Origin of the sequence: Pseudomonas sp. FP2254 (genome assembly GCF_030687695.1) — a bacterium.
Lineage (GTDB): Bacteria > Pseudomonadota > Gammaproteobacteria > Pseudomonadales > Pseudomonadaceae > Aquipseudomonas > Aquipseudomonas quebecensis.
Map to the genome: position 1 here is coordinate 1757657 of NZ_CP117444.1, position 57671 is coordinate 1815327.

The following is a 57671-nucleotide window of genomic DNA, read 5'->3' on the forward strand; positions in this document are numbered from 1 at the left end:
AGAAGGCAAGCTGAGCTCCGCCGGCTGGTACAACAGCGCTGCGTTCGAGAAGTTTGCGGTCGAAAAAGGCCTGTATGCCAAGAGCATCAACGGCGACGCGTTCTCCGACGAGATCAAGCGCCTGACCATCGAAACCATCAAAAAAGACCTGGGCAAGATCGACCTGGTGGTCTACAGCCTGGCCGCGCCACGCCGTACCGACCCCAAGACCGGTGAGGTCTACAACTCCACGCTCAAGCCGATCGGCAAGGCCGTGACCCTGCGCGGTATCAACACCGACAAAGGGGTTGTGGTCGACACCACCTTGGAGCCGGCGACCCAAGAAGAAATCGCCGGCACCGTGAAAGTCATGGGTGGCGAAGACTGGCAACTGTGGATCGACGCGCTGCGTGACGCCGATGTACTGGCCGAAGGCGCCAAGACCACCGCCTTTACCTACCTTGGCGAAAAGCTGACCCAGGACATCTACTGGAACGGCTCGATCGGTGAAGCCAAGAAAGACCTGGACAAGAAAGTCCTGACCCTGCGCGACAACCTCGCCGCACTGAAGGGCGACGCCCGTGTGTCGGTGCTCAAGGCCGTGGTCACCCAGGCCAGCTCGGCGATCCCGATCATGCCGCTGTACCTGTCGCTGCTGTTCAAAGTGATGAAAGAGCAGGGCACTCACGAAGGGTGCATCGAGCAGGTCTACGGTTTGTTCAAGGACAGCCTGTACGGCAAAGAGCCGAAGCTCGACACCGACGGCCGCCTGCGCGCCGACCTGGCCGAGCTGGAGCCGAAGGTCCAGGACGCCGTGGCGGCGCTGTGGAACCAGGTCACCGACGAGAACGTCAACGAGATCAGCGATTTTGCCGGTTACAAAGCGGAATTCCTGCGCTTGTTCGGCTTTGAAGTCGATGGCGTGGACTACGAGGCTGATGTAAATCCGACGGTGAAGATCAACGGTCTGATCCAAGCCTAAAGCGCGGTTAAAAATGTAGGAGGGGGCTTGCCCCCGATGGCTTCGCGTCAGACAGCTCAGCTGTAGCTGAGCTATCGCCGTCGGGGGCAAGTCCCTCCCACTTTGATTTGCGTGCGTTTCAGAGGTTTCTTGCGCTTCAGCGCGCCTTTCCCTCTCTTCAAATCTGCCAGACTCCTCCCGCTATCAAGCCAAGCCAACGGAGGATCTGATGACGATTCGTGCAGTAGTTTTTGATTTCGGCGGTGTTCTCTTCGATTGGAGCCCGCATCACCTCTACCGCAAACTGATTGCCGACGATCAAGAACGGCAGTGATTCCTGGATAACATCTGCACCCAGGCCTGGAATACCGAACAAGATGCGGGGCGGCCGCTGGCCGAAGCCACGCAAATCCTGATCGATCAACACCCCCACCCTAGAGACTCGATCACGGCCTATTACGAGATGACGTGGCCGACAACGCCGATGCCGCCAGCGCTCTGGGTTGGCAGGACATTCATCATGTATCGGCCGAGCAGACATCGGCACGATTGCGTGAAGTGGGCGTGAGCCTCTAGCGCGCCCATTTCTCCATCACAAAATCGACAAACGCTCGCAACTTGGGCAGGCGATAACGATCCTGGCCGTACAGCACATGCATGGGTCGGCTGGGCAATTGATAGTCGGTCAGCAACGCCACAAGTTTGCCGCTGTGCAGATCGGGCTGGACCAGCGCATCGGGCAGCATCACGATGCCCATGCCTTGCACCGCCGCTTGGCGCAGGGCTTGTGAGCTATTGATGGTCAACGATCCCGACACCGGGATTTCCACTTCGCCGTCCGCTCCCGTCATACGCCAGAGCTTGTCGGCGTTGCGCCAGTCGTCGGTGGACGGATAAGCGAAGGCCAGGCAGTCGTGTTGTTGCAGGTCTTCGGGCCTGGTCGGCGTGCCGCGTCGCGCCAGGTAGCTCGGCGAAGCGCAGAGGGTGATGGTGTAGTCCTGCATGGGCCGTGCGATCAGGCTCGACGGTTCCAACTCGCCCAAGCGGATCGCCACGTCGAAGCCACTGTCGACCAGGTCCATGCGCTGGTTGCTGAGCACCACATAGAGCTTGATCTGCGGATAACGTTGGGAGAATTCGCTCAACGCCGGCGCCAGGCGCTCGGTGCCGAAGGCGGGTGGGGCGGTGATGCGCAAGGTGCCTCTAGGCACGTCACTGTGGGCTTGTTCGGCCAGTTGTTCGGAGTCGGCCACTAGTCCCAACACCTCCAGACAGCGTTGGTAATACTGGCCGCCGAACTCCGTGAGACTCTGCTTGCGCGTGGTGCGCTTGAGCAGACTGACTCCCAGGCGCTGTTCCAGGGCGCGCAGGTGGTTACCGACCATCGTGGTCGACAGGCCGCAGGCGTGGGCCGCCGCCGTCATGCTGCCGGTCTCCACCACTTTTACGTACACCGACATTGCCTGGAACAGATCCATTATCAAGCCCTGGTTTAAAGTCATTGCAGAAATGTGCAGTTTATCCAGCTCAGGTGGCTAACGATACTGAGACCATCAACCTGATGACTTGGAGCCCGCACCATGACCGCCGCCTGCCTGATGACCACCTACCAACCCTTGGCCCTGAGCTTCGCCCGTGGCCTGGGCACGCGTCTGTGGGACCAGCAGGGTCGCGAGTACCTCGATGCGGTGGCGGGTGTGGCGGTGACCAATGTCGGGCATTCCCATCCGCGCCTGGTGGCGGCCATCAGCGAGCAGGCTGGCCTGTTGCTGCACACCTCCAACCTCTACAGCATTGACTGGCAACAACGCCTGGCCCGGCGCCTGGCGCAGCTGTCCGGCCTGGATTGCGGATTTTTCAACAACTCCGGCGCCGAGGCCAACGAAACCGCCCTCAAGCTGGCGCGCTTGCATGGCTGGAAAAAGGGCATCGAAGAACCGTTGATTGTGGTGATGGAGAACGCCTTTCACGGGCGCACCCTGGGCACCATGGCGGCCAGCGACGGACCGTCGGTGCGCCTCGGGTTTCAGCGCTTACCGGGGAATTTTCTCAAGGTCCGGTTCGGTGACCTGGCCGCCATCGAAGCGATCACCCGCACCCATGGCGCGCAGATTGCGGCCGTGTTGCTGGAGCCGATCCAGGGTGAAAGTGGTGTATTGCCGGCGCCGCCCGGCTATCTGCGTGGCTTGCGCGATCACTGCACAGCCCACGGCTGGCTGATGATGCTCGATGAAATCCAGACCGGCATCGGTCGCACCGGTGCGTGGTTCGCGTTCCAGCATGAAGGCATCGTGCCGGACGTCATGACCCTGGCCAAAGGCCTCGGCAACGGCGTGCCGATCGGCGCCTGCCTGGCACGGGCCGGTGTGGCGCGCTTGTTCACGCCGGGCAGTCATGGCAGCACGTTTGGCGGTAACCCGCTGGCTTGCCGGGTTGGCTGCACGGTGCTGGACATCATCGAAGAGCAGGGCTTGCTGCACAACGCCGCGCAACAGGGCGAACGCTTGCTGGCGCGGCTGCGCGTGGAACTGGCGGAACACCCCCAGGTGCTGGCGATTCGCGGGCAGGGCTTGATGATCGGCATCGAACTGGTCAGCCCGTATCGCGACCTGGCCCAGCGCGCCGCCCAGGAGCATGCGCTGCTGATCAATGTGACGCGCGGCAAAATCATCCGCCTGCTGCCGCCGCTGACCCTGGACGGCAAGGAAGTCGAGATGATCGTGCGGGCCATCAGCCGCTTATTGGATCAGGGCCATTGAGCCATTCTTGGTTGAGGGTTTCGGTGTCGCCCAGGTATTCGAGTAACCACGCCATGGCCGGGGACAGCTTGTTCTGCGCCCAGGCCACGCAGGACGGGCTGGCGGGGAAGGGGCGGGTCAGGTGCAGCGCCACCAGCTCGCCGCGTTCGATCCAGGGCGCTACCTTATGTGCTGGCGCCATGCCGACGCACAACCCATCGCGCAGGCAATCGATGGCTGACGCCCAGTTAGGCACCACCAGGCGCAGTTGGTTGTCCAGGGTCCAGGTGTCGCGCTTGGGCAGGTTACGCGAGGTGTCGGTCATGCACAGCGAGGCGAAGGGGCGCAATTGGTCGTCGCTGAGCAGGCCTTCAACGCTCGCCAGCGGATGCCGCGCGCTGACCACGCACAGCCAGTTCAACAACCCCATATCGCGAAAGGTAAAGTGGCTGGCCACCGGCACCGCGCTGGTGGCCCCGATCACAATGTCGGTGCGCTCGTCGGCCAGGGCATCCCACACACCGTTGTACACCTCGTACTCCAGCAGTAATTCCACCTCGGGGAACCGTCGATAGAAATCCAGCACCAATTGCCGGCAGCGCTGGGGTTTGACGATGGAGTCCACCGCCACCTTCAACTGGCCGCTCCAGCCATTGGCCACTTGCTGGCACAAGCGTCGCGTGCCGAGCATTTTCTTCATCACGCCCCGGGCTTCGTCGATAAACAGGCGGCCGGCGGGGGTCAGTTCCACGTCGCGGTGACGCCGCACGAACAGCGGCACCGCCAACCATTCTTCCAGCTGACGCACCGTATAGCTGATGGCCGACGGCACACGGTGCAATTCCTGTGCGGCGGCGCTGAAGCTGCCGTGGCGCGCCACGGCGTCTACCACATCCAGGGAATATTCGGACCACATGATCGGTGCCTTCAAAATTATTGATAGCTTTGGCCAATTATTATCGCTTCACATGAAAACTGTCAGCTTCATAATGGGCGCCAGTCAGCAAATAGTTTGATGGCAAGGTCAACAAGGCTTCAATGAAAAATTCGTTTGGTTTTACCTGGTATCTGGCGGGCCTGAGCATGCTCGGTTATCTCGCCATGGACATGTACTTGCCGGCGTTCGGCGCCATGGGCGAACACTTGCAGATCAGCGCGGGCGCGGTCGGCGCCAGCTTGAGCGTCTTCCTCGCCGGGTTTGCGCTGGGGCAGTTGGTGTGGGGGCCGTTGTCCGACCGCCTGGGGCGCAAGCCGATTCTGCTAGCGGGCCTGAGCCTGTTTGTGCTGGGCTGCGCCGGCATGTTTTGGGTCGACAGTGCTGCGCAACTGTTGGCGCTGCGCTTTATCCAGGCGATCGGCGTGTGTTCCGCCGCCGTGAGCTGGCAGGCGCTGGTGATTGATCGCTACCCGGCCGACAAGGCCCATCGTGTGTTCGCCAGCATCATGCCGTTGATGTCGCTGTCGCCGGCCCTGGCGCCACTGTTGGGCGCGCTGGTGTTGAATCACGTAGGCTGGCAGGCGATCTTCGGCGTGTTGCTGGCTGTGTCGCTGGCGCTGCTGTTACCCACCTTATTCCTGCGCAGTGCGCCGAAACGACTGACACAGGCACCGGCGCGCCTGGGGTATGGGCAGTTGCTCAAGTCGCGGGTATTCAGCGGCAACGTAATGATTTTTGCCGCGTGCTCGGCCAGTTTTTTTGCCTGGCTTACAGCGTCCCCGTTCATTCTCGGCGGTATGGGTTACAGCCCCAATGATATTGGCTTGAGCTATGTGGTGCCGACCCTGGCATTCCTGATAGGTGGTTACAGTTGCCGCAGCGCCTTGCAGCATCTGCAGGGTAAAACCTTGCTGCCGTGGCTGCTGCTTGCCTACTGCGTGAGCATGGGAGCGCTGTACCTGGTCGCCACGTTGACCGTGCCGACGCTCACCACCCTGTTGATTCCGTTCTGCCTGATGGCGCTGTGCAACGGTGCCAGTTACCCCATCGTGGTGGCGAACGCGCTGATGCCCTTCGCGGAAAATTCCGGCAAGGCTGCGGCGCTGCAAAACACCCTGCAACTGGGCTTGTGCTTTGTGAGCAGCCTACTGGTGTCATCGATGCTCGAACATCCGCTAATGATCACCGTGATCGTGATGCTGGCAACCGCGCCGCTGGCAGTGTTGGGATATTGGCTGGCCCGGCCGAAGGCCAATCGTGCCGAGCTGATGACAGAGCTGAACTGAAGAACACCTGCGTAGCGGCTGCCCCAAAGTCTGCAAACTGTTTAAGCCTGGCACACCGCAGTGTCTGGAGACAGTGCCGCTTCGCGCCCCAGCGCGGGGCAAGCCCGCTCACCACAACTGCGGGGGTGCTGCTTCCCTGTGGTAAGCAGGCTTGTCCTGCGCTGGGCTGCGCAGCGGCCCTAATGGCTGCGAATGCGGTGTGTCCGACTCACAGCAGCACCCGTGATTAAAAGGTGATTTCCATATTCACGGTCGGCGTGGAGGTGCGGCTGCCGCGGCCGCCGTCGACGCCGAATTTGTTATGCCAGTACTCGTAACCCACGCCCAGGTACAGGTTCGGTTTGACGCTCTTGCCCGGTCGCACGGCCACCATCAACGCGGTGCGCATCAGCGCTTCGGCAGCGGTGTCGCGGCCGTGGTAGTCCTCGCCTTTAGCCCCGACGTAATTGATGAACCCTTGGAATTTCGCCCCGTGGTTGGCGATCTCGAACGGGCGCATCCACGTCAGGTTAAGCATGTAGGTGTCGTCGAAGGTGTGGTCGGATTCCTGGGCGCCGGGAATGCCAGTGTGGTTGCGCTCCTTGTAATACAGCAGGCTCAGGTCCAGCACCCCGACCGTGTTGAATTTCACGGTCGGGCCAAGCACCAGCGCGCGCTTCCTGGCGGAGGCGAAGTTGTTATTTCGGTTGGCGTCGAAGCCCAGGGTCAAGGCGTAATCCTTGACCGCACCCGTGCCCAGCGGCCTGTCGAATACCCGCGAGGCATACAGCTGGTGCCGGTACACCGCGTACACCTCGCTGCCCCCGTGATCGGTGCCCTTGCGTGGGTCGCGGCTGTCGGACAGGAACACATCCAGGTTGAGAAAATTGCTGCCGTATCGGTAGCCACTGGCGTGGGTGAAGCTGTAGATGCGCTTGCTGAATTCATCGGGGTTGTTCGGATTGGTGAACTGCTGGCCGTAGCGAAACCCTACGCTGTTGTTCATCCATTCCACCGCGACAGCCTCCCCGCCGCCCAGCAGAGTGAGTGCGACGGTAGCGCCCTGTAGTGCCTTTTTCATTGTTTTAGTGTCCTTGGCGTTGCGGCTCATCACGGCCGAATGGTTTTTGTAACGCCGGCGGAGGGTATCTTGTCTGGTTGATTGTATACAACTCTATGGACATCCAGTCCAAAGATTGCATACAGTGGCCGCACAACAAAAACAGAGAACCCCTCACCATGACTACCCCGAAGGCGTCACCGCAGCGGCCGGAAGATGAGAATCTTGGCATCGCGGCCAACATGGCTTACGGCCTGCAGCATGTGCTCACCATGTACGGCGGCATCGTTGCCGTACCGTTGATCGTCGGCCAGGCGGCCGGGTTATCGCCGGCGGATATCGGCCTGTTGATCGCCGCGTCGCTGTTTGCGGGCGGCCTGGCGACCTTGTTGCAAACCCTCGGCCTGCCGTTTTTCGGCTGCCAGCTGCCGTTGGTGCAGGGCGTGTCGTTTGCCGGTGTGGCCACCATGGTGGCGATTGTCGGCAGCGACGGTGCCGGTGGTTTACCGGCGATTCTCGGAGCGGTAATGGCCGCGTCATTGATCGGCCTGTTGATCACCCCGGTGTTCTCGCGGATCACCAAGTTCTTCCCGCCGCTGGTCACCGGTATCGTCATCACCACTATCGGCCTGACCCTGATGCCCGTCGCGGCGCGCTGGGCCATGGGCGGCAACAGCCGCGCGGCGGATTTCGGCAGCATGCCCAATATCGGGTTGGCGGCCTTGACGCTGGTGCTGGTGCTGCTGCTGAGCAAAATCGGCAGCGCGACCATTTCGCGCCTATCGATCCTGCTGGCGATGGTGATCGGCACGCTGATCGCGGTGCTGCTGGGCATGGCCGACTTCTCCAGCGTGACCCAAGGGCCAATGTTCGGCTTCCCCACGCCGTTTCATTTCGGCATGCCAACCTTTCACATCGCTGCGATTATTTCGATGTGTATCGTGGTGATGGTGACCTTGGTGGAAACCTCGGCGGATATCCTCGCCGTGGGTGAAATCATCGACACCAAGGTGGACTCCAAGCGCCTGGGCAACGGCCTGCGCGCCGATATGCTGTCGAGCATGTTCGCGCCGATCTTTGGTTCGTTCACCCAGAGTGCCTTCGCCCAGAACGTCGGCCTGGTGGCGGTCACCGGGGTGAAAAGCCGCTTTGTGGTGGCCACCGGCGGGCTGTTCCTGGTCATTCTCGGCTTGCTGCCGTTCATGGGCCGGGTGATTGCCGCAGTGCCCACGTCGGTGCTGGGCGGCGCCGGGATCGTACTGTTCGGCACGGTGGCGGCCAGTGGAATTCGCACCTTGTCCAAGGTGGATTACCGCAACAATATGAACCTGATCATCGTCGCCACCTCCATCGGTTTCGGCATGATCCCCATCGCCGCGCCAAGCTTCTATGACCACTTCCCCAGCTGGTTCGCGACCATTTTCCATTCGGGGATCAGTTCGTCGGCGATCATGGCGATCCTGCTGAACCTGGCGTTCAACCATTTCACCGCGGGCAACTCGGACCAGCAGTCGGTGTTCGTCGCGGGGACCGAACGCAGCCTGTGCTTCCACGATGTGGCGGCGCTGCGTGATGGGGATTACTTCAGGGGCGGCAAGTTGTTCGATGCCGAGGGCAAAGAGATCCCGGTGACGGCTGAGCCGGCACGGCAGGCATCAAAGCCTGAGACCTCCGAGGTCTGAAGGAGTGGGAGGGCGCGTGCTTCCTCCCACACTGAACTCAACCGGCCTTGAGTGCCGCGCGCGGCACCGCGCACGCCTCATCCAAAAACTTCACCACGGTCCCCATGCACGCCTGGCGTTCTTCCACATGGGGCATGTGGCTGGAGTCCTCAAACAGCGCCCAGCGCACATCGGCGATCTCATCCAGGAGCGGCTTGACCACCAGTGGCGTGGCCTCGTCGTGGCGGCCGGAGATCACCAGGGTCGGCACGTTGATCTTCGACAGACGGCCAATCGATTTCCAATCCTTCAGGCTGCCGATCACGTGGAACTCGGTAGGCCCGCTCATGGCGTGATACACCGTCGGGTCTGAATCGACCTGAGCAAAGGTGCGCGCGACCTCTTCCGGCCACGGGTTGACCCGGCACACGTGGTGGTCATAGAAAATCCGCGAAGTGGCGAGGTATTCCGGGTCCTGGTAGGTACCGGCGGCTTCGTGCTTGAGCAGGGTTTCATGCACGCCTTCGGGCAGCAGCTTGCGCAAGCGATTGGCTTCGCTGACCCAGGTGCGCATGCAGGTCGGCGAGTTGGCCGGGATAAACGCCCGCAGGCCCTTGGGCTGGCGGATCGCGTGTTCGCTGCCGAGCATGCCACCCCAGGATTGGCCGAGGATCGCGTAGTTATCGCTGATCTGCAGGTGGTCCAGCAGGTTGTCCAGCTCGGCGAGGAACAGTTCGACGGTCCAGAAGGACGGGTCTTTGTCGGGCAAGTGGGTGGAACGGCCGTTGCCCAATTGATCGTAATGGATTACGGCATGGCCGCTGGCCGCGACGTCCTTGAAGGCGTCGACATAATCATGGGTGCAGCCGGGGCCACCGTGGATAATCACCAGCGGGGTGCGGCCGCTGTTCAGGTCGCCGGTGACGCGGTACCAGGTCTGATAGGCGCCGAACGCCGCATACCCTTCGCGGATTTTTTCGATGAATTCCATTTCGTACCCTGCTCTTGAAAAAAGGATCAGGGTCACGATAAGCCGCCGGGAAAATTTAGGTAACTAGCAAAACAGCTAGGTTTTACTGGTGGATCAGTCTTCCAGCAGGCGGTAATGGGTGGCGCGCACCACCGCCTGCACGCGGTTTTTGGCCCCCAGTTTGTGCATCGCCGAGGCCAGGTGCAGGGTCACCACAGCCAGTGAACGGCTCAACTGGGTGGCGATTTCAGCCGCAGTCAGCCCTTCGGCGGCCCATTTGAGGCACTCGCGTTCGCGTTTGGTCAGGCGGATATGCGGGTAGCTGCGCAGCTCTTTGCCGAACAACGGATAGGCCGCTTCCTGCAACGCGTGGGTGATCAGGCTGAAATCCGCCAGCGTGTGGTGTGCGTCCCGCAGCACGCTGCGGCTCTTGCCGGTGCGCAGGCCGGTCAGCGAGGCGAAGCCGCCCCGTGGCAGGTGGATCGGCACGCTGACGCCGCAGGTGAGCTGCTGGTCGTGAAGGTAGGAGGAGACCGGTGCGTGGCACGGATCGATGACTTTTTTCAGCGGGGTATCGACCTTGACGTCGTAGGACCATACGAACGGTGACACCGTGGCCAGCGCAAGATGCTGCACCGGGTCGATCTGGTAGAACCCTTCGCTGCACCATAAGGCGTGCCAGTCCGATGGGGTGTTGCGCAGTTCGAGCACCGACGGGGTGATCAGGGCGCCATTGGGGTCCATCGGCACCGGGGTGTAGTCGTACACCAGCGCGTCGAAGCCCAATTGCCGGGCGAGGACGAAAGTGTTGTCCATCTGTTCTTCCAGGCTCCTGCCCGGCATCAGACGGTCGTTGAAGGCAGTAAGCTTGGCCAGCATCCGTTCTGCTCCCGATTTCATTTGAATCTCGACTTGCGGCAAGTAGAATGCCACGCCCCGGCGAAGGACTGCCAGGCCAAACCTATAAGAAATACTAGGTTATGGACGCGCGGCATCCTCGGTAGTGTTGGCCTGATAAACGGCCGCTGCCCGCCAGGCCGATACAACACAAGGAATGTATGCATGTGGCGTGAAATTGCCCCCGACCAGCGGTACAACGTGCAAGTCGACGGCCACACACTCGTGGTCTACAGCTTTGGCCAAGGCGATGAGGTGCTTCTATGCCTCAACGGTGGCCCTGGCCTGCCGTGTGACTATTTGCGCGACGCCCATGGCTGGCTCAAGGAGCATAACCTGCGAGTGGTCGCATTCGACCAGCTCGGCACGGGGGCATCAGCCAGACCGACCGATGTTTCCCTGTGGGAAATCGGCCGTTATGTCGAAGAAGTCGAAACCGTGCGCCAAGCCCTGGGCCTGGGCCGTGTGCACCTGCTAGGGCATTCCTGGGGCGGGTGGCTGGGCATCGAGTACGCCATTCATTATCCCGACGCGCTCAAAAGCCTGATCCTGGCAAACACCGTCGGCGATATTCCGCACCTTTCCCAGGAACTGGAGCGCCTGCGTGGCGCGCTGGGCAGCGAAACCGTGGCCATGATGCAACGCCACGAAGCCATGGGCACCCTCGACCACCCGCAGTACCAGGCCGCGATCACCTTGCTCAATTATCGCCACGTGTGCCGCCTGGACGAATGGCCCGAGCCGGTCAAGCGTTCCCTTGGCGACTGGAACATGGGCCCTTACGAAACCATGCAGGGTCCCAATGAGTTTCTCTACGTCGGCAACCTCAAGGATTGGAACCGTATCGCCGAGATGGCCGATTTCAAGATGCCGATGCTGATTACCACCGGCCAGCACGATGAACTGACGCCGGCGTGCGCCATGCGCATGAAAATGGCTGCCCGGCACGCCGAATTGCATGTGTTTCCCAACAGCAGCCATATGCCGTTCTATGAAGAACCCCAGGCGTATTTTCCGGTGCTGCTGGACTTTCTCGCTCGCCACCGAGGCTGACGCATGAACCTGGCGCGTTACCGTTTCGTCCTGTTCCGACCGTTGCAACTGCTGCCGGTACTGTTCGGCATCAGTGTGATTACGTTCGTGCTGGTGCGATCGATCCCCGGCGACCCGGCGCGGGCGCTGCTGGGATCGCGCAGTACGCCTGATGCACTGTTGAAAATCCGCGCCCAATACGGTCTCGACCAGCCGCTGTGGCTGCAGTACTTCTACTTCCTGAAAAACCTGCTCAAGGGCGACCTGGGTCAATCGCTGTTGTACAAGGTCGATGCACTGAAGCTGATCGTCACCCGTATCGAGCCGACCCTGATGTTGGTGCTCGGCAGCGTGTTGCTGGCGCTGCTGATCGCGCTGCCCCTGGCCACACTGGCCGCGCGCCACAAAGGCGGCTGGGCGGATAACCTGGTCCGCGTCTTCACCACCGTCGGCCTGGGCATGCCGGCGTTCTGGCTGGGCTTGATGCTGATCCTGCTGCTCAGCGTGCAATGGGGCCTGTTCCCGGTGTCCGGGTATGGCCGCACCTGGCTGGACAAGGCGCACCACATGGTGCTGCCGTGCCTGACCATCGCCCTGGCGCTGTCGGCGGTACTGGTACGTAACCTGCGCGCGAGCATGCTGATGGAACTGCAGGCCGATCACGTCACCGCCGCCCGTGCGCGCGGGCTGTCGGAAGCCGAGGTGTTTCGCCGGCACGTATTGCCCAACTCCCTGGTCCCGGCGGTCAACCTGCTGGCGGTGAATATCGGCTGGTTGATCAGCGGCACGGTGGTCATCGAAAGCCTGTTTGCTATCCCTGGCATTGGTCAGTTGCTGGTGCGCGGCATCTTTACCCGCGACTACATGGTGGTGCAGGGCGTGGCGATGGTGTTGGCGTGCGCCACGGTGCTGGTCAACTTCATCGCCGATGTGGTGACGGTGGCGCTCGACCCGCGGGTGAAGATGCAATGAGCACTCGACCCTTGGTTGCGCCCTGGCGCCTGCGCCTGCGACTCGGTTTACGCAACGGCCGGCTCACGGCGGCGTGGGGGCTGCTGATCCTGCTGGCGTGGCTCGGCCTGGCCTTGTTCGCGCCGTGGATCGCGCCGTATGACCCGATTGCGCAGAACACCGACCTGAGCCTGCTGGCCCCCAGCCTTGCCCATCCATTCGGCACGGATAACTACGGCCGAGACATCCTTTCGAGGGTGATCTGGGGGGCGCGCATCGACCTGCAACTGGCGGTGGTCGGGGTAATCTTTCCGTTTATCATCGGCACGTTTATCGGCGCGGTCTCAGGCTATATCGGCGGGCGTTTCGACAGCGTGTGCATGCGCGTGATCGACGTAATCCTGGCGTTCCCGTTTCTGGTGCTGATGCTGGCGATCATGGCCATCCTCGGCCCAGGCTTGAAGAGTTTCTATATCGCCATGGCGCTGGTGGGCTGGGTGTCGTATGCGCGGCTGATCCGCTCGCAGATCCTGGTGCTCAAGGAAAGCGACTTCGCCCTGGCCGCCAAGAGCCTGGGCTTCGGCCACGGGCGCATCCTGTTTCGACACCTGCTGCCCAATGCAATGTTCGGCTCGATTGTGTTTTCCATGTCCGATGCGGTGTTGGTGCTGCTCAATGGCGCGGCCGTGAGCTACCTGGGCCTGGGCGTGCAACCGCCGACCGCCGAGTGGGGCACCATGGTCGCCGAGGGCCAGGCGTTTATCACCACGGCCTGGTGGATCTGCACCTTTCCCGGCCTGGCCATCGTCACGCTGGCCATGGGCTTCAGCCTGCTGGCCGATGGCGTGGCGCAAGTACTGGGAGACCGCACATGAGCCTGTTGCAAGTGCGCGACCTGAGCGTGATCGCCCACAATGCCGGGCGTGACGTGACCCTGGTGGACCGTGTGTCGTTCGACCTGGCCGAAGGCGAGATCCTCGGCCTGGTGGGCGAAAGCGGCTCGGGCAAGACCATGGCCTGCCGTGGCCTGATTCGCCTGCTGCCATCGCCCAACCTGCGTGTGCAGGGTGGCGCGGTGCGCCTGGCCGGCCAGGACCTGCTCAGCCTCGACGCCGCCGGCATGCGTGCGGTGCGTGGCGGGCAACTGGGGATGATTTTCCAGAACCCCAGCAGCCACCTGGACCCCTTGATGCGCATCGGCGAGCAGATCGCCGAGGGCATTCGCCTGCATCAAGGCGTATCGAAAAAGGATGCGCGTCTGCAGGCCGTCGAGGTGCTGCGCCAGGTCGGCATTCCCGACCCTCAAGCGCGCGCCGACAACTATCCCCACGAGTTTTCCGGCGGCATGCGCCAGCGCGCGATGATCGCCGTGGCGCTGGGCTGCAACCCCAAGGTACTGATCGCCGACGAGCCGACCACCGCCCTGGACGTGACCGTGCAGGCACAAATCCTGCGCCTGCTGCTGGACCTGCGCGACCAGCGCGGCCTGTCGATCATCATGATCACTCACGACCTTGGCGTGGTGGCGCAGACCTGCGATTCCATCGCGGTGATGTATGCCGGGCGTCTGTGCGAGCATGCGAGCAAGCACGAGGTGCTGGCGCATCCGCAGCATCCGTACACCGCCGGCCTGATCGACTGCCAGCCGGCCCACAGCAGCGGCCACGCCTTGCTGCGCACCATCCCCGGCCAGCCGCCATTGCTTGATGCATTACCCGCCGGCTGCCGCTTCAACCCGCGTTGCCCGCAGGTTGGCGCGTTGTGCACCGAGCGCTTGCCTGAAGGCGCGCGGGTGGCTTGTCACTATCCGTTGGGAGTGCGCCCATGAGCCTGTTGCAGATCAAGGACCTGGAGGTACGTTTTGCCGCGTCCGGCAGTGGCTTGTTCGGTCTGAACAAACAGTGGGTGAGGGCGGTGAACGGTGTATCGCTGAACCTCGCAGCAGGCCAAACCCTTGGGTTGGTGGGCGAGTCCGGCAGCGGCAAAAGCACCCTCGGGCGGGCGATTCTGCATCTGAACCCGATCAGTGCCGGGCAGGTGCTGTTCGATGGCGTCGACATGGCCCAAGGCAGCGCCATCGACATCGCGCGCCTGCGCCATGAAACGGCAATGATTTTTCAGGACCCGTACGCCGCGTTGAATCCGCGCCATACCATCGGCGAAACCATCGCCGAAGTCTTGCGCGTGCAGCGCAAAGTCGACTCGGACCACATTCCCGCCCGGGTCAACGAACTGCTCGATCTGGTGGGCCTGCGCCCTGAGCTGGCCACGCGCAAACCCAGTGCCCTCAGTGGTGGCCAGTGCCAGCGCGTCGGCATTGCCCGGGCCCTGGCGGTAGAGCCGCGCCTGATCGTCGCCGATGAATGCGTGGCGGCGCTGGATGTATCAATTCAGGGCCAGATCATCAATCTGCTGCTGGAACTGCAACAGCGTATGAACCTGGCGATCCTGTTTATCGCCCATGACCTGGCCATCGTGCGGCGCCTGTGCGACCGCGTGGCGGTGATGTACCTGGGCAAGATCGTCGAGGAAGGCCCGGTGGAAGCGGTGTTCACGTCGCCGCGCCATCCGTACACGGCAGCCTTGATCGAGGCGATCCCGCAGATCGACCCGCAGCGGCCATTGCCGGCCGAACCCCTGCCGGGCGAGCCGCCAAGCCCGCTGAATTTACCGACCGGCTGTGCCTTCCACCCGCGTTGCCGGCATGCGCGGGCAATGTGTTCCGTAGCGTTGCCGCCTACCCACCACCTGCACGAGCACCGGTACAGTTGCGTGCTTGAAACGCCTTTGCTTTAACCCTCTGCCATTCATGAACAAGGAGTTATGACATGCAATCCCGCCACTTGAAGTTACTCGCCGCCGCCACGCTGACCGCCTGGTCGCTGACCGCCGGTTTCGCCCAGGCCGCCGGTGTACTCACCATCGGTTGCCGTGAAGACAGCACCACGTTCGACCCGATCAAAAGCGCGCAGAACCGCGATACCTGGGTGTTTGCCAACGTCTACGACACCCTGGTGCGCGTAGACAACCTGGGCACCAAGATGGAACCGGGCCTGGCTGAAAGCTGGGAGATATCCAAGGACGGCCTGACCTATACCTTCAAGCTGCGTGACGCGAAATTCTCCGATGGCTCGCCGATCACCGCCGCCGACGCCGCTTTCAGCCTGTTGCGCATCCGCGACAACAAGGCTTCGCTGTGGGCTGACCCGTTCAGCCTGATCAACACGGCCACGGCCGCCGACCCGAAAACCCTGGTGGTCACGCTCAAGACCCCGGCGGTGGCCTTCCTCTCCCAACTTGCTTCGCCGACGGTGTCGATCCTGTCCGAAAAAGCCATGACCTCCATGGGCGAAGACGCCTACTCGGAAAACCCGGTGACGTCCGGTGCGTTTACGGTAGAAGAGTGGCGCAAGGGCGATCGGGTGATCCTCAAGAAGAACCCGAACTTCTGGCAGGCTCAAAAGGTAAGCCTGGACGGTGTGGAGTGGGTCTCGGTGACCGATGACAACACCCGTATGCGCATGGTGCAGAACGACGAACTCGATACCGCGATCTTCGTGCCGTTTTCTCGAGTTGAAGAGTTGAAGAAAGACAAAAACGTGGTGGTCCACGCCGACCCGTCCACCCGTGAAGATCACTTGTTGATCAACCATGCCCACGGCCTGTTGGCCAAACCCGAAGTGCGCCAGGCGCTGGACATGGCCATCGATAAGCAATCGCTGGTCAAAACCGTCACGTACGGCCAGGGCACCGTGGCTTATTCCTACATCCCGAAAGGCTCGCTGTACCACTACCCCAATAACCTGCAGCGCCCCTATGACCCCACCGCCGCCAAGAAGCTGCTGGAACAGGCCGGCGCCAAGGACTTGAAACTCAACTATGTGGTCAATGCCGGCAACGAAGCCGATGAGCAGATCGCGGTGATTATCAAGGACCAGTTGGCCAAGGTCGGCGTGACCGCCAACCTGCAGAAGGTCGACCCGACCCAGAGCTGGCAGATGCTGGTGGACGGTGAGTACGACATTTCGGTGATGTACTGGACCAACGACATCCTCGACCCGGACCAGAAGACCACCTTCGTGCTGGGCCACGACACCAACCAGAACTATATGACCCGCTACAAGAACGACAAGGTCAAGGACCTGGTCGCCGCAGCCCGCATCGAAGCCGACCCGGCCAAGCGCGAGCAGATGTATGTGGAACTGCAGAAACTGGCCAAGCAGGATGTGAACTGGATCGACCTGTACTACAGCCCTTACATCAATATCTCACGCAAGAATGTGAGCAACTTCCTGCAAAACCCGCTGGGCCGTTTCACCCTGGAAGAAGTCGTGAAAAACTAAGCATTCGGCAACCGCGCAATACAAGTGTGGGAGGGGGCTTGCCCCTCCCACATTTTGTTCCAGTTGTGTCAGTTGTTACTGGGCATCGAATGCCTGCCCATTCACGCCGGCACTGTCCGGCCCCATCAAGTACAGGTACACCGGCATGATCTCTTCCGGTGCCGGCCTTTCCATCGGGTTTTCCCCTGGATAGGCCTGGGCACGCATGCTGGTGCGGGTGCCGCCTGGGTTGACGCTGTTGGCGCGTACCGCCGCCACATCCTCCAGTTCGTCGGCCAGGGTCTGCATCAGGCCTTCAGTGGCAAACTTGGACACGCCATACGCGCCCCAGTACGCGCGGCCTTTGCGCCCGACGCTGCTGGAGGTGAACACCACTGACGCATCCTGGGACAGTTTGAGCAATGGCAGCAAGGTGCTGGTCAGCATAAACATCGCATTGACGTTCACATGCATCACACGCATGAAGTTCTCGCCGGACAACTGCTCGATCGGCGTGCGGGGGCCGATGATCGAGGCGTTGTGCAGCAGGCCGTCGAGGTGGCCGAACTCTTTCTCGATCATCGCCGCCAACTCATCGTATTGATGGGGCAGGGCGGTTTCCAGGTTGAACGGGATCACCACCGGTTGCGGGTGGCCGGCGGCTTCGATTTCGTCATACACCTGGGCCAGGTTGGCTTCGGTCTTGCCCAGCAACAGTACGGTGGCGCCGTGGGCGGCATAGGTTTTCGCCGCTGCCGCGCCAATCCCGCGACCGGCGCCGGTCACCAGGATGACCCGGCCTTTGAGCAGTTCTGGACGTGCGGAGTAATCAAACATAAATAGCCTCGACAGAATTCAACATGTTTCAGCACAAAACTTGAGACCGGTGGAGATACCCTGTGGGAGGGGGAGCTTCATAGGTCAGCTGGATCGATGAGCCATCAGCAACTGCATAGCGCGTTATCCAGCACCTTGCGCAGTTCCAGCGGGTGATCCACCACCACATCCGCACCCCAATGATGTGGGTTGTCGTCCGGGTGGATATAGCCATAGGTGACCGCCGCCGTGCGCGTGCCGGCGTCGCGGCCGGATTCGATATCGCGCAGGTCGTCGCCCACGAACAGCACGCTGGCAGGGTCGAGGTCGAGCATCTTGCACGCCAGGATCAGCGGCTCCGGGTCCGGTTTGCTGTTCTTTACATGGTCCGGGCAGATCAGCAGCGCAGAACGCTCGGCCAGGCCCAGTTGCTGCATGATCGGCTCGGCAAAGCGCACCGGCTTGTTGGTGACCACGCCCCAGATCAGGTTGGCCTTCTCGATGTCCGCCAGCAGCTCGCTCATACCGTCGAACAGCTTGCTATGGACCGCGCAGCCCTTGAGGTAGCGCTCAAGGAATTCCTGGCGCAGCTCCTCGAAACCCGGCGACTCCGGGTCCATCGAGAACGTCACCGCGACCATCGCCCGCGCACCGCCGGAGATTTCGTCGCGAATGTGCTGGTCGTTGATCGGCGCCAGGCCCCGATCGGCGCGCATGGCCTGGCAGATGGCGATAAAGTCCGGCGCCGTGTCCAGCAGGGTGCCGTCCATATCGAAGAGAACCGCTCGCAGCTTCACAGGCTTACTCCTCGCGCAGGGTCTGGATCATGTAATTGACGTCGACGTCGTTGGCCAGCTTGTAGTGCTTGGTCAGCGGGTTGTAGGTCAGGCCGATGATGTCCTTGACGGTCAGCCCGGCCTGGCGGCTCCAGGCCCCCAGCTCGGAAGGGCGGATGAATTTCTTGAAGTCGTGGGTGCCGCGCGGCAACAGCTTCATGATGTACTCGGCGCCGATGATCGCGAACAGGTACGCCTTGGGGTTGCGGTTGATGGTGGAGAAAAACACCTGGCCGCCCGGCTTGACCATACGGAAGCACGCGCGGATCACCGAGGACGGGTCCGGCACGTGTTCGAGCATTTCCAGGCACGTGACCACGTCGAATTGCCCGGGCATTTCCTCGGCCAGGGCTTCGGCGGTGATCTGGCGGTATTCAACGCTCACGCCGGACTCCAACTGGTGCAGCTGGGCCACGGCCAGTGGCGCTTCGCCCATGTCGATGCCCATCACCGTGGCGCCGCGCTGGGCCATGGCTTCGCTGAGGATGCCGCCGCCGCAGCCGACGTCCAGCACCTTCTTGCCGGCCAGATTGACGCGCTCGTCAATCCAGTTGACTCGCAGCGGGTTGATGTCGTGCAGCGGTTTGAACTCGCTTTCGCGGTCCCACCAGCGGTGAGCCAGGGCTTCGAATTTGGCGATTTCGGCGTGATCGACGTTGCTCATGGTGCATCCTCTGAATCTGATAAATCGGTTGGCCGGTGCTGAACGCGCGGGTTCAACACCGTCGTTATTCGTGCTGCCCGCTGATGCGCCGGCCCCAGGCGATGGCCGTGGCGGTCAACTGTTGCTCATCCATGCGGGTCAATTGCCGGTCGTCGAGCAACTGCTTGCCGGCGACCCAAAGGTGTTTCACGCTGTCACGTCCGGTGGCATATATAAGCTGTGAGACCGGATCGTAGATCGGTTGTTGCGCCAGCCCCGACAGATCGAAGGCGACGATGTCCGCCGCCTTGCCCACTTCCAGCGAGCCGATCTCATTTTCCAGGCCCATGGCGCGCGCACCATTGAGCGTAGCCATGCGCAGCGCGCGATGCGCATCCAGAGCGGTGGCCGAACCGGCGACGGCCTTGGCCAGCATCGCAGCGGTGCGGGTTTCGCCGAGCAAGTCCAAGTCGTTGTTGCTGGCGGCGCCGTCGGTGCCCAGGGCCACATTAACGCCAGCCTGCCACAGACGTTCCACCGGGCAGAAGCCACTGGCCAGTTTCAGGTTCGACTCGGGGCAATGAATCACGCTGGTATTGCTTTCTACCAGCAAAACCAGGTCGTCCTCGCTGATTTGGGTCATGTGAACGGCCTGGAAGCGCGGCCCCAGCAGCCCCAGGCGACCCAGGCGCGCCAACGGTCGCTCGCCGGTCTTTTCGACGGCTTGCTGCACCTCGAAGGCGGTTTCGTGGACATGCATATGGATGGCGGCGTCGAGTTCTTCGGCGATGACCCGGATTTTCTCCAGGTTGGCGTCGCAGACGGTGTAGGGCGCATGGGGGCCGAAGGTGATCTTGATGCGCGGGTGGTGCTTGAGGTCGCCGAACAGCTCGATGCCCTGGCGGATCGCTTCATCGGCGCTGCCGGCGCCGGGGATCGGGAAGTCGAGGATCGGAATCGCGATCTGTGCGCGCATGCCGCTGTTGTGCACGCAGTCGCTGGCGACCTTGGGGTAGAAGTACATGTCGGAGAAACAGCTGATCCCGCCTTTGAGCTGTTCGGCGATCGCCAGGTCGGTGCCGTCGCGTACGAAGGCCTCGTCGACCCACTTGGCCTCGGCGGGCCAGATGTGTTTTTCCAGCCAGGTCATCAGCGGCAGGTCGTCGGCCAGGCCGCGAAACAGGCTCATCGCCGCGTGCCCGTGGGCATTGATCAAGCCGGGGCTGAGCAGCATGCCCGGCAGCTCGCGCACCTCGGTGGCCTGCAGCTTCAGTGCCGCCGCCCGCGGGCCGATAAAGGCAATGCGCCCGTCGCGAATCCCCAGGCCATGTTCCTTGAGTACCACGCCGGCCGGCTCCACAGGCACCAGCCAGGTCGGCAGCAGCAAGATGTCGAGCGGGGCGGCAGTGGCGGTCATCGCGGGCTTCTTCCTGGGCAGCTATAAAAGAAGCGCGAAGTATACCCGAGCGTCCTGGCTGGCGGATCGCTATAATCGGCGGCTTTTGTTCATGAGTGCGGAGTAAGGGATGCGCGATCGACTGTTGGCAGCGGAGAAAGTGAAGGCCATCGATTGGCGCGACGGCACGCTGCACCTGCTCGACCAACGTGCCTTGCCGTCCCGGGAGAGTTGGATAGCCTGCGCCACGGTGGATGAAGTGGCGCAGGCCATTCGCGCGATGGTCGTGCGTGGCGCGGCAGCCATCGGTATCAGCGCCGCCTATGGCCTGGTGCTCGCCGCTCGGGCACGCATCGCCGAGGGCGGTGACTGGCAGGCCGGTTGGGAAGAAGACTACGCACTGCTCGCCGATACCCGTCCAACCGCGTCGAACCTGTTCTGGGCCCTCAAGTGCATGCGCGAGCGCCTCGACCGTCTCAAGCCGCACGCCGATCCGCTGGTTGCGCTGGAAGCCGAGGCCGTCGCGATTCACGAGAGCGACCGCGAAGCCAACCTCACCATGGCGCAATTGGGCGTCGAACTGATCCGCAGGCACCAGGGCAATGCCCAGGCCATTCTGACCCACGGCAACGCGGGCGCGCTGGCTACCGGCGGCGTCGGTACGGCGTTGGGAGTGATCCGCGGTGCCTTCCTGGAAGGCATGGTCGAGCAGGTTTATGTCAATGAAACCCGCCCGTGGCTGCAAGGCTCGCGCCTGAGCGCCTGGGAGTTGGCTGGCGAAGGCATCCCGGTACTGGTGAATGCCGACTCGGCCGGCGCGCATATCCTCAAGACCAAAGGGGTGACCTGGGTGATCGTGGGTGCCGACTGCATCGCCGCCAACGGTGATGTGATCGGCAAGATCGGCACCTATCAACTGGCGGTCTGCGCCATGCACCACGGCGTGCGTTTTATGGTGGTGGCGCCGAGTTCAACCCTGGACCTGATGATGGCTACCGGCGATGACGTTGCGCTGGAACAGCGCGATGCTGGCGAGTTGCTGGAGGTGGTGGGGCAGCGCTTGGACGTGGGGGCCTACAACCCGGTGTTCGACGTGACCCCTGCCGACCTGATCGATGTGATCGTGACCGAAAAAGGCGTCGTCGAGCGGCCGGACACCGCGAAATTGGCCAAGTTGATGTGCCGTAAGCGGCTGCACTGAAGTTTGTGTGGAGGCTGAAATGGTCATCGGGGGCAAGCCCCCTCCCACACTTGAAGTGTGAACATCGTCAAATGTGGGAGGGGGCTTGCCCCCGATTGGCCCTGAAAGTCAATAAAACCCTCGGATCCGCCCTCGAAAAACACCACCACCCCACCTCTGAGCCCCTCTCGTCGCCCTCAAGCCTGTCATCCGTCAACTTACTATGCTCCATGCCCATCAAGGGGATAGGTGCGTGGCGGCGATTGTGATAACATCCGGCGGTTTCCAAGGCCACCCCGAGGGGTGTCCTATAACGTGCAGATCCGTGTCATAACTCGTTGATTTGTCGTAAGTCGTTGCCAGGCACTCTGCCGGCAGCGGCGAGCTTCGTTCGTCCCGAATGGATGTGACGAAGTTTCACCCGAAAAAGGAATCAGGCTTCTCATGGGCGAACTGGCCAAAGAAATCCTCCCGGTCAATATCGAAGACGAGCTGAAACAGTCCTACCTCGACTACGCGATGAGCGTGATTGTCGGTCGAGCACTGCCTGATGCGCGCGATGGCTTGAAGCCCGTGCACCGGCGTGTGCTGTTCGCGATGAGCGAGCTGGGTAACGACTGGAACAAGCCGTACAAGAAATCTGCCCGTGTTGTCGGTGACGTGATCGGTAAGTATCACCCTCACGGCGACACTGCGGTGTACGACACCATCGTACGTATGGCCCAGCCGTTTTCCCTGCGCTACCTGCTGGTAGACGGCCAGGGCAACTTCGGTTCGGTCGACGGCGACAACGCCGCGGCCATGCGATACACCGAAGTGCGCATGACCAAGCTGGCGCACGAGCTGCTGGCCGACCTGCATAAAGAAACCGTGGACTGGGTGCCGAACTACGACGGCACCGAAATGATCCCGGCCGTCATGCCCACCAAGATCCCCAACCTGCTGGTCAACGGCTCCAGCGGTATCGCCGTGGGCATGGCCACCAACATCCCGCCGCACAACCTCGGTGAAGTCATCGACGGTTGCCTGGCCCTCATCGACAACCCTGAGCTGACCGTCGATGAGCTGATGCAATACATCCCCGGCCCGGACTTCCCGACCGCCGCGATCATCAACGGCCGCGCCGGTATCATCGAAGCCTACCGCACCGGTCGCGGGCGCATTTACATGCGCGCCCGCTCGATCATCGAAGACATCGACAAGGTCGGTGGCCGCCAGCAGATCGTCATTACCGAACTCCCATACCAGCTGAACAAGGCGCGCCTGATCGAGAAGATCGCCGAGCTGGTCAAGGAGAAGAAGCTCGAAGGCATCACTGAGCTGCGCGACGAGTCCGACAAGGACGGTATGCGCGTCGTGATCGAGCTGCGTCGCGGCGAGGTGCCGGAGGTGATCCTCAACAACCTCTACGCCCAGACCCAGCTGCAAAGCGTGTTTGGTATCAACGTGGTGGCCCTGATCGACGGTCGCCCGCGCATCCTGAACCTCAAGGATCTGCTGGAAGCCTTCGTGCGTCACCGTCGCGAAGTGGTCACCCGCCGTACCGTGTTCGAACTGCGCAAGGCCCGCGAGCGCGGCCACATCCTGGAAGGCCAGGCGGTTGCGCTGTCGAACATCGACCCGGTGATCGCCCTGATCAAGGCCTCGCCAACCCCGTCGGAAGCCAAGGAAGCGCTGATCAGCACGCCCTGGGAATCCAGCGCGGTTGTCGCGATGGTTGAACGTGCCGGTGCTGATTCCTGCCGTCCGGAGACCCTGGACCCGCAATACGGTCTGCGCGAAGGCAAGTACTTCCTCTCGCCGGAACAGGCCCAGGCGATCCTGGAGCTGCGTCTGCATCGCCTCACCGGTCTGGAGCACGAGAAGCTGCTGGCCGAGTACCAGGAAATCCTCAACCAGATCGGCGAGTTGATCCGCATCCTCAGCAGCGCCGTGCGCCTGATGGAAGTGATCCGCGAAGAACTGGAAGTGATCCGCGCCGAATACGGCGACGTGCGCCGCACCGAGATCCTCGATGCGCGCCTCGACCTGACCCTGGGTGACATGATCCCGGAAGAAGAGCGCGTGGTGACCATCTCCCACGGCGGCTATGCCAAGACCCAACCGTTGGCGGCCTACCAGGCCCAGCGTCGTGGCGGTAAAGGTAAATCGGCTACCGGCGTGAAGGACGAGGACTACATCGCTCACCTGTTGGTCGCCAACAGCCACACCACGCTGCTGCTGTTCTCCAGCAAGGGCAAGGTGTACTGGCTCAAGACCTACGAGATCCCGGAGGCCTCCCGTGCCGCCCGTGGTCGCCCATTGGTCAACCTGCTGCCGCTGGACAGTGATGAGTACATCACCACCATGCTGCCGGTCGAGGAATACACCGAAGGTCACTTCATCTTCATGGCCACCGCCAAGGGCACTGTGAAGAAGACCCCGCTGGAATCCTTCAGCCGTCAGCGCAGCGTGGGCCTGATCGCCCTGGAGCTGGACGAAGGCGACGTGCTGATCTCGGCCGCCATCACCGATGGCGCACGTGAAGTCATGCTGTTCTCCGACGGCGGCAAGGTCACTCGCTTCAAGGAATCCGACGTTCGCGCCATGGGCCGTACCGCTCGCGGTGTGCGCGGCATGCGTCTGCCGGAAGGGCAGAAGCTGATTTCGATGCTGATCCCGGAAGAAGGCAGCCAGATCCTCACCGCTTCCGAGCGTGGTTATGGCAAGCGCACCGCCATCAGCGAGTTCCCGGAGTATAAGCGTGGCGGCCAGGGCGTGATCGCCATGGTCAGCAACGATCGCAACGGCCGTCTGGTTGGCGCGGTGCAGGTGCTCGACGGCGAGGAAATCATGCTGATTTCCGACCAGGGCACCCTGGTCCGTACCCGCGTGGCCGAAGTGTCGAGCCTGGGCCGTAATACCCAGGGCGTTACCTTGATCAAGCTGGCCAAGGACGAAAAACTGGTAGGCCTGGAACGCGTCCAGGAACCATCGGAAGTCGAAGGCGAAGAGCTGGAAGGTGAGGAGTTCGAAGGCGAGGTGATCGCAACGGGCGATGACACCGTCGACGAGCCAACCCTCGACGCTGCCGCAGACGAAGAAGAACCGCAGGAATAAGCGGACACACAGGGGGCGGATGAAGATTCGCCCCCTTGTTGTTTGTCCCTTATGAAATAACACGTCCTTTGGCTGGACGCGGTCAATGTGGGAGCTGGCTCGCCTGCGATGGTGGCGCCGCGGTATCACTACGCTACCGAGGTGCCCTTATCGCAGGCAAGCCAGCTCCCACAAGGGTTCGCTCCGGAGAAAGGTTGTTACCGAACATGATTGCAGCCCCACCAGATCAGAGTGAGATTGGATGTGAGCAAGAGAGCCTATAACTTCTGTGCCGGTCCCGCGGCGCTTCCTGAAGCAGTCCTGCAGCGCGCGCAGGGTGAACTCCTCGACTGGCATGGAAAAGGCCTCTCCGTGATGGAAATGAGCCATCGCAGCGATGAGTTCGTGTCCATCGCCACCAAGGCCGAGCAGGATCTGCGCGACTTGCTCGACATTCCATCCAACTACAAAGTGCTGTTCCTGCAAGGCGGTGCCAGCCAGCAATTCGCCCAGATCCCGCTGAACCTGCTGCCGGAAGACGGCACTGCGGACTACATCGACACCGGCATCTGGGGGCAGAAAGCGATTGAGGAGGCCTCGCGCTACGGCCACGTCAATGTGGCGGGCACCGCCAAGCCTTACGATTATTTCGCCATTCCCGGCCAGAACGAGTGGAAGCTGTCGAAAGACGCGGCGTACGTGCACTACGTCGCGAACGAAACCATCGGCGGCCTTGAATTCGACTGGGTACCGCAAGTGGGTGACGTTCCGCTGGTGTGCGACATGTCCTCGGACATTCTCTCGCGTCCCATCGACGTGTCGCGCTACGGCATGATCTACGCCGGGGCCCAGAAGAACATCGGCCCGAGCGGCATTCTGGTCAACATTATCCGCGAAGACCTGCTGGGCCGCGCCCGGTCGGTCTGCCCGACCATGCTCAACTACAAGGTCGCGGCCGATAACGGCTCGATGTACAACACCCCGCCGGCCTTCGCCTGGTACCTCTCCGGCCTGGTGTTCGAGTGGCTCAAGGAGCAGGGCGGCGTGGCGGCCATGGGCAAGCTCAATGAAGTGAAGAAGCGCACCCTGTACGACTTCATCGACGCCAGTGGCCTCTACAGCAATCCGATCAACAAAACCGATCGCTCGTGGATGAACGTGCCATTCCGCCTGGCCGACGATCGCCTGGACAAGCCGTTCCTGGCCGGCGCGGACGAGCGCGGTCTGCTCAACCTCAAGGGTCACCGTTCGGTGGGCGGCATGCGCGCCTCCATCTACAACGCTGTCGACATCAACGCGATCAACGCGCTGGTGGCCTACATGGCAGAGTTCGAAAAGGAACACGGCTAATGTCTGAACAAGAACTCAAGGCCCTGCGCGTGCGTATTGACAGTCTGGATGAGAAAGTCCTGGAGCTGATCAGTGAGCGCGCGCGGTGCGCCCAGGAAGTGGCGCGGGTGAAGATGGCGTCCCTGGCGGAAGGCGAAGTGCCGGTTTTCTACCGGCCGGAGCGCGAAGCCCAGGTGCTCAAGCGTGTGATGGAGCGCAACAAAGGGCCGCTGGGTAACGAAGAGATGGCGCGGTTGTTCCGTGAAATCATGTCGTCGTGCCTGGCCCTGGAGCAGCCGCTGAAAGTGGCCTACCTCGGTCCCGAGGGCACCTTCACCCAGGCGGCGGCCATGAAGCACTTCGGCCACGCAGTGATCAGCAAGCCAATGGCGGCGATCGACGAAGTGTTCCGTGAAGTGGCGGCCGGTGCGGTGAATTTCGGCGTGGTGCCGGTGGAAAATTCCACCGAGGGCGCGGTCAACCACACGCTGGACAGCTTCCTCGAGCACGACATGGTGATCTGCGGCGAAGTCGAGCTGCGTATCCACCATCACCTGTTGGTGGGTGAGAACACCAAGACCGACAGCATCAGCCGCATCTATTCCCACGCCCAGTCCCTGGCTCAGTGCCGCAAGTGGCTGGACGCCCACTACCCGAATGTCGAGCGTGTGGCGGTGTCCAGCAACGCCGAGGCGGCCAAGCGGGTCAAGGGCGAGTGGAACTCGGCGGCGATCGCCGGTGACATGGCGGCGGGCCTGTATGGCCTGACGCGCCTGGCCGAAAAAATCGAGGACCGCCCGGACAACTCCACGCGCTTTTTGATGATCGGTAACCAGGAAGTGCCGCCGACCGGCGACGACAAGACCTCGATCATCGTTTCCATGAGCAACAAGCCTGGCGCGCTGCATGAGCTGCTGGTGCCGTTCCATGACAATGGGATCGACCTGACGCGTATCGAGACTCGACCTTCGCGCAGCGGTAAATGGACCTACGTGTTCTTTATCGATTTCGTCGGCCATCACCGCGACCCGCTGGTCAAGGGCGTGCTCGAGAAAATCAGTCAGGAAGCCGTGGCACTCAAGGTGCTGGGCTCTTACCCGAAAGCGGTTTTGTGAGGCGTTAACATGAGTGGCAACTTCCTCGCCCTGGCGCAGCCGGGCGTGCAACAACTGTCGCCTTACGTTCCGGGCAAGCCGGTGGACGAGCTGGCGCGTGAGTTGAATCTGGACCCGGCGAGCATCGTCAAGCTGGCCAGTAACGAGAACCCCCTGGGCCCGAGCCCGAAGGTACTGGCGGCGATTCGTGAAGAACTGGCCGAGCTGACCCGCTATCCGGATGGCAACGGCTTCTCGCTCAAGTCCCTGTTGGCGGAACAATGCCGGGTGGAGCTGAACCAGGTGACCCTGGGCAACGGCTCCAATGACATTCTGGAGTTGGTCGGCCGCGCTTACCTGGCGCCCGGCTTGAACGCAGTGTTCAGCGAGCACGCATTTGCGGTCTACCCGATCGTGACCCAGGCTGTCGGCGCCGAGGCGCGGGTGATTGCGGCCAAGGAGTGGGGGCATGACCTGCCGGCCATGCTGGCGGCTATCGATGCGCAGACCCGCGTGGTCTTCATCGCGAATCCGAACAACCCGACCGGCACCTGGTTCGGTGCCGAGGCCTTGAATGACTTCCTGCAGGACGTGCCCGAGCATGTGCTGGTGGTGCTGGACGAGGCCTACATCGAGTACGCCGAAGGCAGCGACCTGCCGGATGGCCTGGATTTCCTCGCCGCGTATCCGAACCTGCTGGTGTCGCGTACGTTTTCCAAGGCCTATGGCCTGGCGTCGCTGCGGGTGGGCTATGGCTTGTCGAGCGCGGTGGTCGCCGATGTGCTTAACCGGGTGCGCCAACCGTTCAACGTCAACAGCCTGGCCCTGGCCGCGGCCTGTGCGGCGGTCAAGGATGTCGACTACCTGGAGGAAAGCCGTCGCCTCAACGAGCGTGGTATGCAGCAGTTGCAGGACGGCTTCCGTGAGTTGGGCCTGGGTTGGATCCCGTCCAAGGGTAATTTCATTTGCGTCGACCTCGGCCAGGTAGCCGCGCCGGTATTCCAGGGGTTGCTGCGCGAAGGCGTGATCGTGCGCCCGGTGGCCAATTACGGCATGCCGAACCACCTGCGAGTCACCATCGGTCTGCCGGCTGAAAACAGCCGCTTCCTGGAGGCGCTGGCCAAGGTTCTGGCTCGTGGTTGATGTCACTGCATTGCAACCTGTTGTGCCTATGATCGGTCGCCTGGTGGTGGTCGGCCTGGGGTTGATCGGTGGTTCATTCGCCAAGGGCCTGCGTGAAAGCGGGCTATGCGGCGAGGTGGTAGGCGTCGATCTGGACCCGCAATCGCGCCAGTTGGCGGTTGAGCTGGGCGTAGTGGATCGCTGCGAAGCCGACCTGGCGCTGGCGTGCCAGGGGGCCGATGTGATTCAGCTGGCCGTACCGATCCTGGCCATGGAGAAGTTACTCGCGGTGCTGGCGCGGATGGACCTTGGGCAAGCGATTCTTACCGATGTCGGCAGTGCCAAGGGCAACGTGGTGCGCGCGGCGCAACTGGCCTTTGGCGGCATGCCGGCGCGCTTTGTGCCTGGGCATCCGATTGCCGGCTCCGAGCAGAGCGGGGTCGAGGCGTCGAATGCGCAGTTGTTCCGCCGCCACAAAGTCATCCTAACGCCGCTTGAGCAAACCGATCCGGCGGCTCTGGCAGTGGTGGATCGTTTGTGGCGCGAGCTGGGGGCGGATGTCGAGCATATGCAGGTCGAACGCCACGACGAAGTGCTGGCGGCGACCAGTCATCTGCCGCACCTGCTCGCGTTTGGTCTGGTGGATTCGCTGGCCAAGCGCAACGAGAACCTTGAGATTTTTCGTTATGCCGCCGGTGGTTTCCGCGATTTCACGCGCATTGCCGGCAGCGACCCGGTGATGTGGCACGACATCTTCCTGGCTAATCGCGAGGCGGTGTTGCGCACGCTCGACACCTTCCGCAGCGACCTCGACGCCCTACGCGACGCGGTGGATGCCGGGGACGGCCATCAATTATTGGGGGTGTTCACCCGTGCGCGGGTGGCGCGTGAACATTTCAGCAAGATCCTGGCTCGCCGGGCCTATATGGAAACCGCTGTGGACGCCCAAGCGCTGACGTTTCTCGCCAACCCGGGTGGCCGCTTGAACGGTCGCATCCGGGTGCCGGGCGACAAGTCGATCTCCCATCGGTCGATCATGCTGGGCTCGTTGGCTGAGGGCGTAACCGAGATCGAAGGTTTCCTGGAGGGCGAAGACGCCCTGGCGACCTTGCAGGCGTTTCGCGACATGGGGGTGGTGATCGAGGGGCCGCACCATGGTCGCGTGACCATCCATGGTGTGGGCCTGCATGGCTTGAAGCCTGCACCCGGGCCGATTTATCTGGGTAACTCCGGTACGTCCATGCGGCTGCTCTGCGGGTTGCTGGCCGCGCAACGCTTCGACAGCGTGTTGACCGGCGATGCGTCGCTGTCCAAGCGCCCGATGAACCGCGTGGCCGAGCCGCTGCGGGCGATGGGCGCGCTGATCGAGACCGGCCCGCAAGGTCGCCCGCCGTTGACCATCCGTGGCGGCCAGCCATTGAAGGGCTTGACCTACACGCTGCCGATGGCCAGTGCCCAGGTTAAATCCAGCCTGCTGCTGGCCGGTCTGTATGCCGACGGCAGGACTGCGGTGACTGAGCCCGCGCCGACCCGCGATCATACCGAACGCATGCTGCGTGGTTTTGGTTATCCGGTGACGGTGGAGGGCGCGACGGCGTCGGTCGAGTCCGGCCATGCGTTGGCGGCGACCTCGATTGAAGTGCCGGGGGATATCTCTTCGGCGGCGTTCTTTCTGGTGGCTGCTTCGATTGCCGAGGGTTCGGAGTTGGTGCTGGAGCACGTTGGTATCAATCCGACGCGGACTGGGGTGATCGATATCCTGCGGTTGATGGGCGCGGATATCCGCGTGGAAAACCTGCGCGAAGTAGGCGCGGAGCCGGTTGCCGATCTGCGGGTACGCGCTGCGGCGTTGAAAGGTATCGAGATTCCCGAGGCTTTGGTGCCGTTGGCGATCGATGAGTTTCCGGTGTTATTTATCGCAGCTGCGTGTGCTGCGGGGCGCACTGTGTTGCGCGGTGCCCAGGAGCTGCGTGTGAAGGAGTCCGATCGCATCCAGGTCATGGCCGACGGTCTGGCGGCGCTGGGTGTGAAGTGTGAAGCCACCCCGGATGGGCTTATCATTGACGGTGGCCCGATGGCCGGTGGTGAGGTTCATGCCCATGGCGACCACCGCATCGCGATGGCCTTCAGTGTGGCTGCTCTAAGGGCGGCGGCGCCGATTCGTATCCATGACTGCGCCAATGTTGCTACGTCTTTTCCGAATTTTCTTACACTGTGTGCCCAAGTCGGCATCCGTGTTGCCCAAGAGGCTCAATTGTGAATATCAAAGCACCGGTGATAACCATCGACGGGCCAAGCGGTTCGGGTAAAGGCACGATCGCCGGCATCCTGGCCAAGCGCCTCGGCTGGGGCCTGCTGGATTCCGGCGCGCTGTATCGTCTGCTGGCATTTGCTGCGCGCAATCATGGCGTCGATTTGACCAACGAGGAATCCCTGAAACTGCTGGCGGCGCACCTTGATGTGCAGTTCGTCGGGGCGACGGAAGGCCATCCCCAGCGCATCATCCTCGAAGGCGATGATGTGACGGACGACCTGCGTAACGAACAGGTAGGCTCCTTGGCCTCCCAGGTTGCCGCGCTGCCGGCGGTGCGTGACGCGTTGCTGCAGCGTCAGCGGGCTTTCCAGGAAGCGCCGGGGCTGGTGGCCGACGGCCGCGACATGGGCACCGTGGTGTTTCCCGACGCGCCGCTGAAGATTTTCCTGACGGCCAGCGCCGAGGAACGGGCGCGCCGCCGCTACTTGCAGTTGAAGGGCAAAGTCGATGGTGTTAGTCTGTCGAGTCTGCTAGATGAGATCCGTGCACGCGATGAGCGTGATACCCAGCGCGCAGTAGCCCCGCTCAAACCGGCGGCTGATGCCATCCAGCTGGATTCCACGGAGTTGTCCATCGATCAGGTGCTGGAACGCATCATGAGCGAGATCGCCATTCGCGACATCGCCGGGTGACCAAGAAGGCTGCAGGGGACCAGTCATAGTCCTGTGGTGCTTCTTTTAATTGAAACTGACCCACACCGTCTGGGGTGTGGAGATGGGCGTATTCTTCGCCCTTATCAACAGGAATTAAAATGAGCGAAAGCTTTGCGGAACTCTTTGAAGAAAGCCTAAAAACCCTGAACCTTCAGGCAGGCTCCATCATCACCGGTGTTATCGTTGATATCGATTACCAAGCTCGCTGGGTAACCGTTCACGCTGGTCTGAAGTCTGAAGCTCTGATCCCGCTGGAACAGTTCTACAACGATGCTGGTGATCTGACAATCAATGTCGGTGACGAAGTTCACGTTGCTCTGGACTCGGTTGAAGACGGTTTCGGTGAAACCAAGCTGTCCCGTGAAAAAGCCAAGCGCGCTGAATGCTGGATTGTTCTCGAAGCAGCCTTCGCAGCTGAAGAAGTGGTCAAGGGCGTTATCAACGGTAAGGTTAAAGGCGGCTTCACTGTCGACGTTAACGGCATCCGTGCGTTCCTGCCAGGTTCTTTGGTCGACGTTCGTCCAGTGCGCGACACCACGCACCTGGAAGGCAAAGAACTCGAATTCAAGGTCATCAAGCTCGACCAGAAGCGCAACAACGTTGTCGTTTCCCGTCGCAGCGTCCTGGAAGCAGAGAACTCCGCCGAGCGTGAAGCTCTGCTGGAATCCCTGCAGGAAGGCCAACAAGTCAAAGGTATCGTCAAAAACCTCACCGATTACGGCGCATTCGTCGATCTGGGTGGCGTCGATGGCCTGCTGCACATTACCGACATGGCTTGGAAGCGTATCAAGCATCCTTCCGAAATCGTCAACGTTGGCGACGAGATCGATGTCAAGGTTCTGAAGTACGATCGTGAGCGCAACCGCGTTTCCCTGGGCTTGAAGCAGCTGGGCGAAGATCCATGGGTTGCTATCAAAGCACGTTACCCAGAAGGCACTCGCGTGACCGCGCGTGTTACCAACCTGACCGACTACGGCTGCTTCGCTGAGCTGGAAGAAGGCGTGGAAGGCCTGGTACACGTTTCCGAAATGGACTGGACCAACAAGAACATCCACCCTTCGAAAGTCGTACAAGTCGGCGACGAAGTGGAAGTTATGGTTCTGGACATCGACGAAGAGCGTCGTCGTATCTCCCTGGGCATCAAGCAGTGCAAATCTAACCCATGGGAAGATTTCTCCGGCCAGTTCAACAAGGGCGATAAAATCTCCGGCACCATCAAGTCGATCACCGATTTCGGTATCTTCATTGGTCTGGACGGCGGCATCGACGGCCTGGTTCACCTGTCCGACATCTCCTGGAACGAAGTGGGCGAAGAAGCTGTTCGTCGTTTCAAGAAGGGCGACGAGCTGGACACCGTTATCCTGTCGGTTGACCCAGAGCGCGAGCGCATCTCCCTGGGTATCAAGCAACTGGAAAGCGATCCGTTCTCCGAGTACGTTCAAGAGAACGATAAAGGCGCAATCGTTAAGGGCACTGTGAAAGAAGTTGACGCTAAAGGCGCCATCATCACTCTGGCCGACGATATCGAAGCGACTCTGAAAGCCTCCGAAATCAGCCGTGACCGCGTTGAAGACGCGCGCAACGTACTGAAAGAAGGCCAGGAAGTAGAAGCCAAGATCATCAGCGTTGACCGCAAGAGCCGCGTAATCCAACTCTCCATCAAGTCGAAAGACGAAGTTGAAGAGAAAGAAGCTATCCAGAGCCTGAAAGAAGCTCCGGCAGCTGCAACTGGCGAGACCACCATGGCCTCCCTGCTGCGCGAAGCAATGGCTAAGCAGAACTAAGTTCTGTAAAAGCTGTAGGAAAAGGGCGACTTCGGTCGCCCTTTTTTGTGCCTGAAATTTGTTGAATCAACAACTTAGAACCAGCGCGTTCAGCTCAGTGTCGGAAGTGACTATAGTCTTCAGAAAGGCTTCACCAACGCTGTTGTTTCAATAAGGATTCGGATGAACAGGCTTATCGTAGTGCTCGCCCTGGTAATGCTGGCAGGGTGCGCAAGCACCAGTGCAAAAACTTATGTGAAGCGCGGCGTCAGCGGTGTAGAGATCGACTGCTCGGGCTTAGGCAACAAGTGGGGGAAGTGCGAGAAGCGCGCTGCACGCGAGTGCAAGATGCAGGGCTACAAGGTCATCACGCGCTCCAGCGACGCCACGGATGAAGAGGGCGACTACTTGTTCGGATGGAACCCGGCAGGAGCCGTCACACGCAAGATGCTCGTAATCTGCAAATAGCCTGAGGAGCTTTGTTCGTCAGTGTTTATTCAGTCGTATATTAGTTTATGCACGGGCTGTTCAAATTCATCAAGTCATGCTAAAACCTTTGAAGCGCTTTTCCTAGCTGCTTGAAAAAGAAGGGAAAAATATGACGAAGTCGGAGTTGATCGAACGAATTGTCACCCATCAAGGGCTGCTCTCATCCAAGGATGTGGAGCTGGCTATCAAGACCATGCTTGAGCAAATGTCCCAATGCCTTGCCACCGGAGATCGCATCGAAATCCGCGGCTTCGGCAGTTTCTCCCTGCACTACCGCGCACCGCGAGTAGGCCGTAACCCAAAAACCGGCCAATCCGTCAGCCTCGACGGAAAGTTCGTTCCCCACTTCAAGCCGGGCAAGGAATTGCGCGACCGGGTGAACGAAGAAGAGGAAGAGGGCGTCTGAGTGTTTTTGGGGTAGGAGAAGGTTATGCGTGGGGTTAAGCGCGTTTTTGCAGTGTTCATTGTGCTGGTTATTGCGTTTGGGGTTTTGGCGTTCGCACTGGAAAACCAACAAAAAACGGCGTTGTCGTTTGTCGGGTGGGCTACGCCATCCCTGCCTGTCTCGTTGTTTATAGTAGTGGCTTTGATCATAGGTCTGTTAGTGGGGCCTGCGCTTTTTTTGCTCAGCGGGTTAAAAAACAGTCGGCGAATAAGGCATAAAGTTTAGTATCTGGCCATTTTGGTTTGGCCTTGATCGAAGGGGCTCTTCATTGCGCAGGGTTGCTCACCGCAATTTCGCTTAGCCGTGGTGTCGCTGATCGCTTGGCCTTCAGCGCTCCCAACGGGCTCATCCGTTCGTCGGAAAACCTACTGCATCGGTTATCAATTTGATCGATAGCCTCTCTCAAAAACCTCACGGCATCTCATATTTGCGCGCATCGGAAAGCTCCCTACGCGCGCGAGGAAATGTCCTGCATACTTGTCAAGGCTTGTAATGTAAGCGATAGATGGCAAAATGCGGGCATTCTCGATAACAGGCATTTTTGTGTGTTCCTGACCTAGCAGCGACGCCGGGTTTTGAGCGGTATTAACATAATTATAAATAAACACAGCAAATCGTCTGCATAACGAGCCCGCAGTTTCTCCTTGAAGGCAGGTTTTTGTTGTGAGTAGTAATTTCCGTGCGCCCTCGGTGCCCTCGTCCGACGACATCGACCTCGTCGCGCTCTTTCAATCCGTTATGCACCAGAAAAAACTCATCGCGCTATTCGCCGCAGGCGCTGTGCTGGTGGCGGCCATTTACGCCTTTTCGGCTACCCCTGAGTATCAGGTCAGTAGTGTCTTGCGCCCCGCCGCTATTAACGAGTTGGATGCACTGAATCGGTCTGAGCTTTATAGGCTGTCTTCCCGTGAGGCGCTTTTGAAAGTGGGCGCTGCGCTGGAGTCGTACGAGACGAGGTTGAGGTTTTTTCGTGAGAATCAACAGCTCTTCAAGAGCTTTGTTCGTCCAGGGCGCAGCCTTGAGCAGAGTTTCGAGGCGTTCAATCAAAACTCGATCAAGCTCATTTTGCCCGATGCCAAGACGTCTGACTCCATAAGCACTTTCATCAGGCTGGAGATGAATTATCCCCAAGGCGTTGATGGCGTTACAATACTTAACAATTTTGTCGGCTATGCTATCGCGTCTGAGCGAAAGCAAATCGCGGCTGACTTGAATGTCATCATACAAAATAGTCTCAATGAGCTATCTGTTAAGCTAGACGCCGCACGGGCTAATTATTTAAATAGCAAGGAAGCTAGGATCGCTTCTTTGCAAGAAGTAGACAGCCTTCGACGCGCTAAATTGACGGACGAACTGAAAGCACTCCGTGAGCAACTGAAAATTCAACGCGCTGACCGGATCTCTCAATTAAATGAGGCGATAGGCATTGCCAAGTCATTAGGTATAGAAAAACCCTCCTCGCCTACATCGTTGGGCGAGTCGCGCCGTGAAAGCGGTAGCATCATGCGAACAGAAATAAACAATCAACAAATCCCGCTCTATTTTATGGGGGTTGAAGCGCTTCAAGCTGAACGCACGGCGTTGCAGGCACGTAAGTCAGATGACTTTACCGAAGGGCGTATCGCTCAAATTGCCAAAGAGCTGCAGTTGCTCAAGGCCAACCGTGAGGTTGAGGTGCTGGGGCAGCGTAAAAATGAAGATATTTTTCTTGCGGGTGTAGAGCCGTTGCGTGCTGAAGTCGTAAGGTTGAAGCTTTTCAATACAAATATGGATGAGCTGAAGCTCGTCGTCGTAGATCAGCAGGCTCTACAGCCGCTGCGACCGATCAAACCGAAAAAAATGCTGATCATCCTGATCGGCTTGCTTGCGGGGCTCGCGCTGGGAGGGGCAGTTGCCGTCGCGCGCAGTTTGCTGCGTCGCCGTCCGAGTTTTTTTAGCTCTGAACAGGTTCTCACGGAGGATAAATCTACTCCGGCGCTGGTAAGCAAGCTTTAGGTAGCCTTGAGCATTTCATCCTCGATTGCGCGTCGTAGCGTGAACGAATTTTCAGATGACTAATCGGGTAATCTCTTCCATGCGAGATCTTCATATTTCGGTACTGATGCTGTTGCAGGAGCCCTGACTGTGAAGGGGTAATAAATGCCAATTTTCGGGCGTCTTGCTCAAGTTTGCTTTATGGGTCGTTGAGGTTTTTATGACGGTTTGCCAGAGCTGAGGGTTTTGATACGGTAACCCGAGAACGGCAGGAAAAATTCTTCCAGTTTGCGTCGTGATGAGTTGAGAAATGGAGTTGTATCGGATGGGTTTTACGTTGAAGCCAATTATCTCTTCAGGGGCCCCTGAATCTGCGCGTACGCTATTTTGGGAGGTTTTTTTTGCTTCCAGAGGGCGAGGTATCGATTTGGTTACCCATTTTCCGTGGCTGGCGGATGATGAAAATGTGTCTTGCATTGAATTCATAAACCCTGAAGAACAGAACGAAACGCTCGCCGCTCTGGTCGTAAGGTATCTGGATATAGGTTCAGGCAATTCCATCGGTCTGATAGGGCTTGTGTGTGTCGCTGAACAGTGGCGCGGAAAAGGTCTGGCTTCACGTTTAATGTCCCGCGCTATCGAGTTTGCCGAGCGCGAAAATTTGGGCGCATTGGTGCTCTGGACGCAAAAACCCGAGGTTTACGTCAGTCAAGGGTTTGTCATCGATCAGGAAGATCGCTTTGGTTCTGTTGAATGCGTTATCGAACATAGTGTCAAGGTGGATTACGCGACAAACGATTGGCCTGATTCAACCCGTCTTTTGACGCGCGGGCTGCCGCCTTTCGCGATTCGCGGTCAAGTGATTTCAAATGAAAACGCCCGAATTATTGTATTGGCTTCAAACAGCGGACTCACCGTCGCAGAGTGGGAAGGGGACAGTAGAGATGTCGTCGACCTGATGATGGCTTCCATGCCCGCAAGGTGGTCTCTTAATAGTGCTCAAGATGACCCCTTGCTAGCTGAATTGGAAAAAAGCGGAGTGGCGCTTAATTTGCAGTCTGCTGCCGTTAGAATGGTTAAATATTTAAGCGGCCGCACGGCGGTTGAGCTTCCGAACATCAAATTTCTTGATCGGGTCTGAAAAATGTCCAACACAACTCCACCGCTACCTCTCGTGAAAGTCGCAATGCCTCCACGCGATATTCTGCTCCCTGCGTTGGAGTCGGTACTCTACAGTGGCATGATTTCTGAAGGGGAGCATGTCTATCGTTTTGAACAAGTATTTGCTGAAACCTTCAAACTGCAAAATGTGTTGGCAACCAGCAGCGGCACTGCAGCCCTTCACCTGTCGATGCTGTTGGCAGGCGTGGGCGCCGGTGATGAAGTCATCACGACTTCCATGACGGCCGAGCCGACCAATACGACTATTTTGCAAATGGGCGCGACGCCGGTATTTGCCGATGTTGAGCGCAAAACAGGTAATCTTTGCCCTGACGCTGTAAAAGCTGCAGTAACCGAAAAGACCAAGGCCATCTGTGTCGTACATTACGCCGGTTACCCTGCACGCCTCAAAGAACTCAGAGATATTGCGGACTGGCACAATATCTCTCTGATTGAAGATTGCGCCCATGCATTGGGTGCTGAGTATGGCGGCGAGCCTGTCGGCTCGATGGCCGACTACGCGATTTATTCATTCCAAGCAATTAAACACATGACCACCGTCGATGGTGGGATGCTGGTAATGAAAGACCCGGCCCAGATGGCGGAGGCGCGGAAGCTGCGCTGGTTTGGTTTGGCGAAAGGCGTGCCTCGTACCGAAGTCGATATTACGACCGCAGGTTACAAATACAATATGCACAACGTCGCTGCTGTGATTGGATTAAAGCAGCTGGAGGGCATATCGCCATTGTTGAAAAAACACCACGATAACGGGCGTTATTTTGATCAAGCGTTAACCGGGATAACCGGTATTGCGCCGGCGACCGTAGAAGCACAGGCCACACCGGCCTACTGGCTGTACACGCTATTGGCAGATGACTCGGACGACGTTGAGAAATTATTAGCCGCGAATGGCGTGATGGCGTCAAAACTTCATAGGCCCAACCACTTTCACTCCGTATTTAAACCGTTTGCCGGCGCAATGCCAGGCTTGGACGAGTTTTACAAGCGCCTGGTGCATATTCCATGTGGGTGGTGGGTGTCCGATGACGACCGCGAGCGGATCGTCCATGTACTCAAACGTGGTTGAGCGGAGCCTAGTTGATGTCTGAAGTTATCCCCCTATATGGCGTCGTCAGTCTGCCTGAGATGGAGGCTGTAGCGCTGGACATATTGCGCTCCGGCAGGATCGCTGGAGGAGAGTGGGTAACAAAGTTTGAGGAAGGCCTGAAACAAATCATCGGGCTGCCGCATGTTGTATCGACGGTCGATATGACCAGTGCGTTATTCCTTGCTTTGCATCTGGCGGGCGTCCAGGAAGGCGATGAGGTGTTGACCACTCCCTTTGCATGCCTTTCAACCAACTCGGCCATTGCACAACACAAGGCGCTGCCCGTTTGGGTTGATGTGAGCCCTGGCACAGTGTCGATGGACCTTGCAGACCTTAAATCGAAAATCAGTAAAAAAACTAAAGCGGTGATCTTGTATCACGTTGCCGGTTATCCTGGGCCTGCGAAAGAGATCAGCGAATTATGCAAGAAGCACAATATCGCGTTGATTGAAGACTGCGACAACGCCCTGCTTGCCGAGCAAGAAGCTGTGCCAGTCGGTTCATATGGGGATTTTGCGATTTACTCGTTTTACCCGAATCGACAAATCAACACCACGGAGGGCGGTGCTTTGGCCTGCCGTAGTGAATCAATGGCTATCAAAGCGCGTCAGTTAAGGCGATTTGGTATTGACTTCACGACCTTCAGAAGCAAAAGCGGTGAAATCAGCCCCGCATCGGATATACCCGAGATTGGTTGGGGGATGACTATGAATAACTTGTGTTCAGCGCTGGGCTGCGCGCAAATTCCGACGCTGCATGCCAGGCATGAGCGCACGACCAGGAATGTGCGAACCTTGCGCGCGTTGCTGGAGGACGTAGAAGGTCTAACACCCGTTCCGGTGCCGCAGTTTAGTAAACCTGCGTACTGGGTGTTCTTGGTATTTGTCGATAACCGAGAGCACGTACTCAGTGAGTTAAAAAGCAAGGGGGTAATGGCTTCCATCGTGCACCAGCGCAATGACACCTACAGTGGCTTCAAAGCGGATGCTAGTGCGTTGCCTAATACAGATTATTTGCAGGGCAGTGTGATCGGCGTGCCATGCGGTTGGTGGCTTAACGATGTTGATGTCATGCATGTCGCAAGCGCGTTGAAAGAAGCCGTCTGCGTTAAAGTCACCAGTAAAGTCGACAGCGGCGCATGAAGTTGCGCGTGCCTGCGATTGGGCGAATGTTAATGCTTTACGCGGGCAGGTCTTCCAGCTTGCTGGTGGCCTTCCTTTTTTTACCCTGGTATAGCCGGTTATTGGGCAGCGCGCAGTTTGGCGTCGTGGCAGTCATTCTGTCGCTTCAAGCACTTTTGGTGATGATGGACTTGGGCATGTCGACCCTGACCGGGAGGGAGGTTTCCGTTGCCTCCGACGACAGTCGCTCTCTGCGCACTTTGCTACAGACGGCCGAGCTAAGTCTTTCGGGTTTTTACGCCATTCTATTAGGCGTCGCAGTGGCACTTAAACTCGCCTTTTTTGGCGATTCGGCCTCCTGGCTGGTGGTGATCGGTGCGGTGGTGTTGTTTTGGCTGCTCGTTATGCAAAACCTCTATTACTGCACTTTGATAGCGTGGCGAAAATACACACTGGGCAGTGGTATACAGATCGTAGGCGTCGCCGTTCGCGCGGGTGTAACAGCCGCCGCGCTGATGTATATAGCCGCTACGCTTGAAGTGTTTATTATCACTCAGTTGCTTATCACAGCCGTGCACTGGTGGTGTTCACGGTTTGCTGTAATGAGGCGAGTCTCCGCTCACGTTACGGCGGGTGTTGAAGAAAAACGGCCGACACTTAAGGACGCTATAGCACTGACCAGGACCGGTGGCGCGCTGGTTTTATTTTCCGCCGCGGGCGCCGCGGTAACTCAGCTGGACAAGCCTATAATCTCCATATTCGCCTCTGCCAGCAGTGTAACGCCCTACTATTTGGCCAGCTTGTTGTGTATGACGCCGATTTCTATTTTGGCAGGCCCAGTCAGTCAGTATTTTCAGCCGATACTGTTGCGCGAGGCGGCGCAGGGGAGGCTGGGTCAAGCACACAAGACAGTGAAGCGATTTGTCCTGTCCGTTTTTTTCGTCACGGCTTTGCCCACCTTCATTCTGTGGTGGTTCCGCGCTCCCATTATCCAGCTATGGGTTGGGCCAAGTGAAAGTAACCGCTTGATTGCAAGCTATATCGCGATATTGCTGCCCGGTCTTGCCATTGGCGCGTTTGGGTTTATCCCTTATAGTTTGTTGATTTTTTCCAAGGACTATCGTTTTCAAGCCTCAATGTCTGCATGCCTGACAGCAGTGACTCTGGTGTTGGCTACCGTTGCTGCCGCTGAGAAAAATATCGAAGCCGTCTGCTACGCCTACTCGGCCTACCACATCGCTTCGACTGTGGTTTCGTGGATCAGGGCGTCAAGACTTCCTGAGGTCGGTGCCTACGCAAAAAACGCGGCGCTACTGATGTCGGTGTTGATTTTCACATCTGTCTCGGTGTTTGGCGTTGCGCTATATATATTTATTTAATAGGTGGATTCAACGATGTTTGACAATAAAGTTTTGATGATCACGGGCGGTACCGGCTCGTTTGGTAACACCGTGCTGAACCGGTTTTTGAACACGGATGTTAAAGAAATCATCGTCTTCAGCCGTGATGAAAAAAAACAGGAAGACATGCGGATTGCGTTGAACAATCCTAAAGTCAAGTTTCATATTGGTGATGTCCGAAATTATGAAAGCATCAATCGCGCTATGGCCGGCGTTGATTTTGTTTTTCACGCAGCTGCCTTGAAGCAAGTACCGTCCTGCGAGTTTTACCCAATGGAAGCGGTTCTGACAAACGTCACAGGTACCGAAAACGTCCTGAATGCCGCGATTGATAACAATGTAAAACGTGTTGTACTCCTGAGCACCGATAAAGCCGTGTATCCGATCAACGCCATGGGTATTTCGAAGGCCATGGGTGAGAAGATTCTGATCGCCAAGTCGCGCACCGTTCGCGAAGGCGGCCCTGTCTTTTGCGCAACCCGTTACGGCAACGTGATGGCTTCGCGCGGCTCGGTAATTCCTCTGTTCGTCGATAAAATCAAAGCCGGCGTTCCACTGACAGTTACTGACCCGAACATGACACGCTTTTTGATGAGCCTGGAAGATTCGGTCGATTTGGTACTGCATGCTTTTGAACATGGCGAACAAGGCGATATCTTCGTACAGAAAGCGCCGGCCAGCACCATCGGTGACCTGACCGTTGCATTGAAAGAGCTGTTTGCCAGTGAAGCTGTGGTCAATATCATTGGTACACGCCATGGCGAAAAACTGTACGAGTCGTTAGTGTCTCGCGAAGAAATGGCCAAGGCCAAGGACATGGGCAGATACTACCGTATTCCTGCGGATAACCGCGATCTGAACTACGATAAGTTTATTATCGAAGGGCAGCCTGAAGCAAATGCGATTGACGATTACACTTCTCACAATACAGAACTATTGAGCGTAGAGCAGATCAAGCAGTTGCTGCTGACGCTAACCTATATTCAACAGAATATTGGTTGATCAGCATGACCTTATTAAGCGTCATTATACCTACACATAACCGTGCCCAGTACGCGGTGCAATCGATTAGTTCAATTTTAGAGCTGTCGCCCGATATTCAAGTGGTGGTGTGCGACTCCAGCCCTGTTGACGAGATCTCTGGCCACTTCGTGGACAGTTACTCAGCCTCGCGTTTAAAGTTAATCAGGTCGGGCCATGGCATTAGTGTTGTCGATAATTTTAATCTCGGGCTTGATTCTGCGGACGGTGAGTACCTGGTGTTCATCGGGGATGACGACTTTGTTGGCAAAGAGATCGTGCAGGTCGCTGAGTGGGCGCGAGGCAAGAAAATTGATTCTGTGAAATTTAATTTTCCGGCTTTGTATTACTGGGATGACTTTAAGCACTCCACTCAAGGCGATGCTTATTCCGCAACCCTGCGCATCACGCCCTTTGACGGCTCGGTGAGACCTCATGACTTAAAAGCATCCATGCGCCATGCGCTTGATAATTTTGGGGGGGGAGTTTTTGATATGCCTCGCGCCTATGCCGGGATGATTTCTGCGGATTTGGCGCGGAGAATCAAGCTGAAGTACGGTCAGGTATTTGGCGGTGTAAGCCCTGATATATACAGCTCTTTTCTTATTGCCAATGAATCGAATGCCTGCGTACTGGTAGATTATCCTGTTATTATACCGGGTGCTTCAGGTATGAGTACTTCTGGGCAAAGCAGTTCAGGTGAGCATTACGGCAAGCTAAGGGAAAACGCTCATATTGCTCCGTTTAAAAATCTGGTATGGGATGAGCGTATCCCGGAATTTTATTCGGTTCCGACGGTGTGGTCCTACTCGCTGTTGAAAGCCGTTGAAAAAGTAGAAGCGTCTGACGGCCTTAATCTACATCCAAATTTTGGCCGGGTGCTGGTAAAGTGCTTCGTTTATTTTCCTCGTTCTTACAAAGAAACGTTTAGTTCTTTTCGAAGAACCGCAGCGCACTATGGTTACGCGAAAGTAATCTATCAAGTGGTTCGCTCGGTGGGGGCGGAGTTTGTGTGGGTACTGTCACGCATTTCTACAAAGCTGTTTAAGTCAAAAGTGTCACTTGATAGCTCAGTGTTGAAGGGGCTTGATACGACGTACAGCGCGAGTCACGGCTTGCAACTTTTTTTAGCTGATTACCCTGCAAAGCTTAGGCTTCCGGTGTGAGCGCGCGTGCAGAGGGTAAGGCGTTAGTTTTGATTTTTATTAAGGTTTGCGCCGTTTGCCGTGAATCAAAATAGCAAGAGGTATATGGTTCGCCGTTAAATTTTTACAGATGGATCTCAATAGTAACGCTTTTAGGTGAATAGGTTTTTAATGGAATTTTATGTTTCGAGTACCTTGTTTTTTGTGATGGCGAGTTTGTTTGGTAGCTACACAAGGTGGCCGCGTACATTCTTTTTCATAGGCCTGCTCCCTATGATTTTGATCGCATTGCTTAGAGGTAACGTCGGTATCGATACGGCCGTCTATTTGCAAGAAATACAACGCATCGCGGAGGCCGGCGAGTATACCCGCACGTTTGAGCCTTTGTTTGAAAAACTGATCCTGTTTTTTTCGAGTTTTTTTGACTCGCCAAGAGCTGTATTGGCCGCATTAGGCGCAATAACGACGGTTTTTTTGGTAATGGGCGCGATTCAAAAAAACCAATCATTGCTGGTTTTTTGCGCCTTTATAATTCCCGTTTATTATTTTGATATGGTGATGAATGGGGTCCGCTATGGACTTTCGTTTGCTATCGTTTTTTGGGCGTTAATTTACTTAAGAGATGGCAAAGAGAAAAGGTTCATCGCTTGGGTAGTGGTGGCCAGCCTGATTCAAAGCTCGGGTGGGCTGCTTGGCCTGATGTTGTATGTTCTGCACAGTCGGCGCTGGAGGGTATTGATTGGTTGCACGGTTCTATTCGCCGTGGGGTTCGTCGGCGCCTACCCGTATTTCATCGCGAAATTTCAGAATTACTCTGAGATTTACACCGCTTCTATCTTTTCGGGTCTGTCTACTTTAATCGTCACTGTTGCGGCGCTCTTAATATGGATGCTTGATCCTGGCACACGCAAAAATACGTTCTCGGCCTGCTGTATTTTGTTAAGTATTGCATGCTTGATGTTCGGTGTTGCGCAAATTTCATACGCAGGCTTAAGGTTTTTGCAGTTAGTCAGTTTCGCGACGTTTCTCTACTTTATCATTTCGATGTCGAGCAATCGTGTCACACTTTCCAACGTGTCTAAAGCAGCACTGTTGGGCGTGGCGGTTATTGCGTTCATTCTAAAAATGAAGAATTTTTCGGACAGCTTTAACGAAGGTCCATCGCCCTTTGTACCATATTTGTTTTTCTGGGAGTGAACCCGATGTCGGAAGCGATGTGCTCAATTATTGTTCCCGTGTTCAATGTGCATGAATTTTTGCAGAGATGCTTGGTAAGTTTAAAGGCTCAGACTTATAAAAATATCGAAATTATAATTGTTGACGACGGCTCCACCGACGGATCTCTGGAGGTCTGCAAAGAATTTTTTGCGCATGACCTAAACGTAAAATTTTTAGAACAGCTCAATAGTGGACAAGGCGTGGCGCGCAATCTGGGTGTGCGCGTCGCCTCGGGGGAGTACATTGTTTTTGTTGACGCAGATGACTGGATTGATAAAGACCTGTGCTTAGACTTAGTTTCGCGCATGACAGAGGAACGGTTGGATTTCATTAGTTTTGGTCTTGACTTTGTCACGCAAGACGAGAAGATTGTGCACGAGATCAGGCGTTTCCGCTTTGAAACACTGTCGGGGGATGCCATCTTCAAAGCGGCAATGTTAGATGATGCGGTTTTATCAAGTCCCGTCAACAAGATGTACCGTCGTTCATTTTTACGAGAGCACTCAATTGAGTTTCCAGCGGTCCGCGCCTGTGAGGACATGTATTTTTCCAGGGCGGTCTCTTTTTTCTCATCGCGTACAGCATTTGTTTCTAAGGTTTATTACCACGCCTTGATTAGAAATAACAGTACTAGCCGCTCTATTAGTTGGGTATTTTTTAGCTCGCTGATAGAGGTCATTCGATTGGAATCTATCTTTCTTGAAAAAAATGGTGTGGCGCAACAATACTATCATTTATTCCTTGCTCATGTGTCCAAGCAAATTTCTCATGCGTTGGTGCTCGCCGCTTTTCGTATGCCGGTGTATGCGGAGTACAATAGCGTAGCAGTTAAGCTAATGGGGCTGCCTGAGATGAATCTGGCCAATAGCCCAGACGTTCAGGCATTACTTGGAATTAAACACAAGGCGGTGTTGAGACTGGCCACGTATCCGCGGCTGCTGCGTTTAATTGCTAAAAGTTTGAAGCTTATTAACTATTCTCCTTACTAATTTATAGGTTAACTATTGTGCTGAAAGTATATGGTTTTAGAGGGCTTTTGAAGCTGCTCTGTGACGTAATGTATAGCAGGCTATTTTACCCAAGCGCGCGTATTGTGCGACGTCCGTTTTATATGCGTGGTGCGCGGCATGTTGCGATCGGTAAGGGGTTTACTACCGGGGTAAGCTGTAGGATTGACGCTTTCCCCGAAAAGGCTGGCACTTGTATCCATATTGGTAAGGATGTACAAATCAATGATTACGTGCACTTGGGCAGTGTTGAGTCGATCACAATCGGCGACAGGGTATTGATCGCGAGCAAGGTCTTTATCAGTGACCACAACCACGGGGTGTATAAAGGCAGCGAAGCCCATTCCTCGCCTTTTGAGAGCCCTATAGAGCGCAAGCTCGTGTCTGCTCCTATCGTTATTGAAGACGATGTGTGGCTTGGTGAGTTCGTGTGTGTGCTGCCGGGTGTGACTATCGGAAGAGGCAGTATTATCGGTGCCATGTCGGTAGTGACGCGCAGCATTCCGCCAATGTGTATTGCGGTGGGATCGCCTGCTAAGGTGATAAAATCCTATGATATCGTCAGCTCATCGTGGGTGGAGGTATGAGCACATTGAGTACCGCGCCCACCAAGGCGCGCGTGGCAGTATTAATGGCGGCCTATAACGGCACCCAATGGCTGCAAGAGCAGGTTGACTCAATTCTTGGTCAGCAAGGTGTCGACGTTACATTGTTTGTAAGTGTCGATATATCGTCAGATAACACTGAGCAATGGGTGACTTCACTCAGCGAGGCTGACGCACGCGTTATTCCATTGCCCTACGGTCTTAAGTTTGGAGGGGCGGCGAAAAACTTCTTTCGTTTGATTCGTGATGTGGATTTCAATGGTTATGATTATATTTCCTTCGCTGATCAAGACGATATCTGGGTCGCCGACAAACTTGTATCAGCTCATCAAAAGCTTTCCAATCCCGGTGTGTCGGCTTACTCGGGTAACGTCACAGCGTTTTGGCCTGACGGCCGCCAAGTGGTCTTGAATAAGGCGCAAGCACAACAAACGTATGACTTCATTTTTGAGGCTGCAGGCCCAGGCTGTAGTTATGTATTGAAGGTGGCAGAGGCTAGTGCCTTCAAACAGTTTCTTTTGGATAATTGGTCCGCGGCGAATAATGTATCTCTGCATGATTGGTTGATGTACGCTTGGTTTCGTGCCAAGGGCTTGGTGTGGTTTATCGATCCTTGCCCAAAGATGCTGTACCGTCAGCACTCTAATAATCAGGTAGGCGCAAATGAGGGTTTAAAAGCGCTTATGGCTCGCCTGTCGTTGATGCGTTCCGGTTGGTACAGAGCTGAGATAGCCAAAATTACCCAGCTGTTGTCGGCAGATCTGCCGCAACTGCCTGCCGAGTTAAAAGCTTCCGGTAAAGTTTCGTTAAGTTTCCTGGTGAAGAACTTCAATTGCACACGGCGTCGACTTCGTGATCGTTTTCTTTTAGCGATCGTGATCATTTTAGGAATTTATTAGTAGCGAGGCTACGCTTATGAATAGCATATTTGTGACGGGCGCGTCTGGTTTTGTTGGCCGGGCATTAGTCGAAAGATTAGTCGCCGATAATATTCCCTGTGTGGCGGCGGTACGACGACACGTTGATTCAATTCCTGCGTCTGTGAAAACGGTAAATTTTGACTCGTTGGAAGAATTGGTTGACTGGTCGACGGCGTTGGTTGGCCAAGATGTTGTCGTTCATTGCGCGGCGCGCGTGCATGTGATGAACGATACTGTGATGGACCCGCTTGCCGAATTTCGTAAGGTCAACGTTGACGGCACTCTGCACCTCGCGTCACAAGCTGCGGCGGCAGGCGTTAAGCGGTTTGTGTTTATCAGCTCGATCAAAGTAAACGGCGACGGCACTCTGCCGGGCATCCCTTATAAGGCTGACGATGCGCCTTGCCCCACCGACCCGTATGGCGTGTCGAAGAGGGAAGCCGAAGACGGGCTTCGTGCCCTGGCTGAAAAGACCGGCATGCAGGTCGTCATTATTCGCCCGGTACTGGTATACGGCCCAGGCGTTAAGGCCAATTTCCTAAGCATGATGCGTTGGTTGGACAAGGGCGTTCCTTTACCGTTTGGCGCTATAGGTAACCGCCGCAGTCTGGTCGCGATCAATAACCTGGTTGATCTGATCGTGACGTGTATTGCGCACCCGGCAGCGGCTAATCAAACCTTTTTGGCCAGTGACGGGCAGGATTTATCAACCACGGGCCTGCTGAAAAAAATGGCAAAAGCGTTGAATAAACGTGCTTATCTTCTTCCTGTGCCTGGTTGTATGTTGAAAGTTACTGCCGCGGCGGTCGGAAAAAAGGACCTGTCGCAGCGACTATTGGGTTCGTTGCAGGTCGATATTGCTAAGACCAAGACGGTTCTGCAATGGCAGCCTCCGGTGACGGTTGATGCAGCGCTTAGAGCGACGGCTTTACATTATTTGGAACTTAAAGAACAATGATTTACGGGTCTCTAGCTATCGTCGTTGTCCTGCTGTCGCTCGTGCTGACCGGCGCGTTAAGGCGTTACGCTTTGTCGAGAAGCATTATGGACATCCCCAATGCAAGGAGCTCGCATTCGGTCGCGACCCCGCGCGGTGGAGGCGTGGCCATCGTGCTGGCGTTTCTTTTATGCTTGCCAGTACTCGGGTACTTAAACCTAGTTGGCCTAGAGGTGCTGATTGGCTTGGGGTGTGCGGCCGCGTTAATCGCGATTATCGGGTTTATGGATGATCATGGTCATATCGCGGCACGCTGGCGTCTGCTCGGTCATTTTTGCGCTGCAACGTGGGCGCTTTTTTGGCTCGGTGGGCTTCCGCCGCTTCAGTTAATGGGTGTCAGTGTTGATTTTGGCTGGGTAGGCCACATCTTGGCAGCGTTCTATTTAGTCTGGATGCTGAATTTATATAACTTTATGGATGGCATTGACGGTATAGCCAGTGTCGAAGCTATATTTGCCTGTTTTGGCGCTTGTTTACTGTACTGGTTTGTCGGGCTGCCCCAGCTGATTTGGTTGCCTTTTTTACTAGCTATGTCTGTTATAGGGTTCCTTTTTTGGAACTTCCCCCCCGCGCGAATTTTTATGGGCGACGCTGGCAGCGGTTTTTTGGGCATTGTGCTGGGGATTATCTCTATTCAGGCGGCCTGGACGTCGTCACAGCTCTTTTGGTCTTGGTTGATTCTGGTCGGGGTATTCGTAGTTGATGCGACCTACACCCTAGCTCGTCGCTTAATGCGCGGTGATAAAATTTACGAGGCTCATCGCAGCCATGCCTATCAATACGCTTCTCGGCGTTTCGGGCATCATCGCCCGGTGACGTTGGCTGTGGCTGCGATCAACATGGCATGGCTTATGCCTTGGGCAATCGCCGCTGCGGTTTATCAGGTCGACGGCCTTGTGTGTCTGTTGCTGGCCTACCTGCCGCTTGTCGCGTTGGCGGTGAAGTTTCATGCGGGTAAGCTTGAAAACGCTTCTTAGCAGCACGGTGATATTTGCAGTCAAAAATTGCTGAGAGCCGTACAATCAGGGCTGGCGCTTAATTAGTAGGAGCAGTCTGGGTGGACGAAGGGGTTATGGAGAAATTACGGACGATGCTTGTGGGCCTACCACGGCGTCAGAAACGCCTTATTCAGGTATCCACTGATGTAATCGTCGTGTGGGCGGCTTTATGGCTGGCATTTGTCGTAAGGCTTGGCATTGATGATATGGTCAATCCTCTGCGAGACCATTTGTGGCTGTTCCTTGCCGCGCCGATAGTTGCGATCCCTTTGTTCATTCGTTTTGGTATGTACAGAGCGGTCATGCGCTATTTCGGTAATGATGCGTTAATTGCGATTATCAAGGCCGTCAGCCTTTCGTCCCTGATTCTGGGCGTATTGGTGTATTGGTACAGCAATCACCAGACGGTCGTTCCGCGCTCGATTATTTTCAACTACTGGTGGCTCAGCCTGATCATGGTTGGCGGCCTGCGTTTGGCGATGCGTCAGTATTTCCTTCGTGACTGGTTTTCGACGGTTCAGCATGTTCCTTTCACCAGTCGTGAAGATGGTCTGCCGCGTGTGGCCATCTATGGTGCCGGGGCTGCGGGTAACCAACTGGTTGCAGCGTTACGCATGGGCCGCGTGATGCGCCCGGTAGCCTTCATCGACGATGACGCGAGTATTTCCGACCGCGTGATCTCCGGTTTGCAGGTATATAAACCGAAGCACATCCAGCGCATGATCGATATAACCGGTGCTCAAGAGATTCTTTTGGCACTGCCTTCTTCAAACCGGGCGCGTCGTCGCGAAATTCTCAGTTTTCTGGAGGTTTTTCCGCTGCACGTCAGAAGCGTTCCAGGCTTCATGGATCTGGCCAGCGGGCGTGTGAAGGTTGACGATATTCAAGAAGTCGACATCGCCGATCTCTTAGGCCGCGACGCCGTACCAGCTCAGCACGAATTGCTTGAACATTGCATCAAGGGTCAGAGCGTACTTGTGACTGGCGCAGGCGGTTCTATTGGTTCCGAGCTGTGTCGGCAGATCCTATCGCTGCGCCCGACGACCCTGTTACTTTTCGAGCACAGTGAGTTTAATCTCTACAGTATTCTGTCTGAACTTGAACAGTGTGTCGTCCGCGAGTCGCTGCCTGTGAAAGTGTTGCCAATCCTGGGGTCTGTACGTAACAAGGCCAAGCTGTTGGATGTAATGAAAACCTGGCATGTTGATACTGTTTATCATGCGGCGGCTTATAAGCACGTACCGATGGTAGAGCACAACATAGCCGAAGGCATATTGAACAATGTGATCGGTACGCTGAATACAGCTCAGGCTGCGCTTCAGGTAGGTGTCGCAAACTTTGTGTTGATTTCAACCGATAAAGCCGTTCGCCCGACTAACGTGATGGGCAGTACAAAGCGTTTGGCCGAGTTGACGCTTCAGTCGCTCAGTCGCGAAATCGCACCTGTTTTATTTGGCGAAAAATCAAACGTTTCGCACGTTAACAAGACCCGTTTTACAATGGTGCGCTTTGGCAATGTGCTGGGTTCCTCAGGTTCTGTTATTCCGCTTTTTCACAAACAGATCAAGTCGGGGGGGCCGCTGACGGTGACCCATCCGAAGATCACGCGATACTTCATGACCATTCCCGAGGCGGCTCAGTTGGTCATCCAGGCGGGTTCCATGGGCCGCGGTGGTGATGTATTCGTGCTGGACATGGGCGAACCGGTCAAAATTGTCGAGCTGGCCGAAAAAATGATTCACCTTTCAGGCTTCAGCGTGCGCTCTGAAAAGAACCCGCATGGCGACATTTCTATCGAGTTCTCCGGCTTGCGACCTGGTGAAAAGCTGTACGAAGAGCTGTTGATCGGTGACAACGTGGTGGCGACTCAACACCCGATGATCATGAGCGCTAACGAAGACTATCTGCCGTGGGATGTGCTTAAAGCCAGGTTGACCGAGCTGCTCGCAGCGGTGGATCAGGATGATTACACGCTTGTTCGTCAACTGCTGCGTGACACCGTGAGTGGCTACGCACCTGATGGTGAAATCGTTGACTGGATTTACCAGCAACGTCGCCTGGAACCCTGAGCACAATTGCGCTAAGCCTCTCATACTAAAACGTTGTGGAAAAACAAGGCCGACATAGATCGGCCTTTTTTTACATCATGAGCGCTGAGTGATGTAGCGGCTTTTCTCTGGTATTTAGCCGAAACTCATGAAAAGTGTCGGCCTGAAAATCCTTGGCAATCGCGTTTAGTATGATTGAACAATTGACTTTAAAGGAAAATTTTGATGAATAATTGGGCCGTGGCGTTGCTGTTGAGCGCCGTTCCGTGCGTTGTAATTGCCGACCCTATCCCGGAAGTTACCGCCCACCATGTAAATATCGTCACTGATGACTCGGTGGACAAGCCAAGTTCTTTGCGCGTGGTCAAGGATACGCACGGCGTATCTGATGCCGTGTTTGCTTACCACAATGCAATTGGCCCGCTTGCATCCGGCTACGGTTTTCATGCGTTGGACGAGGGTGACGGTGGGGCGGGCGGTGGTGCCATAGGCGGTGCCACCACCAGGACGACTATGGCGGATGCGATTGTCGGCAATCGACGTGCTGCCGGCCCGGGTAATGGGGTAATCGGGACTCGTTGGGAGAATGGTGACGGGTCAGGCGTTTACGGGCTGATGCGTGGAACAGGTACCGGCAGCGGTGTCACCGGTTACAAAATCCTGACCGGCGATGGTCATGGTGTTTATGGCAAAAATGAATCAACTGACGGCTCCGGCGTTTATGGTGAGCGCTTGAACGGCGCCGGGCCTGGTTATGGCGTGCTGGGTTATGCGAAAGGCGCGGTGGGCATTGATAATGCGTCAGTTGCCGGCCTGAAAAAGTCGGGAGATTGGGGCTATTCGATCTTGGCCGACTCCAGAGGGCGAGACTCTGCACTAAGGGCATTCTCGGCAGCCAACGCAGCCAAAGCGGTTGACTCGCTCACTGACGCGACAAACAACTCGCCAGTATCAAACGCTTTCGAGCGCGCTAACGGCGCAATGGGCGTCGTCACGTCTGACTTGGTCTCAGGGGGTGGTTCACGCAACGCGCCGCTCGTGGCTAGCGAGTCACGCATTGAGCCGAACGCTGCGTCAACAGGCTCCGCGCGCGTGACCGCTATCGATGCGCGAGTGAGTAATGCAGTGAGCGGCTCCGATGACGTACGCGGTGCCAGCTCGACAGTGCTCGCAACCGATGGTAAACAAGCTATTGGCTACCGTGCGATCGTAGATGGACGAAACGACGCCAACTATGGCGTTTACGCCAACGCAATTGGCGGCAAGAGCAACTATTCCGGTTACTTTGTAGGCGATGTGCAGGTGGGCCGTGTCATGACCCCGACCGATAGCAAGTTGCAAGAGGTGCATGGTGAGGTCGATTATGCCAAAAGCATGCAGCGTGTGCTAGCCAACAAAATTTATGTGTCTGACCGCTACATTGTGTGGAAAGAAACCGACGCAAAAGGCGTCGTAACAGAGAAGCGGCAGAAGATAACCAGTAATGAGACCGGTAACTTGGCTCAAGATGTTCAAAAGACTAACCCGGATGCCGTGGTGGTCAATCCTGAAGGCTACCTGTCGGTTTCGGATCGTGAAGAACTTTATCAACTCAAAGCGGCAGTGATCTATTTGACCCGCCAGCTTGAAGCCAAAGGTATCAATGTAGCACCACATTAACCCGCCGACAGCTTTTTGGCCGCTATAATGAATGCCCTCTTCATAACGGGTAAGAAGGCATTGCGTGGGTGTTTATCACTTAATGTTGAAAGTATTGAACTCATGTTTTGTAACTTAGCTGTTTTTGACTAATCCATGCAATTGCCTAGATTTGAGAGGCAGCTTCGAAAAGCTGCTTTCTTATTAACGATGTCATGGAGCGTCACCAATGCATAACACTTACTTGTCGTCTCTGGTCTTCGCCTTGCTAACTACTCTCTCTGCTGTCGCCAACGCAGCCCCGTCTATCAAGCCGGAAACCGCAGCGCCTATCACCGTTCAGATGAACAAAGTCGAACAGTTCACCAAGGTCAACCTGAACTCCGCGGACGCCGAGGTGTTGCGCCGTGACCTGTTTGGCATCGGTGCCGCCAAGGCCAAGGCGATCATTGCCTACCGCGAAAGTAATGGCCCGTTCACGGCGGTAGATGAGTTGCTTGAGGTAAAGGGTATCGGCAAGGCATTGCTGGAGAAAAATCGCGACAGGCTTATTATTAATTAAGGATGTAAAAAGTCGCCTAGAAGACCGGTCATTGACCGGTCTTTTTATTTTCTGAACCCCGTGACGTTGGCACGAATACTGATTACGTTTGGAGTGAAAATGGTTCAACCATTACGCTCTGATAAACAGGCGGGAGACGAGGTCATTAGCTTGTACTTGAATGATTCGAAGCTCCAGTGTTGGCGCTGTTTACCTAGCCCTGATTGAGGATCTGCAGCATGTACGAAGACTATCCGGCCGCTTACCAAGTCAGTAAAGGCTCAGCATTGCAGGTTGATACGGCGTTCTATACGCGTATTCGCGATCACAAGGATCAGCGTACGTTGATCGAGCAGTTCGAGGTACCGATTCGTACGGGGAGGGCGTGGAAAGTGCCGGCCGGGCATGTATTCCGTGTCACGACACCGGTAGGACCGCAGGTGGGTGACTTCAACGTGTGGAATGCCAATGACCCGCGCGAACGTCTGTGGGCGGCGCGTACGCGTCAGTTGCAGGGAGCCCATGTCAGCACTCACGACCGTCTATGGTCGAACCTGCCCTTTCTAAGGCCCTTGGTCACCATCACGGACGACAGCCTGGCCAACTACGGTATCGACGAGCACGGCGGCCGCCTGCACGATCTGCTCGGTACGCGCTGCGACCCCTATGTGAACCGCATGCTCACCGGCGAAGACTTCCACCACCACTGCCACTCGAATCTGACCCGTGCGGTTTTACCCCACGGCCTGACGGAGTTCGACGTGCACGATGTGCTGAATATTTTCCAATGCACGGGCCTCAATCATGACGACATGTACTTCATGAAAGCCTGTCCGGCGCAGAAGGGCGATTATCTGGAGTTCTTTGCCGAGATCGATCTGCTGTGTGCGCTGTCGACCTGTCCGGGTGGGGATTTGTCGCTGCCGATGTGGGGGCCTGATGCGCAGGACCCGCTGACGGTGTGTCGGCCGTTGGGGGTTGAGGTTTACAAGCTGGAGGACGAGTTGCTGAGTGGCTGGAGCCAGCCGGAACGTGCTGCCTATAAGGGACAGCACGGTTTGGAGATCGCCAGGGCGGCTTGGGAATAACCCAAGGTTCAGCGATCCTGCGCATCCTTGGCATCCGCCTGCGCATTTCGCTCGGCCACGCGCTTGCGTTGTTCGTCGGTGAGTTCAACCTTGTTGGCGCTGTCGCGCAGCATCATCAGGCCACCGACGATCGACCCGATTGCCACCACTAAAATCAACCATGCATACCACGGCATAACGCTCTCCTTGAGGCAGATTGCCGTGGGAGAGTTTTCCCACGGTAATAACTGCTTTGAGTTACAGGCTTTCTGAGTAGTTCAGTGTAGGCCTGTTCCGCCTCAGAAACCTTAAAGCCCTGTCAGCATCGCATCCGCTGGCGCATCGGCGCGGTCCTGGGCTGTCAGTTGGAAGTAGATGAAGCCGGCGAGCATAAAGCCCAGGAAGATCAGCCCGATCAAGGCATTGAACCAGGCCATTGCCACCAGGCACACCACCGCCAGTACCAGCGCAATGCCCGGCACGATGGGATAACCGGGTGCGCGGAACGTGCGCTCCAGCAGCGGTTCGGTCTTACGCAGTTTGAACAGGCTGAGCATGCTCATGATGTACATCACGATGGCGCCGAATACGGCCATGGTGATCATTGCCGCGGTCAGGGTCATGCCGCCCAGGTTGATCAGGCCGTCGCTGTAGATGGCGGCGATACCGACCACGCCGCCGGCAATGATGGCGCGGTGCGGTGTCTGAAAGCGCGACAACTTGGCGAGGAAAGGTGGCAGGTAACCGGCGCGTGCCAGGGCGAAGAACTGGCGCGAGTAGCCCAGGATGATGCCGTGGAAACTCGCCACAAGACCGAACAGGCCGATCCACACCAGCATGTGCAACCAGCCGGAGCTGTCGCCCACGACGGTTTTCATGGCTTGTGGCAATGGGTCGTTGATGTTCGACAGGGCGCGCCAGTCGCCCACGCCGCCGGCGAAGAACATCACGCCCATGGCTAGGATCACCAGGGTCAGGATGCCGCTGATGTAGGCTTTTGGAATGGTGCGCTTGGGATCTTTCGCTTCCTCGGCGGCCATGGCCGCGCCTTCGATGGCAAGGAAGAACCAGATGGCGAAGGGGATTGCCGCGAACATGCCGGCAATCGCCGGGGCGCCAAAGGTGTCGGAGCCGGCCCAGCCGTTGAGGGCAAAGTTACTGAAGCTGAACGCCGGCGCGACCACGCCCATGAACACCAGCAGTTCGGCGACGGCGAGTACGCACACCACCAACTCGAAGGTGGCGGCGAGTTTCACGCCGAGGATGTTCAGACCCATGAACACGATGTAGGCGCCGACGGCTGCGTGTTTCGGGTCCAGGGCCGGGAACTGCACGTTCAGGTAGGCGCCGATGGCCAGGGCGATGGCGGGTGGCGCGAAGACGAATTCGATCAAGGTGGCCAACCCGGCGATCAGGCCGCCTTTCTCACCGAAGGCTCGACGGCTGTAGGCAAACGGCCCGCCGGCATGGGGAATCGCGGTGGTCAGCTCGGTGAAGCTGAAGATGAAGCAGGTGTACATCGCGGCCACCATCAATGAGGTCGCCAGGAACCCCAGGGTTCCGGCTACACCCCAGCCGTAGCTCCAGCCGAAGTACTCCCCGGAGATCACCAGCCCGACGGCGATGCCCCAGAGATGCAGGGTGCCCAAGGTGGGTTTGAGTTGTGTGTTCATCGTGTGGCGCTCCTTGAACGGGTTGGAATGGTTCAAGGTGTTGCAGCGGCCATGCCATGGCGCGCAACCGTGTCGTAAAGAGGCGCAACTGTCGTGTGGGGGATGGTTTGGCGTTTGAAGTTTTGTGGTGTTGCACCAGTCAGGTGCGGCGGTGGCCGGGCCGGCGCTATCGGGGGCAAGCCCCCTCCCACAGGTTGACCTAGGATGTACCCGGGCAAATGTGGGAGGGGGCTTGAACCCCGATAGCGTCCACCCCAGCACCCGCATAAACCCACTCTTTACGCCGTCTTTACGCCCCGCCCACGCCCTCGCTCTCGTTCCTTTACACCATTCCTGCCGACAATTGCCCCACACGCGGCACTCGCCGCTAAACGGAGAGACTTCCATGAGCGTTCTGGACGGGGTGTCACTGCTATTGGCCGTGGCGCTGTTCATTTATCTGCTGGTTGCGCTGTTACGCGCGGATCGGAACTAGGAGCAGGCTATGCACAGTTATGACTATTGGCTGATCATCGCCTTCTTCGCCGTGGTGCTGGTGCCGGCGCCGTTTCTGGGGCGGTTCTACTACAAGGTAATGGAAGGCCAGCGCACCTGGCTGAGCCCCGTGCTGGGGCCTGTCGAAAAAGCCTGTTATCGCCTGTCGGGCGTGGACGCGCAGCAGGAGCAAAGCTGGCAGAAATACATGCTGGCCCTGCTGGCGTTCAACCTTGCGGGTTTTTTGCTGTTGTTCGCGATCCTGTTGTTCCAAGGTGCTCTCCCACTGAATCCGCAGAATTTGCCAGGCCAGGAATGGACGCTGGCTTTCAATACGGCGGTCAGTTTCATGACCAATACCAACTGGCAGTCCTACAGCGGTGAGGCGTCCCTGAGCTACCTCAGTCAGATGGCCGGCCTGACCGTGCAGAACTTCGTCAGTGCAGCCACCGGCCTTGCCGTCTTGGTCGCGCTTTGCCGTGGGATCGGTCGCAAATCCGCACGCACCTTGGGTAACTTCTGGGTCGATATGACCCGCGCCACCCTCTATGGCCTGCTGCCACTGTGCCTGGTACTGGCGCTGTTCCTGGTGTGGCAGGGTGTGCCGCAGACCTTCGCCCATTATGTTGATGCCGTGACGCTGCAGGGCGTGGATCAGGTGATTCCCCTCGGCCCGGCCGCCAGCCAGATTGCGATCAAGCAACTGGGCACCAACGGCGGTGGTTTCTTCGGCGTCAACTCGGCCCATCCGTTTGAAGACCCGACTGCCTGGGCCAACCTGTTCGAAGTGGCGTCGATCATCCTGATTCCGGTGGCGTTGGTATTCACTTTTGGTCACTACGTCAAAGACCTGCGTCAGAGCCGCGCGATCCTCGGCTGCATGCTGGCGCTGTTCCTGATCGGTGGCGCGACCTCGCTGTGGTCCGAGTACCAGCCCAACCCGACCCTGAACAACCCGGCGGTGGAGCAAACCGCACCGCTGGAAGGCAAGGAAGCGCGCTTCGGTACCACCGGCACCGTGCTTTGGTCGGTGACCACCACCGCCGCGTCCAACGGCTCGGTCAACGGCATGCAGGACAGCCTCAGCCCCCTCAGCGGCATGGTGGCGCTGGTCAATATGATGGTCGGCGAGGTGATCTTCGGCGGCGTCGGTGCCGGCATGTACGGCATGTTGCTCAACGTGTTGATTGCGGTGTTCCTCGCCGGCCTGATGATCGGCCGCACCCCGGAATACCTGGGCAAAAAACTGCAGGCCAAAGAAGTGCAACTGCTGGTGGTGACCTTGCTGGTGATGCCGGTTGGCGTGCTGGTACTGGGTGCCATCGCCGCCAGCCTGCCGGGCCCGGCCTCCGCCATCAGCAACCCCGGACCCCACGGTTTCAGCCAGTTGCTCTATGCCTACACCTCCGCCAGCGCCAACAACGGTTCGGCATTCGGCGGCCTGAGTGCCAACACGCCGTTCCACAACCTGATGCTGGGCCTGGGCATGTTGATCGGCCGCTTCGGTTACATCCTCCCGGTACTGGCCCTGGCCGGCAGCCTGGCGATGAAGAAGAGCGCACCGATTGGCCAGAACAGCTTCCCGACCCACGGCCCGCTGTTTGTGACCCTGTTGACCGTGACCA

51 protein-coding genes and 1 pseudogene (2 of these 52 running past the window's edge) are annotated in these 57671 nt (G+C 57.7%); 41 read left to right on the plus strand and 11 right to left on the minus strand.

What is annotated here, in order from left to right; genetic code table 11:
* A protein-coding gene (gene fabV / locus PSH94_RS08150; protein ID WP_181078192.1) for an enoyl-ACP reductase FabV crosses the window boundary here: on the plus strand, nucleotides 1–961 show its 3' portion. 236 nt of this gene lie to the left of the window's left edge; the window shows 961 of its 1197 coding nt (coding positions 237–1197); the start codon falls outside the window, past its left edge; the stop codon is at nucleotides 959–961.
* Between the two features lie 208 nt (nucleotides 962–1169).
* Nucleotides 1170–1516: pseudogene (locus PSH94_RS08155) on the plus strand (hypothetical protein).
* Here PSH94_RS08155 and PSH94_RS08160 read toward each other — a convergent pair.
* On the minus strand, nucleotides 1513–2418 hold the full coding sequence (locus PSH94_RS08160) for a LysR family transcriptional regulator (RefSeq protein ID WP_181078194.1): 906 nt from the start codon (nucleotides 2416–2418) through the stop codon (nucleotides 1513–1515). The pseudogene PSH94_RS08155 and the gene PSH94_RS08160 sit on opposite strands and share 4 nt — an antisense overlap.
* Before the next feature lie 102 nt (nucleotides 2419–2520).
* On the opposite strand from PSH94_RS08160, the gene PSH94_RS08165 reads away from it, so the two are divergent.
* Nucleotides 2521–3699, plus strand: a complete 1179-nt coding sequence (locus PSH94_RS08165) for an aspartate aminotransferase family protein (protein ID WP_181078196.1) — start codon at nucleotides 2521–2523, stop codon at nucleotides 3697–3699.
* On the opposite strand, the gene punR is transcribed toward PSH94_RS08165, so the two are convergent.
* Nucleotides 3671–4594, minus strand: coding sequence for a DNA-binding transcriptional activator PunR (punR, locus tag PSH94_RS08170; protein WP_305437066.1), 924 nt, complete (start codon nucleotides 4592–4594; stop codon nucleotides 3671–3673). The genes PSH94_RS08165 and punR overlap by 29 nt on opposite strands.
* Before the next feature lie 122 nt (nucleotides 4595–4716).
* Between punR and punC the strand changes: the two genes are divergently transcribed.
* Nucleotides 4717–5901 (plus strand): purine nucleoside transporter PunC, encoded by a 1185-nt coding sequence (gene punC, locus PSH94_RS08175; RefSeq protein ID WP_305437067.1) that lies wholly within the window; start codon nucleotides 4717–4719, stop codon nucleotides 5899–5901.
* A gap of 226 nt (nucleotides 5902–6127) precedes the next feature.
* On the opposite strand, the gene PSH94_RS08180 is transcribed toward punC, so the two are convergent.
* Nucleotides 6128–6961 (minus strand): nucleoside-binding protein, encoded by an 834-nt coding sequence (locus PSH94_RS08180; protein ID WP_253511383.1) that lies wholly within the window; start codon nucleotides 6959–6961, stop codon nucleotides 6128–6130.
* A 158-nt stretch (nucleotides 6962–7119) separates the two neighbouring features.
* Between PSH94_RS08180 and PSH94_RS08185 the strand changes: the two genes are divergently transcribed.
* Nucleotides 7120–8622 carry a nucleobase:cation symporter-2 family protein gene (locus PSH94_RS08185; protein ID WP_305437070.1) on the plus strand — a complete coding sequence of 501 codons (1503 nt, stop codon included), beginning with the start codon at nucleotides 7120–7122 and terminating at the stop codon, nucleotides 8620–8622.
* A 37-nt stretch (nucleotides 8623–8659) separates the two neighbouring features.
* On the opposite strand, the gene PSH94_RS08190 is transcribed toward PSH94_RS08185, so the two are convergent.
* Both PSH94_RS08190 and PSH94_RS08195 read right to left on the minus strand, forming a co-directional pair.
* The gene (locus tag PSH94_RS08190; protein ID WP_305437071.1) at nucleotides 8660–9592 is read right to left on the minus strand and encodes a proline iminopeptidase-family hydrolase; all 933 of its coding nucleotides are present in this window, start codon (nucleotides 9590–9592) and stop codon (nucleotides 8660–8662) included.
* A gap of 93 nt (nucleotides 9593–9685) precedes the next feature.
* Nucleotides 9686–10450, minus strand: coding sequence for a LuxR family transcriptional regulator (locus tag PSH94_RS08195; protein WP_253511393.1), 765 nt, complete (start codon nucleotides 10448–10450; stop codon nucleotides 9686–9688).
* Between the two features lie 183 nt (nucleotides 10451–10633).
* Here PSH94_RS08195 and PSH94_RS08200 point away from each other — a divergent pair, with 183 nt between their 5' ends.
* Genes PSH94_RS08200 through PSH94_RS08225 form a run of 6 tightly spaced genes read left to right on the plus strand, consistent with a single transcriptional unit; the run spans nucleotide 10634 to nucleotide 16794 of the window.
* Nucleotides 10634–11521: a proline iminopeptidase-family hydrolase gene (locus PSH94_RS08200; RefSeq protein WP_253511396.1), complete on the plus strand. Its 888-nt coding sequence runs from the start codon at nucleotides 10634–10636 to the stop codon at nucleotides 11519–11521.
* 3 nt (nucleotides 11522–11524) lie between these two features.
* The gene (locus PSH94_RS08205; protein WP_181078211.1) at nucleotides 11525–12472 is read left to right on the plus strand and encodes an ABC transporter permease; all 948 of its coding nucleotides are present in this window, start codon (nucleotides 11525–11527) and stop codon (nucleotides 12470–12472) included.
* Entirely contained in the window at nucleotides 12469–13326 is an 858-nt protein-coding gene (locus PSH94_RS08210; protein WP_253511399.1) for an ABC transporter permease, read from the plus strand. The genes PSH94_RS08205 and PSH94_RS08210 overlap by 4 nt, the downstream gene beginning before the upstream one ends.
* The gene (locus PSH94_RS08215; protein WP_181078215.1) at nucleotides 13323–14279 is read left to right on the plus strand and encodes an ABC transporter ATP-binding protein; all 957 of its coding nucleotides are present in this window, start codon (nucleotides 13323–13325) and stop codon (nucleotides 14277–14279) included. The genes PSH94_RS08210 and PSH94_RS08215 overlap by 4 nt, the downstream gene beginning before the upstream one ends.
* Nucleotides 14276–15247 (plus strand): ABC transporter ATP-binding protein, encoded by a 972-nt coding sequence (locus tag PSH94_RS08220; RefSeq protein ID WP_305437075.1) that lies wholly within the window; start codon nucleotides 14276–14278, stop codon nucleotides 15245–15247. The genes PSH94_RS08215 and PSH94_RS08220 overlap by 4 nt, the downstream gene beginning before the upstream one ends.
* 32 nt (nucleotides 15248–15279) lie before the next feature.
* On the plus strand, nucleotides 15280–16794 hold the full coding sequence (locus PSH94_RS08225) for an ABC transporter substrate-binding protein (protein WP_286799685.1): 1515 nt from the start codon (nucleotides 15280–15282) through the stop codon (nucleotides 16792–16794).
* A 75-nt stretch (nucleotides 16795–16869) separates the two neighbouring features.
* Here the strand turns inward: PSH94_RS08225 and PSH94_RS08230 are convergent, their stop codons facing one another.
* The 4 genes from PSH94_RS08230 to PSH94_RS08245 form a co-directional block, all read right to left on the minus strand.
* A complete protein-coding gene (locus PSH94_RS08230; RefSeq protein WP_181078221.1) occupies nucleotides 16870–17610 on the minus strand; it encodes a YciK family oxidoreductase in 741 nt (246 codons plus the stop codon).
* A gap of 104 nt (nucleotides 17611–17714) precedes the next feature.
* Nucleotides 17715–18386, minus strand: coding sequence for an N-acetylmuramic acid 6-phosphate phosphatase MupP (mupP, locus tag PSH94_RS08235; protein ID WP_181078223.1), 672 nt, complete (start codon nucleotides 18384–18386; stop codon nucleotides 17715–17717).
* Nucleotides 18387–18390: 4 nt separating this feature from the next.
* On the minus strand, nucleotides 18391–19089 hold the full coding sequence (gene ubiG / locus PSH94_RS08240) for a bifunctional 2-polyprenyl-6-hydroxyphenol methylase/3-demethylubiquinol 3-O-methyltransferase UbiG (RefSeq protein WP_181078225.1): 699 nt from the start codon (nucleotides 19087–19089) through the stop codon (nucleotides 18391–18393).
* A 64-nt stretch (nucleotides 19090–19153) separates the two neighbouring features.
* Nucleotides 19154–20485, minus strand: a complete 1332-nt coding sequence (locus PSH94_RS08245; RefSeq protein ID WP_181078227.1) for a TRZ/ATZ family hydrolase — start codon at nucleotides 20483–20485, stop codon at nucleotides 19154–19156.
* A gap of 109 nt (nucleotides 20486–20594) precedes the next feature.
* Here PSH94_RS08245 and mtnA point away from each other — a divergent pair, with 109 nt between their 5' ends.
* The 28 genes from mtnA (at nucleotide 20595) to PSH94_RS08385 (ending at nucleotide 53920) form a co-directional block, all read left to right on the plus strand.
* The gene (gene mtnA, locus PSH94_RS08250; protein ID WP_253511413.1) at nucleotides 20595–21665 is read left to right on the plus strand and encodes an S-methyl-5-thioribose-1-phosphate isomerase; all 1071 of its coding nucleotides are present in this window, start codon (nucleotides 20595–20597) and stop codon (nucleotides 21663–21665) included.
* A 423-nt stretch (nucleotides 21666–22088) separates the two neighbouring features.
* Nucleotides 22089–24743, plus strand: coding sequence for a DNA gyrase subunit A (gyrA, locus tag PSH94_RS08255; RefSeq protein ID WP_305437079.1), 2655 nt, complete (start codon nucleotides 22089–22091; stop codon nucleotides 24741–24743).
* A gap of 243 nt (nucleotides 24744–24986) precedes the next feature.
* On the plus strand, nucleotides 24987–26072 hold the full coding sequence (gene serC, locus PSH94_RS08260; protein ID WP_181078233.1) for a 3-phosphoserine/phosphohydroxythreonine transaminase: 1086 nt from the start codon (nucleotides 24987–24989) through the stop codon (nucleotides 26070–26072).
* Nucleotides 26072–27166, plus strand: a complete 1095-nt coding sequence (gene pheA / locus PSH94_RS08265; RefSeq protein ID WP_034096534.1) for a prephenate dehydratase — start codon at nucleotides 26072–26074, stop codon at nucleotides 27164–27166. Before serC ends, pheA begins: the two co-directional genes overlap by 1 nt.
* 9 nt (nucleotides 27167–27175) lie before the next feature.
* Nucleotides 27176–28288: a histidinol-phosphate transaminase gene (hisC, locus tag PSH94_RS08270; protein ID WP_305437081.1), complete on the plus strand. Its 1113-nt coding sequence runs from the start codon at nucleotides 27176–27178 to the stop codon at nucleotides 28286–28288.
* Between the two features lie 28 nt (nucleotides 28289–28316).
* Nucleotides 28317–30527 (plus strand): bifunctional prephenate dehydrogenase/3-phosphoshikimate 1-carboxyvinyltransferase, encoded by a 2211-nt coding sequence (locus tag PSH94_RS08275; protein ID WP_305437725.1) that lies wholly within the window; start codon nucleotides 28317–28319, stop codon nucleotides 30525–30527.
* The gene (gene cmk, locus PSH94_RS08280) at nucleotides 30524–31213 is read left to right on the plus strand and encodes a (d)CMP kinase (protein ID WP_181078237.1); all 690 of its coding nucleotides are present in this window, start codon (nucleotides 30524–30526) and stop codon (nucleotides 31211–31213) included. The genes PSH94_RS08275 and cmk overlap by 4 nt, the downstream gene beginning before the upstream one ends.
* 119 nt (nucleotides 31214–31332) lie before the next feature.
* Nucleotides 31333–33018 carry a 30S ribosomal protein S1 gene (gene rpsA, locus PSH94_RS08285; protein ID WP_124361860.1) on the plus strand — a complete coding sequence of 562 codons (1686 nt, stop codon included), beginning with the start codon at nucleotides 31333–31335 and terminating at the stop codon, nucleotides 33016–33018.
* Between the two features lie 162 nt (nucleotides 33019–33180).
* Nucleotides 33181–33465, plus strand: coding sequence for a hypothetical protein (locus PSH94_RS08290; protein WP_266248558.1), 285 nt, complete (start codon nucleotides 33181–33183; stop codon nucleotides 33463–33465).
* 130 nt (nucleotides 33466–33595) lie between these two features.
* On the plus strand, nucleotides 33596–33892 hold the full coding sequence (gene ihfB, locus PSH94_RS08295; RefSeq protein WP_003189779.1) for an integration host factor subunit beta: 297 nt from the start codon (nucleotides 33596–33598) through the stop codon (nucleotides 33890–33892).
* Nucleotides 33893–33916: 24 nt separating this feature from the next.
* Nucleotides 33917–34156, plus strand: a complete 240-nt coding sequence (locus tag PSH94_RS08300; protein ID WP_305437083.1) for a lipopolysaccharide assembly protein LapA domain-containing protein — start codon at nucleotides 33917–33919, stop codon at nucleotides 34154–34156.
* Between the two features lie 438 nt (nucleotides 34157–34594).
* Nucleotides 34595–35926, plus strand: a complete 1332-nt coding sequence (locus tag PSH94_RS08305; protein WP_305437085.1) for a Wzz/FepE/Etk N-terminal domain-containing protein — start codon at nucleotides 34595–34597, stop codon at nucleotides 35924–35926.
* Nucleotides 35927–36230: 304 nt separating this feature from the next.
* Nucleotides 36231–37046, plus strand: a complete 816-nt coding sequence (locus PSH94_RS08310) for a GNAT family N-acetyltransferase (RefSeq protein WP_266248564.1) — start codon at nucleotides 36231–36233, stop codon at nucleotides 37044–37046.
* Between the two features lie 3 nt (nucleotides 37047–37049).
* Nucleotides 37050–38153, plus strand: a complete 1104-nt coding sequence (locus PSH94_RS08315; protein ID WP_267165221.1) for a DegT/DnrJ/EryC1/StrS aminotransferase family protein — start codon at nucleotides 37050–37052, stop codon at nucleotides 38151–38153.
* A gap of 14 nt (nucleotides 38154–38167) precedes the next feature.
* On the plus strand, nucleotides 38168–39316 hold the full coding sequence (locus PSH94_RS08320; RefSeq protein WP_266248567.1) for a DegT/DnrJ/EryC1/StrS aminotransferase family protein: 1149 nt from the start codon (nucleotides 38168–38170) through the stop codon (nucleotides 39314–39316).
* The gene (locus tag PSH94_RS08325) at nucleotides 39313–40674 is read left to right on the plus strand and encodes a lipopolysaccharide biosynthesis protein (protein WP_266248569.1); all 1362 of its coding nucleotides are present in this window, start codon (nucleotides 39313–39315) and stop codon (nucleotides 40672–40674) included. The genes PSH94_RS08320 and PSH94_RS08325 overlap by 4 nt, the downstream gene beginning before the upstream one ends.
* A 15-nt stretch (nucleotides 40675–40689) precedes the next feature.
* Nucleotides 40690–41697, plus strand: coding sequence for a polysaccharide biosynthesis protein (locus tag PSH94_RS08330; RefSeq protein WP_266248571.1), 1008 nt, complete (start codon nucleotides 40690–40692; stop codon nucleotides 41695–41697).
* A 5-nt stretch (nucleotides 41698–41702) separates the two neighbouring features.
* Entirely contained in the window at nucleotides 41703–42881 is a 1179-nt protein-coding gene (locus PSH94_RS08335) for a glycosyltransferase family 2 protein (RefSeq protein ID WP_305437090.1), read from the plus strand.
* Between the two features lie 186 nt (nucleotides 42882–43067).
* A complete protein-coding gene (locus PSH94_RS08340; protein WP_266249702.1) occupies nucleotides 43068–44057 on the plus strand; it encodes an EpsG family protein in 990 nt (329 codons plus the stop codon).
* Between the two features lie 5 nt (nucleotides 44058–44062).
* The gene (locus tag PSH94_RS08345; protein ID WP_266248575.1) at nucleotides 44063–45067 is read left to right on the plus strand and encodes a glycosyltransferase; all 1005 of its coding nucleotides are present in this window, start codon (nucleotides 44063–44065) and stop codon (nucleotides 45065–45067) included.
* A gap of 17 nt (nucleotides 45068–45084) precedes the next feature.
* Entirely contained in the window at nucleotides 45085–45672 is a 588-nt protein-coding gene (locus tag PSH94_RS08350; protein WP_266248576.1) for a DapH/DapD/GlmU-related protein, read from the plus strand.
* A complete protein-coding gene (locus PSH94_RS08355) occupies nucleotides 45669–46589 on the plus strand; it encodes a glycosyltransferase (RefSeq protein WP_305437091.1) in 921 nt (306 codons plus the stop codon). Before PSH94_RS08350 ends, PSH94_RS08355 begins: the two co-directional genes overlap by 4 nt.
* A gap of 16 nt (nucleotides 46590–46605) precedes the next feature.
* Entirely contained in the window at nucleotides 46606–47568 is a 963-nt protein-coding gene (locus PSH94_RS08360; protein ID WP_266248580.1) for an SDR family oxidoreductase, read from the plus strand.
* Nucleotides 47565–48584: a glycosyltransferase family 4 protein gene (locus PSH94_RS08365; RefSeq protein ID WP_305437093.1), complete on the plus strand. Its 1020-nt coding sequence runs from the start codon at nucleotides 47565–47567 to the stop codon at nucleotides 48582–48584. The genes PSH94_RS08360 and PSH94_RS08365 overlap by 4 nt, the downstream gene beginning before the upstream one ends.
* Before the next feature lie 95 nt (nucleotides 48585–48679).
* Nucleotides 48680–50674 (plus strand): nucleoside-diphosphate sugar epimerase/dehydratase, encoded by a 1995-nt coding sequence (locus PSH94_RS08370; protein ID WP_266249704.1) that lies wholly within the window; start codon nucleotides 48680–48682, stop codon nucleotides 50672–50674.
* A gap of 204 nt (nucleotides 50675–50878) precedes the next feature.
* On the plus strand, nucleotides 50879–52312 hold the full coding sequence (locus PSH94_RS08375) for a hypothetical protein (RefSeq protein ID WP_305437095.1): 1434 nt from the start codon (nucleotides 50879–50881) through the stop codon (nucleotides 52310–52312).
* Between the two features lie 208 nt (nucleotides 52313–52520).
* Complete coding sequence (locus PSH94_RS08380) at nucleotides 52521–52853, plus strand: helix-hairpin-helix domain-containing protein (RefSeq protein WP_266248586.1); 333 nt, start codon at nucleotides 52521–52523, stop codon at nucleotides 52851–52853.
* Between the two features lie 218 nt (nucleotides 52854–53071).
* A complete protein-coding gene (locus PSH94_RS08385) occupies nucleotides 53072–53920 on the plus strand; it encodes a DUF1989 domain-containing protein (RefSeq protein WP_305437096.1) in 849 nt (282 codons plus the stop codon).
* Between the two features lie 8 nt (nucleotides 53921–53928).
* Here PSH94_RS08385 and PSH94_RS08390 read toward each other — a convergent pair whose 3' ends face one another.
* Both PSH94_RS08390 and eat read right to left on the minus strand, forming a co-directional pair.
* Nucleotides 53929–54096, minus strand: a complete 168-nt coding sequence (locus tag PSH94_RS08390; protein ID WP_012722955.1) for a DUF2897 family protein — start codon at nucleotides 54094–54096, stop codon at nucleotides 53929–53931.
* Between the two features lie 111 nt (nucleotides 54097–54207).
* The gene (gene eat / locus PSH94_RS08395) at nucleotides 54208–55572 is read right to left on the minus strand and encodes an ethanolamine permease (protein ID WP_305437098.1); all 1365 of its coding nucleotides are present in this window, start codon (nucleotides 55570–55572) and stop codon (nucleotides 54208–54210) included.
* Nucleotides 55573–55957: 385 nt separating this feature from the next.
* Between eat and kdpF the strand changes: the two genes are divergently transcribed.
* Nucleotides 55958–56047, plus strand: a complete 90-nt coding sequence (gene kdpF / locus PSH94_RS08400) for a K(+)-transporting ATPase subunit F (RefSeq protein WP_003218754.1) — start codon at nucleotides 55958–55960, stop codon at nucleotides 56045–56047.
* Nucleotides 56048–56056: 9 nt separating this feature from the next.
* Nucleotides 56057–57671 carry the 5' portion of a potassium-transporting ATPase subunit KdpA gene (kdpA, locus tag PSH94_RS08405; RefSeq protein ID WP_305437100.1) on the plus strand. It continues 80 nt past the right edge of the window, so the window shows 1615 of its 1695 coding nt (coding positions 1–1615); its start codon is at nucleotides 56057–56059; its stop codon lies off the right edge, out of view.

Bases quoted from the DNA above. Each gene is read 5' to 3' on its own strand.
- PSH94_RS08160 (WP_181078194.1), bottom strand. From the start codon at position 2,418: ATGGATCTGTTCCAGGCAATGTCGGTGTACGTAAAAGTGGTGGAGACC.
- PSH94_RS08165 (WP_181078196.1), top strand. From the start codon at position 2,521: ATGACCGCCGCCTGCCTGATGACCACCTACCAACCCTTGGCCCTGAGC.
- punR (WP_305437066.1), bottom strand. From the start codon at position 4,594: ATGTGGTCCGAATATTCCCTGGATGTGGTAGACGCCGTGGCGCGCCAC.
- punC (WP_305437067.1), top strand. From the start codon at position 4,717: ATGAAAAATTCGTTTGGTTTTACCTGGTATCTGGCGGGCCTGAGCATG.
- PSH94_RS08180 (WP_253511383.1), bottom strand. From the start codon at position 6,961: ATGAAAAAGGCACTACAGGGCGCTACCGTCGCACTCACTCTGCTGGGC.
- PSH94_RS08185 (WP_305437070.1), top strand. From the start codon at position 7,120: ATGACTACCCCGAAGGCGTCACCGCAGCGGCCGGAAGATGAGAATCTT.
- PSH94_RS08190 (WP_305437071.1), bottom strand. From the start codon at position 9,592: ATGGAATTCATCGAAAAAATCCGCGAAGGGTATGCGGCGTTCGGCGCC.
- PSH94_RS08195 (WP_253511393.1), bottom strand. From the start codon at position 10,450: ATGCTGGCCAAGCTTACTGCCTTCAACGACCGTCTGATGCCGGGCAGG.
- PSH94_RS08200 (WP_253511396.1), top strand. From the start codon at position 10,634: ATGTGGCGTGAAATTGCCCCCGACCAGCGGTACAACGTGCAAGTCGAC.
- PSH94_RS08205 (WP_181078211.1), top strand. From the start codon at position 11,525: ATGAACCTGGCGCGTTACCGTTTCGTCCTGTTCCGACCGTTGCAACTG.
- PSH94_RS08210 (WP_253511399.1), top strand. From the start codon at position 12,469: ATGAGCACTCGACCCTTGGTTGCGCCCTGGCGCCTGCGCCTGCGACTC.
- PSH94_RS08215 (WP_181078215.1), top strand. From the start codon at position 13,323: ATGAGCCTGTTGCAAGTGCGCGACCTGAGCGTGATCGCCCACAATGCC.
- PSH94_RS08220 (WP_305437075.1), top strand. From the start codon at position 14,276: ATGAGCCTGTTGCAGATCAAGGACCTGGAGGTACGTTTTGCCGCGTCC.
- PSH94_RS08225 (WP_286799685.1), top strand. From the start codon at position 15,280: ATGCAATCCCGCCACTTGAAGTTACTCGCCGCCGCCACGCTGACCGCC.
- PSH94_RS08230 (WP_181078221.1), bottom strand. From the start codon at position 17,610: ATGTTTGATTACTCCGCACGTCCAGAACTGCTCAAAGGCCGGGTCATC.
- ubiG (WP_181078225.1), bottom strand. From the start codon at position 19,089: ATGAGCAACGTCGATCACGCCGAAATCGCCAAATTCGAAGCCCTGGCT.
- PSH94_RS08245 (WP_181078227.1), bottom strand. From the start codon at position 20,485: ATGACCGCCACTGCCGCCCCGCTCGACATCTTGCTGCTGCCGACCTGG.
- mtnA (WP_253511413.1), top strand. From the start codon at position 20,595: ATGCGCGATCGACTGTTGGCAGCGGAGAAAGTGAAGGCCATCGATTGG.
- gyrA (WP_305437079.1), top strand. From the start codon at position 22,089: ATGGGCGAACTGGCCAAAGAAATCCTCCCGGTCAATATCGAAGACGAG.
- pheA (WP_034096534.1), top strand. From the start codon at position 26,072: ATGTCTGAACAAGAACTCAAGGCCCTGCGCGTGCGTATTGACAGTCTG.
- hisC (WP_305437081.1), top strand. From the start codon at position 27,176: ATGAGTGGCAACTTCCTCGCCCTGGCGCAGCCGGGCGTGCAACAACTG.
- PSH94_RS08275 (WP_305437725.1), top strand. From the start codon at position 28,317: ATGATCGGTCGCCTGGTGGTGGTCGGCCTGGGGTTGATCGGTGGTTCA.
- rpsA (WP_124361860.1), top strand. From the start codon at position 31,333: ATGAGCGAAAGCTTTGCGGAACTCTTTGAAGAAAGCCTAAAAACCCTG.
- PSH94_RS08290 (WP_266248558.1), top strand. From the start codon at position 33,181: ATGAACAGGCTTATCGTAGTGCTCGCCCTGGTAATGCTGGCAGGGTGC.
- ihfB (WP_003189779.1), top strand. From the start codon at position 33,596: ATGACGAAGTCGGAGTTGATCGAACGAATTGTCACCCATCAAGGGCTG.
- PSH94_RS08300 (WP_305437083.1), top strand. From the start codon at position 33,917: ATGCGTGGGGTTAAGCGCGTTTTTGCAGTGTTCATTGTGCTGGTTATT.
- PSH94_RS08310 (WP_266248564.1), top strand. From the start codon at position 36,231: ATGGGTTTTACGTTGAAGCCAATTATCTCTTCAGGGGCCCCTGAATCT.
- PSH94_RS08315 (WP_267165221.1), top strand. From the start codon at position 37,050: ATGTCCAACACAACTCCACCGCTACCTCTCGTGAAAGTCGCAATGCCT.
- PSH94_RS08320 (WP_266248567.1), top strand. From the start codon at position 38,168: ATGTCTGAAGTTATCCCCCTATATGGCGTCGTCAGTCTGCCTGAGATG.
- PSH94_RS08325 (WP_266248569.1), top strand. From the start codon at position 39,313: ATGAAGTTGCGCGTGCCTGCGATTGGGCGAATGTTAATGCTTTACGCG.
- PSH94_RS08330 (WP_266248571.1), top strand. From the start codon at position 40,690: ATGTTTGACAATAAAGTTTTGATGATCACGGGCGGTACCGGCTCGTTT.
- PSH94_RS08335 (WP_305437090.1), top strand. From the start codon at position 41,703: ATGACCTTATTAAGCGTCATTATACCTACACATAACCGTGCCCAGTAC.
- PSH94_RS08340 (WP_266249702.1), top strand. From the start codon at position 43,068: ATGGCGAGTTTGTTTGGTAGCTACACAAGGTGGCCGCGTACATTCTTT.
- PSH94_RS08345 (WP_266248575.1), top strand. From the start codon at position 44,063: ATGTCGGAAGCGATGTGCTCAATTATTGTTCCCGTGTTCAATGTGCAT.
- PSH94_RS08355 (WP_305437091.1), top strand. From the start codon at position 45,669: ATGAGCACATTGAGTACCGCGCCCACCAAGGCGCGCGTGGCAGTATTA.
- PSH94_RS08360 (WP_266248580.1), top strand. From the start codon at position 46,606: ATGAATAGCATATTTGTGACGGGCGCGTCTGGTTTTGTTGGCCGGGCA.
- PSH94_RS08365 (WP_305437093.1), top strand. From the start codon at position 47,565: ATGATTTACGGGTCTCTAGCTATCGTCGTTGTCCTGCTGTCGCTCGTG.
- PSH94_RS08370 (WP_266249704.1), top strand. From the start codon at position 48,680: ATGGAGAAATTACGGACGATGCTTGTGGGCCTACCACGGCGTCAGAAA.
- PSH94_RS08375 (WP_305437095.1), top strand. From the start codon at position 50,879: ATGAATAATTGGGCCGTGGCGTTGCTGTTGAGCGCCGTTCCGTGCGTT.
- PSH94_RS08380 (WP_266248586.1), top strand. From the start codon at position 52,521: ATGCATAACACTTACTTGTCGTCTCTGGTCTTCGCCTTGCTAACTACT.
- PSH94_RS08385 (WP_305437096.1), top strand. From the start codon at position 53,072: ATGTACGAAGACTATCCGGCCGCTTACCAAGTCAGTAAAGGCTCAGCA.
- PSH94_RS08390 (WP_012722955.1), bottom strand. From the start codon at position 54,096: ATGCCGTGGTATGCATGGTTGATTTTAGTGGTGGCAATCGGGTCGATC.
- eat (WP_305437098.1), bottom strand. From the start codon at position 55,572: ATGAACACACAACTCAAACCCACCTTGGGCACCCTGCATCTCTGGGGC.
- kdpF (WP_003218754.1), top strand. From the start codon at position 55,958: ATGAGCGTTCTGGACGGGGTGTCACTGCTATTGGCCGTGGCGCTGTTC.